Consider the following 57,671-nt stretch of genomic DNA (forward strand, 5'->3'; position numbering starts at 1 on the left):
GGTGGTATCGCCTTGGGCGGCAATACTGCCTGTGTTATTCATCGCGCCTTGGTTGACGATGTCCACATCAGCTTGGCTGTATAGGCTGCCGCTGTTATCTAGGCTACCGCTATCAAGATTTAGAGTGCCAATACTACTGATACTGCCACGATTATCCAGTTGGGCTTGACTACTAATGGTTGCAAGAGCATTACTTTGAATGTTTTGATCATTATTGATGCTGTTGGCACTGATGGTTAGATCACCTTGAGAGATGATTTCACTACTTACCCCTAGGTTGCTAAGCGTGCCGCTACTTTGGAGGTTTAGTGCGCCGTTGCTATTAATCTTACCTTGCTGGTTGTTGATGTCGCCATCAGCACTAATAAGGCTGTCAGTGTTGGCGATGATCTCACCAGTCTGGTTATTAATAAGTCCACGACTGGTTAAGGTAAATTGACTGCTAGCAGTGTCATTGCCCACGAATTGAATCTGACCACCTTGGTTATCCATACTTCCAGTATCAATGATGAGTTGCTTATTCTGTGAAGCAATGCGGCCATCAATATTGTTCAGCTGTTGTTGTACGTCAATTAGGCTTTCATGGGCTTTGTCGGTTAAGATGATTTCACCATCTTGATTGCTAAGGGTCTGGGCAGTTAGCTGAATGCTACCTGCTTGGGTACTGGCACCACTCAAGTCTATATCTTGTCCGCTTAAGGTTAAGATATTGCCAGTTATTAATTGCCCTTCTTGACCTTGTAGCTGCTCTGTGGCACTAATATTCAGCGCACCCGATCCTGAATGCTGAATCACTCCTTTGCTATTGTTTAGTCGCTCGGAGTTGATGGTCAGGGTTTGAGCGTTACTGCCAAGATAGCCACTTTGGTTGTTGATGTCAGCGATGGCTAGTGTCAGAGGTGATGCACCCAAATGACGGATGTCACCTGCTTGGTTGTTGAGCAGCTCGGTGTTAAGCGCCAGTCCTTCAGCAGCAACAATGAGACCTGTGCTGTTGTCTATTTGCTTGCTTGTTAAGGTGATGTTATCGCCATTGATAACGCCGTTCGTGTTGATCAGTGCGTCATCAGCTTGCATATCGATGCTGATACCTTGGCTACTGCCATCACTCAAGTCAAGGCTGCTGCCTTGCAGGTATATATCGCCAGTCGCAATGTTGGTACCCGCATTACGCTGGGTGCCTGTGCTGGTGACGCGCAATGTAGATGGGGTGTTGCTCAGAGTATTGTCGGTATTCAACCCTGCTATCAGCTGTCCATCAGCACTTTGCACCAGGCTGCCTGTATTCACGGTGGTATCGCCTTGGGCGGCAATACTGCCTGTGTTATTCATCGCGCCTTGGTTGACGATGTCCACATCAGCTTGGCTGTATAGGCTGCCGCTGTTGGTCAAAGTGCGAGTTTTAAGACTCAAATCATTGACGCTTGAAATTTGTCCTTCATTGTTGTCTATATCACTAGCAGTAACTGTAAGGCTACCCGTATCGCTCGCAACAATGCCTGTACCTGCATTGGTGAAATTTTCTTGTATCTGTAGCTGACTATTACTAGATGCTGTATTTTTTGCGGCAGTTTGGGTATTAACCGCAACAATACGCCCATCTATGTTATCGAAATTTTGTGCGCTGATAGTGAAGCGATTGGCTTGTACCACCCCTGATGTGTTATCGATATCTTTGGCGATTTGCCACGTTTGCTCACCTAAACTTAATATTTCACCAGCATTATTGTTCACACTATCTGCATTAATACTTAAACGACTGTCATCATTACTGCTTGTACCAGCGTGAATAATTTTTCCGCTACTATTATCGAGTGTCGTAGTACTCAGTGTTAGGTTGTCTGAATTACTCGCAATCTCACCACGTGTGTTGTCGATACCTTCTGCCAGTGCAAGCGTTAGGTCTTGTTTTTCCGTCTGTGTCAGTTTGCCATCGGTATTGTTTAAGCGTTTGGCATCAATCTCTAGCACACGACCACTTAGGACGCCTGATGTATTATCTAAAGTGCCATTCGTACTGCTTAAAGTAAGCGTGTCTGTCGCTCTTATCGAAGCATTTGTGGTATTGATGCTAGTACGGGCAGTTGTATTAATACTGCTACCTTGGGTGTTGCTGTCTAACAGATTAATGTCACCACCGCTTAAGCTCACATCGCCTGTAGCAATATGATTGCCTTGACTGGTGATATCACCGCTCGCTAGGACATTAAGATTTGCACTGTTGTTTAGCAATGTCCCATCAGCACTCATCCCTGCGACCAAGCTACCACTGTCTGTCTGTGTGAGACTACCAGTCGTCATATCAACATTACCGCCACTGGCAATCGTGCCACTGTTGTTGATGGTATCTGCCGCCGTTAGTTGTGTCTCAGTTTTACCATAGAGCTGGCCACTGTTATTGACGCTATCCGATCTTGTCGTCAGACTGCCTTGCGCGGTAATTTGGCCGCTGTCATTATCCAGAGATTTACTGGTAATGGCAGCATCTTTAGCACTATTGATCGCACCTTTAGTATTCGTTAAATCACCACGACTGTTGATCGTTAATTCTTCTTGCGAGATCAACTTACCATTGCTGTTATTAATATGATCACTGTCGGTAGTTAACTTGGCACTACTTTGAATAACACCTAAGTTATTATTGATATCACCATTTGCATTCAGCGTAATGTCACCATTACTGGCAAGCGTTCCTTTAGTATTATCGATATCGCTATTTGTGCTGATATTAATGCCAGCATTGGTGATAACCTGACCTGCAGTATTATCAAAGTCAGCTAATTGCCAATCTATCGACTCAAGTTGCAGGCGACTGTCCGTATTAGAAACGCTACCATCATCAGTGATATCAAGAGTGCTGACCGCTAAGCTGGATTTATCTTGGTTGGCCACGCTGTCAGCCGACACATTGATATCACCATTTGTATAAATACTGCCCGTGTTGGTCAGATCGCCCGTATCAATACGGCCGTTTTGAGTGATGATAGGTAATGGTTCAGGCGTCACCGTTGATTGCGAACTACCCTCTGTACTTGATTCAATACTGCTGCCATTAATAGCGGTGCTTGGTGGCGTGGTCGTTGGATCAGTAGGCGAGCTGGTGTTATCCGCATATAGATCTTGACCGATGACAGCACCTTGCTGATTGATAAGTTGCTGAGCTGTAATAGACAAGTTACCAGTACCCGTTTGTAGCAGTTTACCGCTATTTTTGAGTGCTGCAGACTGTATGTCAAAGCTACCAGTGGCTATCTCACCTGAGTTATCTATATTGCCAGTTTGCTGCAAACTTAAGGTGCCTCGGCTACTGATCACGCCACTGTTATTTAGGGTACTGCTCTTTAGCGCGGCGGCATCACGAGAACTTGCAATAGTCCCTGAGTTATCAATGCTGAAACCTTTAGTATTGATATCTACTTTGTCTTGATTGGCAACGAGACTACCTGAGTTAATCAAATTGCCATTACTATCTAACTGAAGACCGCCAGAGCTTGCGGTAATACTACCTGCGTTGGTGACACCCATGCCCTTTTCTGTACCGATCAGACGGATCTTACCTGCATACATCGCACCCAGTGACGAAACATCAAGCGCCACACCCATCGCTTGGTTGGTGCTATTGGTCGCATCGTTAGAAGTAACAATCGTATCTGCCGCATCCGATTCATAGCTAATTTTATTACTACCCGTAATCACATCTAAGTTTTTGGCATAGATACCTGCATTAATCTCAGCGGTCTTGGCAATGATTTGAGTGTAATCACTACTGCTAGTATCTAAGCCATCACCATCGATACGAACCTTACCACCTGTTACATCAAAGCCTGTCAAGCGGCCTTGATCCATGAGTGCTTGACCGGTCGTCAACGTGGTACGGGAGGCGTTGATAAAGCCGCAGCCAGCACAGCTGATGCCCGCAGGGTTGGCGATAATCAACTCAGCCTTGCCACCAGCAATCTCAGTATAGCCACCCAGACGGCTCGGATCGCTTGAATTGACTTCATTTAAGATAACGCGCGCTTCACCGCGTGCTAAATAAGGATTGCCTTCTACCCAACCAGCAATCTGAGTCTGAGCATTGGTACGGCTATTGTTAAGAATGGCACCATCAGAACCGACATCGAATTGACTAAAGACATTGCGTGATACGCCAGCTACACTTGGCGTCTGAATATTGACTTGGGTCTTGCCATTTGATGCTTTTAAGATGGCCGCTTGCTGGGCAGCGGCGGCATTACGATCAGCGACGATTTTGGTGCTATCGGCATGAGCATTTGTGCTAACACTCGTGCTAATGATAGTCGCCATACCAAGCGCTAGCAGTAGATGCGAGCGCAAACTATTCAGCTGACCACCTTGGTAATAACCGTTAGTGTGAGTCGTTGTTTGTGACCCAGCAGCAATTTGACTGATTGAACTGCCACCCTCGCTAGGGTTGCTGGTTTTACCTTGAGAGCGTGCTGCCTCTGACACCACCATGAGCATTCCGCGGGCTTTGTTAAAAATAACTCGGTAGCATTGAGCGTTCATTGTGATGTCCTTTGAGGGAGTATTTATTGAATAGATTATTCGATAGAATTTATTAAAGCGGGTTTATGACCAATCTTGGATACGGCATAAATGATAGTGCTAGTTAGTGAGGGTTAGTACTGCCACCCTAAACTAAAACCAGTGACCCACTCTTTGTCACTGAAACCGTCTGGCTGGGCTAGCGGATAGCCAGCAAACAAGTCATAGCTGGTGCGTAGCGGCGTGACGTAGCCTTTGACGCCTACAACCCCGCCAACGAGATGATTGCCGAGCAACAGATCATCTTGAGCATCATTATCAAGCTTCACATAGCCTGCATCGACACCAGCATAAACGGCATGAGGCTTATCACCTAAATAGGCACTCATTTCTTGCTTTAGAATCGCACCATGATCGCCGCTTAAACTGCGCTCACCATCGAACCCGCGTACACTATAACGTCCACCAATACTCAAACGTTCATTCGGCACCAATGCCTCAGTTGCATACTGCCCAGTAAAAGAGCCATGGTAATTCAACGCTTGATTGGCAATTTGCATAGGATGATTCACATCAACCCCTACTTTTACGATACCCGCACGCGCACTGCCTTCATTAAACAATGCTTCAGGTGGATCGATTGCATCAAAAGCACCTGTACCGCGCTGATACATGACATCACCTACCCATTGGGTTTTACCAATGATGGTCTCGTAGCCAATGCCTGCTTTATAGCCTGCCGTACGGCGACGCTGTACTTCCACTTCCGTATCATCAATAAAGTTACTTTGTTGCTTGGTGTAACCACCTGCCTTTAAATACGTTTTGCTGTGACTGTCACGATGGACCAAATGGCTGACGAGCGCTTCGGTGTTATAAGAGTCGCCGCTATAAACGTAGTCTTGATTGGCACCCGCAATGGTTTGATCATAGTTATAGCCGCTGTGGGTCAGTGTTAGTTGGGTATTGTTGATGGGCAGTACGTAGCCAATGTTATATCCCCAGCTACCATTATCTTCGCCATCACCGCCCCCATCTAAATTGTGGTTATAAGATAGGTATAACAAATCATTGTGCCAAGTGGGATTGTCTAGTGATAGCGTGACATTACCTTGATAGACACCTGTACTTTCCTGCCCTGAATCATCAACAGAAGCAGACAGACGCCAGCGTTTGTTTTGCTGCCATTTAACTTGGATATCACTATAACCAGGCTCGGTCATTCGACTGCTAGGTGCAATGGAGAAATCTGCGTCAGCGGTTGGTACGCGCTTAAAGTTTTCTAGTGACTGCTCGATATCACGAACATTAAGCAAATCACCAGACTGCATTGGCATGGCAGGGGCAAAGTTGGCAGGATTGCCGCTATTATCAATATACACAGGGCGACTGGCTTGAACATCGACAGCGGTAATTTGATCAATACGACCGGGGATGAGAGTAAGCGTTAAGTGACCAGATTTGAGGTTTTGGTTCTGCACCAATACCCGAGTGGTGACGTAACCTTTTTCGATAATCCGGTTCTGTACATTGGTGACCAGCTGGTTGATATCATTGACTGATAGACAGCTGCCCAGTAGGGATGATTTACCTTTGGTATAAGGCATGAGTGCGAAAGTAAATTTTTCGCTCAGCTCACCTATTAGGTAGATATGGTCAATATCGAAACAAGGGGTTGAAGCAGGATCAGTATTCTGAGAACTGGCGAGCACTATAGAAGTGGAAGGTGCTTGTTGATACGTATCAGTATTTATATTGACATTAGGCTTAACCAATTGTTGCTGTTTTAAGGCTTCACTACGCTGCTCTTGGTACTGCTCAGGCGTAAGCGCATTGGCATTGATACAAACGCTGATAATACTAACCGTTAAAAAGCTTAAAGTGTGGCCAGCTACATTGGTTCTCGAAATACTTGTATACATAAGTCCACCATTTTTATAGTAAAAGGATTATGTATAGAACAGGTACTTATTGCAAGTTTTTTTCTAAAATGTTTCTAGAATGTTATAAAAACAATACTCTCTATTTTGATTCAAACGTCACAATCAAATTTGAAGGAAAGTAAAGTTTGTAATAATGAAGCACAAGCTAAAACATCAATGAAAGAAAGTTTCCTGTGCTCGATCAATTAGCATTGCTATCTACTGCTATTACTCGATAAACCAAAAGAATAGAACAATCAGCATTTTTACCTGAACAGCAGCCTGCATCTAAAATTATTGCGATGCGCTTTCTGACTGGTAGTCGACTGGTAAATATATTATAGATATCCTGCGTCTTAACGTTTGCTATTTAAGTTACCACATCTTTTGTATGGCTTGAATTTAATGAAAATGAATAGGTTGGTATACATCCTATCTACATCATCTATCAACCCCTAAGCCTAGGCAGTAAACTAGGGTTAATAGTTCGTAATTTTATACTTGATTCTGGCGACCAAACTAAATCCCCATGTTCCACTGCTATTTGATAAGCCCACTGGCTGATCGTTTCAGAGCGAAGTTGATTGGTCGTAAAACCTATAATTTTTGCTTCCTGCTCAATCGTATGACCGTGTTGTTGATTGCGTTCTAGCCACTTTTCATAAAATAGCTCTTCAGCCAGATAATCACGCTTACTATTATTGCAGCTATGATCCGTAAGTACGAAGTTATGAGTCGTATCAATTGGATATTTCGACCAAGGAATAAAGTGATCAACTTCGATATTGTTTCTCAAGGGTTTATGACAATAGAAGCACTGTCCCCGCTGAGTATCAATCAGGATAGGTATTAATACTTTTAGACTTTGGCGCGATTGATTGAACAAGAACTGCTGCAAATCAATATCATCACTAAAATGTATTTGGTTACGACTGTTCTTACGTACGAACTCTGTCCAGTATTGCTGGCATAGCTTGTTAATTATTTTACTAAAGCGTGTAAAACAGTATGCAATACCAGGATTTAAAGTTATTACCTTTGATTTTGAGTCATAAACATATAAGAATTCACGACTAACTTTGTCCTCCGCACTTTGCAGATATCTTGCGGGGTACTTTTTGATAGTTGAAGCAATATCTTTTACAGTCGATTGCCATAGTTTGATATTTTGTGTGCAAGCCATAGTCAGACTGGTTGTCTTAGTTTTATGCTGCAAATCTAGAATGCTATTAATAACACTAGCCTGCCCTGTTGTACTGCTTTGTCTGAGTACAGAATCACTACTTTGATCTGAGTATGGTAATGCTTGTGTCCAGTAAAGCTGTATAAACTGCTCTGCTAACTGCTCATAAGAAATACTGTGTTCACTGTCATCATTAATTCCAGACTCTATAGACAGATTAACTATTGCCATTAACAAGGCAAATTTATAGGTCGAGGTATAGGAACTAGATTCAAGCAGCCACTGAATACGTCTTAAAAAGTTGAGCTGGAATTCCGCCGTGGGCACTATAACAATCCTCTAAAACACAGTAGCTCATTCTAATAAAATTATTAATACAATTGTCGTATATTCATCGGAAAAAAGTTTTTTTGTATTTTATAGCCTAATTCATTTAAGCCCTGTTTTTTTTATTTTATAAATAAATCAGTTACTTTTTATTAGTCATATTGACAGACAGTTTAATCACAACATGTCATTTCAATGAGGTTAGATCCTGAACCCATATATTGTGTGTTGATTGATCATAACTTTGCATTGAGGCAATAACATTGATTGTAGAACACTACGGTTGAGTGTATAGAAATCGACTTATGAAGCTTCGGTACTACTAAGGCGGGTGTTGTACCCTTTAAAGGTCTTGAGTCTATTTAAGCAATTAAAGTCAGGGTGCATCAAATATGGGTCATACAAGCAATAGCGATTCTATTCTTCTCAAAAAATCGTCTTTTTGTTCTGTTAATTGGTGATGTGAGTCTTTTAAACATATTCCATCTACTTTAAACCAAGTGTTACTCGTAGAGTCACCATAAAGATTTTTAGCAAAGTTCTTATCTAGTTCTTCTTTGTCGAAGCGCTCACTTAGTGGATAAATCAGCCCCAAACCTATTAGCTTTTTATTATGTGATTCCATATAAGAGCCGTAAGTATGTAATTGGAAAAAATCAGCTCTATCATAGTCTCTGAAATGACCGGTCATGCGCTTATATTTAGCATCTAGCACAACTATATGACTATCTTTTTCTAAAATAATATCTGGAATAATACTTCGTTTAAAACCTGTGTTTTGGTAGATTCTATACTGCTGTGAGTAAACATGCCATCCTCTAGGCGCAAAGCATTTTTTTAAGATAGTGAATAGATATTTTTCCCATATCTCTGCCATGTCTAAAAATAAGGCATTACCCATTATATCTGCCATTTCATGCATTGATGATTGTTTCTTATACTGAATAATATGCCAAGAGAAATCTACTATCTCTTTATAGTTAGCATAAATAGCGCCATATTTTATTTTTTGGAATTGGGTCGTGGTAATAACCTGCTTGTTATGGCACGGTACTCTTATTACCTCTTTTACCGCATCATTTAACATATTTTCTGTTAAATAATAATCTTTGCATAAGATAGTGTATGCTTTCTTTAAAATCGCCAAAATTGTGCTGTCTACTTCTTTTTCTATCCGCTTTGAGACTACATAATTTTCTTTATAAATCGGTAACACACTTTTCTTTATAGCCATCTTACCTCTTACAGTACTACTTTTATTTAGCTTTTCCACTTTATGCTTCGGCAAACCGTGTATATTAATTTTGCTCAGGGTTTTAACCCATATTATGCTTATAATTTTTTTTAAAAGCTCATTATCACTGTTATCATATAGCTTGTACTCGGAAGTGCTATGTGCAAGTTTAATATTAAATATTTCTTCTAATAATATTAAGATATTGGCATTACCAAAACGAGGCTGCACTTCAAAACAATGAGGTCTACCATTGTATTCGAAATATAATTTTCCAATATATCTACCTGTCAGCCACTTTTTATGAGTATAACTATAACTTAACAATGGTGTTTCATCGCCCACTGAGTCAGTGTTAATTCTAAATACATTGGTGCTTGTAAAGCAGTTGTTAATAACAACTGCCATATTTGCCTCTATATCAATATACGAGCAATCCCTGACTTTTATAGTGCAAATATCACTTTGCATGAGTAAAAACTTTCTCAGCATTAGTTAAATGTTTCTGTACCATCTTTTTGTCCGTATTGCCTAAAAAAGCCTCTAACATAGGTTCTATTGAAAACCTCCATAAAATATCTCGCGCTTCTTTGTATAATTTCAACTTGCTTCTGTTTTTACCTGTTAAATTGGCATTTTGTTCATAAATCTTAGGTAACTCAGCAAAAAAAGTATGCCCAATTTGGTAATCTACGCCCAGCTCATCGATTTTTGTACTTATATATTCATTTAATGAAGTGCAGTCATTTACAAATCCTTCAATATGTTCTGATAGCTTGTCATGTGAATTCTGACTGAGCATATTAAATAAAATGTCTTTATCATAGCCTTTAAACTTCCACAAAAATCGTCTGCGTAAAGCAAAGTCCATACGCTCTACGGAAAAATCAATTTCATTCATGGTTCCAATAATGTATAAATTATCAGGAATAATAAGTGTAATACCTTTAATTGCAGTTTCGATAGGTTTGTTCCGATACTCCATAGCAGAGAATAACTCCCCAAACACACGTGATAAATCCACCCTATTTATCTCATCTAAAATGAGTACATGAGGTAGCTTTATTTTGTTATCTTTGTCAGTAGTTTCAGTTTCTTGGTTTGCTTTTTCGATAATATTGAACAATTGGCCTTCGACAGGAACTGTTTCCGAACCATCAGGGGTTGATTTTAGTTGGTAGCCTGCTATGAAATCTTCATAAGAGGTATTTGGATTAAATTGAAGATGATGTATTCGGCCATCTACAACAGTTTTTTTATCTTTAAGGAAGCGCTGTAAGTTTTCTTTTTTATGCAAAAAATGAATAGCAATTAAAGACTCAGCTAAGGCGTTTGCAGAGTGTGTTTTTCCTGTACCTGGAGGACCATAATATACGATCGCTTTTTTATACTGCAATGCCATCAGGTCATCTGATAGATTATGTATGCCCTTGTTCCAAATATGCCAAAGCTGGTCATTATAGAAGCTAAACCCATTTTTGAAGTCTAACTGTAGCTCTTGCTGCGATATAACTAACTGCTCTTTGATCAGTGAAATCTCTTCATCAAGATTAATATCGTCTTTTAATCCTGGTAAATCTTTTATCAAAGCATCAAAGTGTTGCTTAATCGCTAGCTTATCTTGCTTTGAAGCTATAGGCTCATATTTGTCAGGATTTGCTAAATGAAGCATTAAGCTTTGCATAGCGATTGTTTTGTTTTTTAGTTGCCGATACTCTGCTTCATCAATGCCGTAAGCATTTTCCTCAAAAAGTATGTCAGCGTTTTCAATAATGAAAGCATTTATGGCTTCTTTATCAAACCCTCCATTATCTACCTCCTCTTTAAGTGTCATGCAGAGAATCAATAAGTAGTTTAACTCTACAGGTTTATTGGTTTTATGATACTGACCTGTTGAGCCTACACCATACTTAGGGAAGAAATTTTCTCGCCTACATTCATTAAAGCGATGAATATCTGCTTCTTTATCCAATATCCAGATAGGTGTTTTCTCTTTGGTATCAGCGGTTATATCATGAGCAGGTAAGCTCCAGAGCCAATTGAGATGAGCAAAGCAAAGCTTTGTTTTGTAATCTGCATCCTCAAACTGCTGTTTAATTTTTTGCCAAAAATCTTGATTGCTACCTTCTATAGGTGAGTCCAAAAAACATATTTTTACTTTCTTCAAATTTTCTAATGTAAATATGTCTTCTTCATTAGTGAGGACTGAATTATCCTTCAATAAGCATTCTTCAATAAATGTATTATATAGCTGGTGAACTGGGTGAATAATGTCATTTGTCATTATTTTCCTTATTATTTAAATTATTTAGCGAGTTATTGACAGTAGTTGAACTGTAGTGGTCAACTAATTTTAGATACATGACAAGAGTTTTTAGTTCAAGTAACAGTAGGTATTTATCAGCTTACCTTCTATATACTTTGCCATTTCTATTTGGCAGATAGAGCCAAAGTTTGAGTTGGCAGTTTTCACATCGATAGCGACAAAATTTACTATCTATCCTTGTGCAACTAACGCGTAATATATCAATTATGAATAATAATAAACTAAAATTGATGTTTTTATCTATCTGATTGATGAATAGCCACATAATTTTAATCGCAATAATTCCTTATCAAAAGTCTCATTTAGACACGCGGCTAAGGTGCAGACTCTCTGATTAAGCATTGAAAGTAAGCACATCTTCATAATCAAAAAATATGATGCCAACCATATATAGTACGCAGCGTTAGCACCATATTTAGTGCTTAGTACTTTGGTTTTTACTTAGATGCTGTTATTAATATTAGGGTTTATTAAGAATATGACAATACTTGCAAGTGCTCGCCCACTATGACTCTGGCTAAGATAAAGAGAATTGTATACTATAGTTCGTTTATTTACCTACTACTTAGAAGCTGAAAACATGTCAGACCTACCCAATTTTATCCAGCCTACTTCTTTTTCACCTTCTAGAATATCTGGGCAGATAAGTCCTCAAAACAGTCATAACGATATTTCTGATCCCATAAATAGCGCACTTCCATCTACAGCAGATATCCAAACATCAAAACCTAGCAGCTTACCGGAGTTTCTACGTCTCAATGCAGCGAAGTATATAGAGAAATTAACAGCCGTTCAGAGTGCATCTGAACTATTCTCAAAGTTGAACCCACAACAAACTCTATGGCTTGATTTGGAAATCAACCCTAAAAATGAGACGCTGATAGATGGTGCTTTCTTAATCAACGACTACTATTGGCATTTTAGTGCTAAGCAATTTCGACAGCAGTCGGATGTTGTTTATGAGCTATTGAATAAAGCTGATTTTTTAGGTGGCCATCATCTAATTGAGTTTGATTTACCTCACCTATATTCGCTATTAAACGACGCATTATCGACCACTAGCTATAAACACACACTATTAACAAACCAGCCTGACGGTTCTGAAAAACTGCGTGGCTGGCAAGCGAAAGCTTGGGATACACTGATACTGAGCTGCCTATTTATTCCGCACCAGCCTAGCCACGCCTTAGCTAAGCTCTACAAAGCCAATGTCGATTATAATAACCCAGTCCTTGACTGCTTAGAAAGTCGCTGTGTATTTGGGCTTTGCACACAAGCGTGGCAAATCCTACCTACCAATATGCAAATACTACTGTACAAGCTCTTACCACAACTTTTGCATTTACATACGCTCAGCCGTCAAAGCTACTTTGCTATAGATGAAAATAATACCTTTGATATAGAAGCTATCTTTAATGACTTACCAGCAGGAAATCGAACTGATCTTATCAACCTATTAGAAAGTTGTATGGGCAATACTCATATAAGCAATGATGATAAAGAGCACTCAACATTATGGCAACATCTTGGTTTAGCCACCTTTATTAACTGGCTAAGATATTTTGATAAGCCACAAGCACGCCGTCCAGTATGGCTTATCAAGCATCCTTTCCACAGACATAGTTTTAGCCAAGCTGAAAATACTTTTTGGCATTTGCATGAGCCGAGTGAAGATTGGATTAATCAACAGTGTCATCACTTTTTTGGATTTGAGCATTTGCGCGAAGGACAGATGTCTATTGTCAAAGCAGTGCTGATGAATAAAGACATTCCTCTTGGCATATTACCAACAGGTGGCGGTAAAAGCTTGACCTTCCAGCTACCCGCACTGATATTAAGTAGGTACCAACGTCAGCTGACCGTAGTGATATCGCCTTTAAAGGCATTAATCGAAGACCAAGTTGTCAACTTGCATACTGATTTGCCAGACTACGCCAACCGTATTGCTTATCTGACTTCAGGGCAGTCCATAGAAACCCAAAAAGACATCTTAGACGGTATTTGGCAAGGCGATATTGATATTATTTATATGAGTCCAGAGCGGCTACGTACACATAGTATTCGTCAACTACTCAAAAATCGCCCACCAGCATTTTGGGTGTTAGATGAGGCGCATACGCTTAGCCAATGGGGCACTGATTTTCGGCCAGACTTTTTGCGTATCGCCGATCACATGATGGCGTGTTATAGCGACGAGCTTCGAGAACACTTTACAAAGCAGCTTGAGCGCCAAAAAGACATTAAAGAGGGTAAACTTCAGCTTGATATATTAGAAGTGATATCTGATCAGGACAATACTAACGCATCTAGAACAAATATTAGCAGTAACGCGTCGGAATTCTTACCACCCACCATAAGCTTAGTGACCGCCACAGCCTCCACACGTGTCAAAGATGATTTAGAGAGTGAGCTGGTAGATAAGCTTACTGCCTTAACTGACAATAAAACTTTGGTGCAATATGGCACCCCTATCGAAAGCCTTAAGATTTGGCGTGACGATATTACTGCGCATTTTATAGAAGCAGCCAAGGACGAGCGTGAAGCGCATATCTATAACATTATAAATGAGCGCAAAGTTTGGTACGAGAACCAATATCCAGAACATCCTGAAAAAGGCGTGGTTATAGTTTATCTGCGTAACCGTAAAGGCTGTGATCAATATGCTGACGATTTCGCCCAAAAAGGCTTAGTGTCCGCCGCCTATCATTCTAAATTAAATGAGGGGCAAAAAAAGAGTGTACTTGAAAAATTCAAAAATGATGAACTAGACGTGGTGGTCTGTACCAATGCTTTTGGCATGGGCATCGATAAAGAAGGCATCCATACCGTTATTCATAGTGGGCCGCCGAATAATCTTGAGTCTTATATTCAGGAGATTGGCCGTGCAGCACGTAAGTCCTACGAGGTCGGCGCAGCATATATGCTATGGGGTCAAAGAGATATTGAAGCTTTATTTTTCCAAGAGCGTGAGTCACGCATACCAAATACAAATACCTTGAGAGACTGTTGGACAGCCATACGTCCAGCTCTCAGCAAACCCATACAAGATCAATGGTTCCCTAGCAGTGTACTAGCGCCCATACTTGCACCAGATGACGAGACTGAACAACTTAATACCCAGGTAAGAGTGGCTTTATTGGCGCTCGAGCGTTACGGGTTGCTGACTGAAAAAGACCAGCAACCGGCTTGGATCAGTATCAAACTCTCAAGCCAACCGCCTGCTAGCCAACATACTAATATGTCTAATCTCTATGCTCAATTACAGCAGCTTGCGGATGACACCTTAAGCAAGGTGACAACAAATATAGTTAATGCTAAGAATAGTAGTGACGAAGGCTCTAACAATAACAACAATACTGGCCTGACTCGCTATCATTTACCTGAATTGGCACTAGCACTTGGCTATTCTGTTAAATCACTATTAAAAGGGTTACGTGAGTTGGTCAATCAAGGTCATGCTCAGTGGCAAGTTGTGGTGCGTGTACGACTAAAATATACACACCGCTATTTAAAGGGTGAATTTAATCGCTTAAGCCGTATTATTACTGCTTTAGAAGAATGTCTAAATAGCAGCTATGGAGCGCTAAGTGGCACTGAAGCGATAGAAATGCAAGGCGCTACCCAGCTCAATACCAAAGCACTCGACAACTGGCTGATTCAGCAGCGCCATAATCTATCTAGTAAACGTCATATTCTACCTATGTTTCGAGCATTAGGTATCTTAAAAACACGCAATCATGGTACGACCCAAGTATTTGTTTCCTCCACAAATAGGACTAAGTTATGGCAAATTGATGAGGATCTACCAGACAATTGGGAGAGCTGGGTTCGCTATGCAAAAGTGCTCGTAGCAAATTTGACACCTTTATATGAAGAGTATCTGCTACCTGCCCTACCTGATAAAAAAGATGGTGATGGTAAAGCATTTCATCTCGATAACTTAGCCCAGAAACTAAAGCGCGATCCTGATACTATCTTGACCCAACTTGAGCAGTTACAGCGCTTAGAGCTGATTGAGCTTAGCCGCTTAGACGACACGCAAGATGCTATTTTCTTTATTGGCAAACACCGAAAATCCACTTCAAAGTATCATGAAAACGCCTATCAGTATTTGCAAACCCATTATCAAGATCGCTGCGCTCGCATCCATATGCTGAGCTTTTGGCTACAGGCAGACTCTGATGTCCAAAAAGCGTTGATTGAGGACTACTTTACCCAGCCTCTATCGGAAGTCATTAAAACCTATATTAACAACGACATCGATGTGCATAAACCTTATATCAAAGATTATGAAAAAGAGATTTTGCCTAAATATTTTAGTGACACTCAAGTACAAATTATCAAAGAAACAAGCCGTGCGGCCATGGTACTGGCTGGTCCAGGATCTGGAAAAACCACTGTGGTGGTACATAGAGTCGCTTATCTATTAATGATAGAGGAAATAAAACCTGAGAAGATTTTGATATTGGCTTATAACCGTTTGGCAGTAGCTGAATTAAGATCGCGCTTACTGGCTTTGATTGGTTATCATGCGATCAATGTTACCATTCAGACCTTCCATGGTCTGGCACGGCAAATCACAGGACTGAGTGAAAAAGACGCACCCGATGCCGCGCTTGATGAGATTGCCACGCGCATTGAGCATTTAAGCCAAGAGAAAAATTTACAAAAGCGCCGTGATAATGCTCGCTATCAGTGGATGATTGAGCAGGCCATCAGTCAACTACAAGAGCGGCCGCAACACTTTCAGTACATTATGGTCGATGAGTTTCAAGATATCGATGAATATCAGTATCAAATGATTGGACTATTAGCAGATCTACAAACACAAGATGACAATAATAGCGACACCAATGATAGCTACATTGCCATAGACGCTGATAGTGATGCTACTGATGATAACTTTGAGCAGCGCGGCTATTTGATGGTGGTTGGTGACGACGACCAGAACCTATACGCCTTTCGTGGCGCTAGCATTCAATATATCCAGCAGTTTGCAGATAACTACCATGTTAATACTGAGCAAAAATACTATCTGCTCAATAACTATCGTAGTGCTAATAATATAGTCGAGCTTGCCAATGAATTTATAGCTACTACATTGCCAAGTAGTGAGCGTCTAAAGCAGGCTGAGCATAGCATCAAGGCGACTAAACCCTATCCTAGTAGTCCTATTCGCTATGGGTACTACCAGCAGACCAAAGGCGTTGACATGGCAGCATGGGTTGCGTCTGATATTGAACAGCACTTAGCAGGTAATGAACAAAAAAATGGACCGCCAGAAACCATAGCAGTGCTCGCTCCTAAATGGTCATATTTCGATGCCATACAGCATTACCTTGAAGCTCTAAATATCAGTAGTCAGCGGTATAATGAAAATGAGCAAGTTACTCCCATCAATAGCTTTATAGGACAAGCGCTATTTAAAGATTTGAGTGCGAAACGTTTAGACTTTATTGAAGAGAATGTTGCTGAATTTTTGGAATGCTGGCGGGTCAAGCGAGGCTTAAACCATTTAGATAAAGCTTGGGAGGCAATTATCAGTTGCACTCAAGATATGGAAAATGTCACTTATGAACAGGTATTACAAGCGTTAGAGTCTATTTTATACGACGATAAAACACAGGTTATATTAATCACTTATCATAGTGCGAAAGGGATGGAGTTTGATCATGTTTATGTCATTGATGATCAACTCTCAAACTCATCTTCAAACGCTCAGGCAGACCATAGTCATGATAGACCGTTATATGTAGCACTGACACGAGCAAAGCAAACTTTGAGCTTACTACTCCATCATAAAAAGCATCATCCTACTTTAGCTAAAATATTGCTTACTCATGCTGAGCAAATTGACTTGCCTGTGTTTAGTCCGCCTTCAATGCTGACTTTTCATCGCTTTATGCGTTTAGATGAGCTGGTATTGACGCCGCGCACACTGGTTAATGACGAAGGTCGCAAGTTTTTAGAACATACGTTTTGCCGTGATAGCTGGACGAAAGCGAGAAATGATATTCTAGGATTATTTGATGTCGCCTGCTATAAACGAGAGAGGAAAAGCGATGGCTTTTACTCAGCTAAAGGCCAACAAGTTGCTCAATTTTCAACTGCTTTTTCTAAAGAATATTCTTCTCAAGGGCAAGGTAATAAGCATCTATTGATGGCTGGCTTTACAACTACCCTGTTTTATCAACAGGATATCTCTTGGTATGAAAAATCGGGTTATCATGGCAGCGAAGGTAGCCATTATCTAATTGTGCCTTATGTTCAATTTAATATTCAGTGTAGGTGAATATAAATTTGAACAAGTAATTTACTTTATATTGGCTGACTGATTTTAAAAACTAGTTATCTCTTAACTTTACACAGCAAGGCTAACTCCATTTTTTTAACACCCTACAAAAGAGCGTTTGCAAGAAGGAGCTATGTTGAATAAACTGTAGAGATGGACTTGGTTTATGTTACGAATTAACTCTTCTACTATGAGTATGAAGGTGAATTACACACCTCATTAGTGCAGAGGCATAATTTCAACCAGAAATAGGCACAAGCTAGAGTCATTGTATTTTCATGACTCTAGCTTGTGCCTACTTTTTGCGACCGCGCTGTAATTTTTTAGATTAGCGAAAGTATTTTTCTCTAGATAGCGATCTTTGTACAAGTACTATTCTATATGGTTGTTAGTAGACTGAATATCATATTTACGAAGATAGCAGACTAACCATATCAAATAATAATCTGATTTTATCAATTTGGCTTAGCTACTTTTTAAAATCAATTCACTAATAAACAGCTGATCTTTATAACTTAACCAGCTGCCCCAATCCTTCTTCTTTGGCTTTCTGCGCAATCTTTAGCGCGACTGCTGCATCAAAACTTGCTGCACCAACGGACTTAAATAATGTGATGCCTTTATTCTCATTCGTATCAATCCTAACTTTTTCAGTGACCAGATCACTTAATGTGCCCGTTAGCTGCTCCCATGTCCAACTACAATTCATATCATTATGAGCTTGTATCAAGTCGCCCGCTTCGTGTAAGCCACCTTTAACATCATCAATAATCACAGAAGCACTAGCCTCTATTACCGAATTACTAACTTCCTTCATCGTTGCTTGATAAGCACCGACTGCATTGATATGAGTATTCGGCTTTATCTGTGACGCTTCAAACAATCCTGTCTTTGCTCTTGTTGCGAGGTTGATAATATCGGCATCTTTGATAGCATCTGCAATATTCTCATAGACCTTGAAATCAACTTGCCATTGTGGGTATTCTTGTCTAAATTTATTCTCAAACTTATGCGCCACCTGTAGAGTTCTGTTCCAAATATTCACCTGTTTGATATTTGGACGCACAGTAAGTATGGCGTTGAGCTGCTCATACGCCATTCCCCCAGTTCCTACTACAGCCATGACACGACTATCTTGCTTTGCTAAATATTTAGTCGCAATCCCCGACAGTGCGGCCGTGCGTACCTGAGTGATATATATACCATCTAAAAAAGCTAGTATCTCCCCTGTCGCATTGTCGGATACAGTAATCGTTGCCATCGTCGTTGGCTTACCACGCTTGGGATTGTCTGGACAGATACTGACCAACTTGACCACGGTATATTCGTTCTCACCATCAAAAACCACGGACGGCATGGATAAATGTGAGCCATTGGCATGGTTATTACTTTCCTCAAAAGTAGGAATCACTAAGCGCTCAGGTGTTTTAACCCACTTTGGATGATCACTTTGCACTTTAAGCAGCGCTTCAATAGCATTTATTGCCATTGACATTGTCAGTTGTTCTTTTACCGTATCAATATCCAAAACGTACATAGTAACTCCTAAAATATTCTGTGAGGGTACTATCCCCAGTCTATGAGAATACAAAAACAAACTGCATGATTCATCCATGCTTAGAGCAAGACAATGACAAATATAAAAACGACTGACTACATCAGCTTTTTTATCTACATATCAAAAATCTTGCCACGATTCATAATGTTGTTTGGATCAAACACCTTCTTGACCTCACGCAGATAATTAATCTCAGTCTCACTACGGCTGTATTGCAGATACGGCTTCTTGGTCATACCTACCCCATGCTCAGCAGACACTGATCCGCCATATTTTTGCACTGTCTCAAACACGTGCTTATTCACAACCTGACACTCGGCAAAGAAATCATCTTTGCTCATATTCTCAGGCTTCAAGATATTAAGATGTAGATTGCCATCACCAATATGACCAAACCAGCACACCTCAAAGTCAGGATAGTTGCTGCTGACGATGTCATCAATCTCTTTAATAAACTCAGGCACATGACTGATCAGCACAGACACATCATTCTTATAAGGGGTAAAGACAGAGATGGTCTCTGAGATGTATTCGCGTAGCTTCCACAGCTCAGCCGCTTGCGATAGGCTCTGACTCATCACCCCATCAACAACCCAGCCCTCTTCCATACAATGCTCAAAGATGGCCATGGCTTTTTCCATGATTGGCTCATAAGGCGCTTCAAACTCTAATAACGTATAAAACTTGGTACGTGACTCAAACGGCTCTTGTACTTGACCATGGGCCATCAACTTATCAATCGCCACCTCATCAAAGAATTCAAAGGCAGTCAAATCAATCTGGGCTTGAAAGGCAGAGAGTACATTCATAACATCACTAAAGTTGTCCATACCCAGCACCATGACATTTAAGTCTTGTGGCTGACGCTCAAGCTTGATTTGCGCATGAGTGACAAGGCCAAGCGTGCCTTCACTACCGATGAATAGTTGGCGCAGGTCATAACCCGTGGCATTCTTTACCATACCGCGATTCAGTTGCAAGATATCGCCTTTACCTGTGACGACAGTCAGACCCATGATCCATTGACGGGTCATGCCATAACGGATGACTTTGATGCCGCCAGCATTGGTGCCGATGTTACCACCCATTTGACTAGAGCCTGCTGAGGCAAAGTCGACGGGATAGTAGAGGTCTTTTGATTCGGCAAACTGTTGCAGCTGTTCTGTAATGACACCTGCTTCAATCTCAACGATGCGATCAGCAGGATAAAAGGTGCCAATCTGGTTCATTTTATCCATGCTGACGACGATTTCGCCATTGGCAGCAACTGCGCCAGCAGAGAGTCCAGTACGGCCACCACTAGGGGTGAGAACGACATTATACTCATTAGCAAGCAGGACAATCGATTGAACTTGTTCGGTGGTCTTTGGAAAGACGATGGCGGCAGCAGCTGGAGCGAAGTGTTTGGTCCAGTCTTTGCCCCAATGCTCTAGACTCTCAGCGTCGGTTTTGATTTGGCTGGGGTCGAAATTATGATTGTCTTGTAGCGTAGAGATAAGGCTATCGATGGTAGGCGCTGAGATACTAATAAGATCACTCACTAAATAGGTTCCTTCATTTAATAAAATATAAGCTGCACCATGAGCAGATAGCACCTTATTGGCGTGTCTATCAACCACCATGGAGCGACTATAATTGAGGAGGAAAGCTCATTATCTGATAATTCTGAGACATTGACCCGCGTGGTACAACGTCAACCCAAGCTCAGTCAATCCAGACCTAATTCCGCTAAAGGCGATTTTTTCTTCTTCTAAGCGTTTAAAGGGTAAAGGGATGCTGTCACTATTACCTGTCAAGATATAATCTGCAAAACACTTACCCATGAGCGTCCCTGTGGTAATGCCGCGGCCATTGTATGCCGTCGCCGTCATGATACCTTCAGCAGGCTCAAGTACACGAAAGATATGATCCTGTGTAAAACCAAAACTACCGCCCCATTCATACTGCCAGTTAAATGCAGGCAAATCTGGGTAATAGCTTTTTTGAATGGTATTGGCCCATGACTGGTAAAAGGATTTTGGTTTGAGCTGCATACCGCCAACTGTGCCCAATAATAGACGATCATCTTTATCACGGCGAAAGCTAGAGAGCGCCAAACGGGTATCCCACGCCCCTGTCTTATATGGCAAAATACGATCTGCAACAGACCCGCTCAGTGGTTCGGAGGCAACCTGATAGTAGTCAACCAAATAAAACGTCTTCGCAAGTTCAGTCCACTCACCTTCAGTATAAGCGTTAGTAGCAATAATCACCCGCTCGGATTTTACATGTGCTTGCGGGGTTTTGGTGTACCAATGACCGTCTGCTTTTTCTATCGCTGCAACGGTTGAGTGCTCATAAATCGTGACGCCCAGACTGGTAGCGACCTTAGCCAGTCCTCTGACATAAGCCAACGGATTTATCGTGCCTGCTCGATGATCAAGCAAGGCTTTATTGATACTCGTCGTGCCACAATACTCATGACACTTCCTGCCAGTCAACACTTCCACATTCGCGCCGCGGCGGGTCAACTGCTCATAGCGGATATCGACATCGGTCTCGCCTTTGGCATTATGCGCCATATGAATGTTACCCGCATTGACCGCCTGCGCATCGATGTTATAACGCTCAATCAGATCAAACACCAAACGGGGCGCTTGTCCGAGCGCTTCGGTCAAGCGCTCTCCTGCAGTGTCACCTAGCGCAATGTTTAAATCCTCAGGACGCGACCAAGTGCCTGCATTGACTAGTCCCACGCTTTTTCCTGAGCCGCCATCACCAATGGTATGACCCTCTAACAGGACAACCTCAACCCCTTTTTCTGCTAAGTGAATAGCCGCTGACAACCCTGTATAACCGCCACCGATGATGCAGACGGTCGTTTGCGTGTCACTACTGATCTGGCTATAGGCATCAATCGTAGGCGCGGTCACATCCCATAAACACTGCTCTTGCAACATAACATACTCCTCTGGTATCAGACTTCATTGATAGAAGCAGTGGTGCCGAGCTTATTTGCGCTAGGCTCTTCACGTGGTATAAATTTATTTAGGAACGCCCATAGCAAACCAAACAAAGGAGACAACCAACAGGCAAAAGCAAACGGGGCATACGTCAGTGTGGCGATACCGAGGGTTGCCGCGACAAAGCTACCACCCATGTTCCATGGAATGAGCGGTGATAACAACGTACCGCTGTCTTCGATAGAGCGTGTCAAAGTCGTGCGCTTGTAGCCCATCTCTTGATATTTGTCTTTTAATAGACGGCCCGGTAGTACCAAAGTGGTATATACGTCACCGATAATCGTACCTACACCCAAAACGCTAGCATACGTGGTCAGAATCAAGCCGATACGCGACTTCACCGCCTGATCGATTTTTGCCATGATGGCTTTTAGCGTGCCGTAATGCTCAAGGGAGCCGACAAAACCGAGCGCAAATATGGTTAAGGTAATGACCCACGTCATCGACATAACGCCGCCTTTCGATAGCAGTTTATCCACCACTTCAAAACCTGTCTCACTAACATAACCATTTTGTAAAACACTAAAGATCTCACTAACCCCAACGCCTTGCATAAAAAAAGCGATCAATGAAGCCACAACCACACCGCCGAGCACCGTCGGTATGGCTGGCATTTTCATCACAGCGGCCGCCACGACCACAAGCGCAGGCAATAGGGTAATCACGCTCAGATTGTAGTTATCTGCTAGGCTAGTCTGTAACGCTTGAATAGAAGACAGATCGATACTGTCATCCCCGTAGCCCATCCCGATCCACGCATAGATAGCCAAAGCGGTCACCATAGCTGGCACTGTCGTTGGCAACATACCTCTAATATGCTCCCACAGCTCAACACCTGCCGCTGCTGGCGTAAGGTTCGTGGTATCTGATAATGGCGACATTTTGTCCCCAAAGAACGCACCAGACACAATAGCGCCACCTGTGAAATGTGCTGGAATACCTAATCCCATACCGATACCCATCATCGCAAGACCAACGGTACCAACCGTACCCCATGACGTGCCTGTCGCAACAGAGATAATGGCGCAGATAATACAGACAGAAAACAAAAACGAGGAAGGAGAAAAAATACTAAAACCGTAATAAAGAATGGTCGGCACGGTGCCTGCAATAATCCATGAACCAATAAGCATACCCACGCCCATCAAAATGATCATGGCTGGCAGACCAATTTTGATGACCTTTAAAAATCGATCTTCCATACCCTGCCAGTCGCGACCACGCAGCTTCATAAACAAGCCAGTAATCAAAATACCGCAAGCCAAAGGTATATGGGGGGTAAAGTCTTTGAATATAAAAAACTGCACCATCAGAATAATGGCAGTCAATACGAGGGGGGCAATATCAAGTAAAAAATTAGAAGATGGACCATAGCCATCAACATCAGGGTTATGCAGTTTGTCATCAATCATGATAGTGCTACCTTCCTTAGTAGTAATTGATAATAATGGCAACCTCGTCCGTCGTTGCTCAATCCTTTAAAAAATTGCTGCTTACAAAAAATTCTCGCTCAAAAGACACAGATGTGTTGTGGGTTGCTGGTCAAATATGCCCAGCAACCGGTTTAATAATGAATAGTCAAAAAGGATAAAAGAAAGTAAGCGTGTTGTTATTAGCCGAAACTAATGCCCTGTGCCAGCGGCAGCTCTTTTGAATAGTTGATGGTGTTAGTTTGACGACGCATATAGGCTTTCCAAGCATCAGAACCCGATTCACGGCCACCACCTGTTTCTTTTTCACCGCCAAATGATCCGCCGATCTCAGCGCCACTGGTACCGATGTTGACATTGGCAATACCGCAGTCACTGCCGCGATCGCTCAAGAAAATCTCCGCTTCACGCAAGTCATTGGTAAATATACAAGAGGATAGACCTTGAGGGACGTCATTTTGCATCTCGATGGCATCATCGAAATCTTGGTAAGTCATGACATATAAGATGGGCGCAAACGTCTCACTTCTAGCAACGTCATTTTGCTCATCAAACTCTACAATCGCAGGTTTGACATAGTAAGCATCAGGATATTTGTCAGCCAGTACACGCTCGCCGCCTGTTACCTTACCGCCCGCCGCGCGCGCTTTTTCCAAAGCGTCTTGCATGTTGTTAAAACTGTCTTTATCAATCAGTGGACCTACTAAGTTACCCTCTAATGGATGACCGATAGTGACGGTTTCGTAAGCAGATTTAACTCTTGGCAAGATGTCGTCTTTGATAGACTCATGGACAAACAAACGGCGTAGTGTGGTGCAGCGCTGACCTGCCGTACCGACCGCTGAGAAGAGAATACCGCGTAGCGCCAAATCCAAATCTGCACTTGGCGTCAAAATCATGGCGTTGTTACCACCAAGCTCAAGTAAGGATTTACCAAAACGATTGGCTACCTTTGGCCCCACTTCACGGCCCATACGCGTACTACCCGTGGCACTGACTAACGCCACATCTTTGTGCTCAACTAAGGCATTACCCACCTCTGTTTTGCCAAGTAGCAATTGCGACAAGTGCGCGGGTGCATCGCCAAACTTAGCAAGCGCTTTTTCAAACATCGCTTGACAAGCTAAGGCCACCAATGGGGTTTTCTCTGATGGCTTCCAGATCACAGGATTACCACAAGCAATGGCAAGTGCTGTGTTCCAAGACCATACCGCGACAGGGAAGTTGAAGGCAGAGATCACGCCAATCACACCAAGCGGATGCCACGTCTCACGCATATGGTGACCTGGGCGCTCTGAGGCGATAGTTAGGCCATATAGCTGACGCGATACGCCAACGGCGAAATCACAGATATCGATCATTTCTTGTACTTCGCCCAGACCTTCTTGTTTGATCTTGCCAGCCTCAAATGACACCAGCATACCTAGGTCTTCTTTGTGCTCGCGCAATACCTCACCAAGCAAGCGAATCAGCTCACCACGTCTTGGGGCAGGTACGGTGCGCCATGCTTTGAATGCTGCTTTGGCATTAGCTACTTTGATATCGACATCATTAACGCTATCCAAAGTAATGTTGCCAATAACAGCGCCATCAATGGGGCTGTTAACCTCAAAATCGCCATCTTGATACTGTGCTTCCTCGACACCCATGGCGGACATATATTGCTTGATCATACTCAATCCTCTTATAGTGGTTTATGCTTCCTTGAAACACTTATTAAATTAACTGCTGACAAGATAAGTTGCAAAATAATTAATTTCTTACTGCCATTCCTTTTTGGAATGGCGTGTCAATATCGTGCTCAGGCTTAGTCTCATCAAGCATTCAGCGCTAAGCTTTACTATCCAAAGCCAGCAAACATAGCTCTAAACTCTGAGATTGTAGGCGTTGATAAAGCGCCAGCTCATCATAAACAGCCGCCCCTAACGCCTGCTCAAACTCCTGCTGATTGGACAGGCCTTGATAATCGCTTTGCTTCTCATCATGCAGATTGGACTGAAAAATGCCCGCCGCACTGACTGGCAAAAAATCCTCATAGACGATAGGATCAATCCGAACAGCCCCTTGCTCGATCAAATCGGCAATGGCTTGTTTTGCTGTCTCTGTTTGCGACGCACTGGTGTCTAGATCAGATATGGCAGTACTCATATCGACGCCATCATCAACTGCCCGATAATAAAAGTAGGCCAACCCCTCATCATGCAGCGCTTGATAATCATCTGGAAACGCCTCAAATGCGCTGTCTAACAGTTGATAATATTTTGCAGCATTGTGTTCATTCGGTGTCCCGCCAAGCTGCTCGCGCGCTTGATTGAGTAGTTTGTCGTACAACGCACGACCTTTAGGTGTCAAGGCCACGCCGCGCTGTTCAATCTCACCGAAGCGCGCGCTATGGTGACCAGTGTCGTAGCCGCCCTCTGCGTTTTGAAAACTGACGGCCTCTTCTAGCGCTTTAAAGCTCGTTTGTCGTAACAAGATAGGGCAATCACGTTTAGGGGGTCCTTCTATGATGGCTTTTGGTGCAATGCCTTTACCTTGCATGCGAGCTTGTACGGTATCGATATCGAGCGTTCTGGGCGTCAGATGGTTGATGTGTGGCCCCTTAAAACCGACCACATCCGCTATGAGACCATGCTGTGCTAGTAGGCTTTGGTACAGTGTTTTTGAGACGGGTGTGTTGTCATGCCAACGAAACGTCTCTAACGCTTCTTTGACAAACTGCTGACTCTCATCCTTGGTGAGTCCGCCTTGCTGCTCACACCGCTCAATTAAGTCGATAACGTTATCAGTAAATATCTGGCGTTGGTCCAATGCCGCTCTTGCCTCTTGTCTGAGCTGCTCATCAGCAATCAAATCCAAGCGCAGCAAAGAGGTAAAGACTCGAAATGGACTTCTGTTCAATGACTCCGTTTCAATCGCTCGAAAGGCAGTCGAGTGTACAGGCACCCCTGCAGGCGCCAAGTCATAGTAACCAACAGGGTACATACCCATCACCGCAAACAGTCGACGCATCATGCTCAGCTCAGCCGCTGTGCCCAATCTAATTGCCCCATGACGCTCCATATTGAGTCGATCCAGCTCGCCACTGTGCTCAAGCTGTTGTCTGATTTCAGGATGCTGCGCCAGCGTCTCTGTATTGACGTCGCTTACTAAGTCAATCAAGTCGCCGTATAACGGCACTTCTTTCTTGTACATCTCGGACATCGCAATAGAAAATTCGTGGCGAATATCATCGCTGTTTATCAAAGTAGATTTCACAAGTCATTATCCTTTTTAAAAAGCTGTGGCAGTTTTGGTTTATAAAGTATGTCGATACAGCACAGTAACAATGTATTCATCATCAAGGTTGGCGTTCAAAATCGCATTAAGACACATTGAGACCGTATCGAAAGTGGTTATGTTTATAGTCAGGCATTAGGTTTCTGGTAGCTCATCAGGCAAGGCCATGAGCACCTCTTTTAAGATGTCGAGTCCAGCGGTTAGCGTCTCAGGCTCTATGGTGAGCGGTGGCAACAGGCGAATAATATGTCGGTATTTACCGCTAGGCATCAATAGCAACCCATGCTCTCGGGCGTGTTTTAACACATGGGTCATGATGATAGGATGCGTGCCATGCATCGGATGACGCAGCTCGATACCGCGCATGGCACCCACGCCTGTGAGTCCGTGCAACCACGGAGAGATGTTTTCTTGCTGCCACGCGGTAACCGTCTCTTCGATGGTCTTGGCATAGTGCTTGGCAGACTGCCATACCTCCTCTTTTTGCATAATGTCTAAAGTAGCATTTGCCGCCGCGCAAGCGACAGGATTGCCCGAGTACGTACCGCCCAAGCTACCCTTGGGACGTCCATTCATCACGCTCGCCTTACCGACCACCGCGCCCAGCGGTAAGCCCCCAGCGATACTCTTACCGAGCAGTACCATGTCGGGCTCAATGTCTAGGTGGGTAAAAGCGAAGGGCGTACCTGTACGACCATAGCCTGACTGAATCTCATCCATAATGAGCAAAATACTATGCTCGTTGCAAAAGTCGCGTAGGTATCGAGCAAAAGTTGCCGACATTATCTGAAACCCACCTTCACCCTGTACAGGCTCTGCGATGATGGCGCCAATGTTGTTGACATCAGTTTCGACCGCAAAGAGCCTATCTAACGCATCGATGGCTTGCTGATCGCTAATGTCATTGTCTGGACTGGGAAAAGGAATGTGATAGACGCCGCCTGCCAATGGCCCAAGTCCTCGCTTATAAGGCGCAACTTTACCATTCAAATTGACAGCAGCAAGTGTGCGCCCATGAAACCCACCATCAAAAGCGATAACGCCTGTGCGACCTGTTGCCATACGAGCAATTTTTATAGCGTTTTCGGTGGCTTCTGCACCGCAGTTGGTGAGCATACCGGCAAGCTCGCCCTCAATAGGCACCAGCTGGCACAGTCTGGGCATAAAAGTCTGATACGGCGCGTGCGCCGCCGCATTGTAAGCGTAGTGAATAAGCGACTGTGCTTGCGTGACAATGGCACTCACGATATGAGGATGACAATGGCCAAAGTTTAAAACCCCAATCCCTCCGACAAAATCAATATAACGTCGATCATTGTCATCCCACACCGTTGCATTTATGCCTTTGGTGAGTGTTATTGGATGTACCATCGTAAAGGCATCGGTAACGTTGTGCAGCTGATCCATATCAATCTCTCATCTTCCTTGAATAAGAGCTTTATTTCAGCAAAACCTACTATCATCAGCAAACGAATATTAGTTGTGGTGCCATTCCTTTTTGTCATTGCCAAAAAAAGCCAGCATAAAGCTGGCTTGTCTACTGTCAATTATACGGTTTGCGGTCGCGATATTTTCCGTAATGATTGTTCATTGATACATCAATGTCTACTTTCTGTGACACGATAATGTCTAAATGAATTGCACCATATCAAACGCCTATCAGACAATACTATCTAAATCCTGCTGGTTTGACTTGGCAAGATACGCGGATACCCACTCTAAAATAACCTTTACCTTATGCGAGTTGCCAAGCGATAAAGGATACGACATGTAATACGCTCCCCTGCCCTTGGCTTTATAATCCCATACCGATACCAGAGCGCCTGATTGCAACTCTGTCGCAATTAACCGTATCGGCACAAGCGCGATACCATAGCCCAGCAAAGCTGCAGAAATAATGGCATTAAATGTATCAAAACGCGGACCAACAAAAGTACCATCAATACTGATATCTTGCTGCCTAAAATATTCATACCATGCGCTCGGGCGTGAGCTAAGTTGTAACAAGGCGTACTGATCGATATGATTTATGCAGGGCGGTTTATCTGTCAGATACTCAGGGTGACAGACCGCGACTGTATACTCATCAAACAGCTTTATCGACTCCATACCGCCCCAGATGCCATCCCCATACATAAAAGCCACGTCGACATTTTGGTCTTCGGCAAAAAACGGCATAGCCAGCTCTTTGATATTTAAATTGAGCAGTGGATGTGCTTGGCTAAATCCTTTTAGTGCTGGTATCAACCAACGTGCGCAAAAAGTGGGATGGGTAACAATTTTAATTACCTCTGAGTTGTCACTGTTTGACATCAGACTGGTGGTCGCCGCTTCGATATGTTTGAGAATGTCCAACACTTCCAAATAATACGTTTTGCCTGCAGGCGTGAGCGAGATGCGATGCGGTGTCCGATAAAAAAGCGATAGGTTGAGCATCTCCTCTAGCTGCGCCACTTGTTTACTGATTGCGCTTTGCGTCATATGCATTTCTTGCGCGGCATTAGTAAAACTCAAATGTCGCGCTGCTGTTTCAAAACACTGCATAGCCGTGGTTGAGGGATATCTTCTAAAAGCAAGTGGGGTTTGAGTCTCAGTTTTCATAATTTGTTCATTCTTTTATATCTTATAAATTAGAGTTTAAAAATAAATTCCGTTTACTCGTGCTGGCCTCTATTGTCAATTTCATAAAAATTAACTTAGGTAATCCTATTTACGCAGCTTAACAATTATAGTCTAAACCCTTCTTATTATTAGCCCAAATGCGAGCATAGCTTTGGCCTTGCGGTGCTGCAAAGCAGTTCTCCACTAATCACCCAATTACATTAAAACTCACTCTTCAACACATATTAAAAGCTCTCTATGAGCGCATTATCAAAGCTGTTTGATCGTATTAGGTAATATCAATCAATGTCACTAACACCTCTCCCAAAAACTTCAAGACGCCGGACGACTCATAAGTAGTTTGTTTTTCAGATTTAGTGTTCATTTTTCTAACAATTCTAACTTCAAAGCCTACACAGCTTTGCCTAGCTTCTACTCTAATGGTACTATCTAATTTATACTTTTTCTTAAAGTCCCTAACCTCTTTTATACTACTAGAAGTCAGTTGCCAATGTTGAGGGGCAATAATTTCACAGCCTATCTTCAAAAATTCAGCCAATAGCTCATGTTGAGACTGTTTAATGCCAAACTTTAAGTACGATCTAGAGGTGATATGCTTTTGCTTATAGGTTCTGACAAACTGGTTTAATTTATCAGGGTTATGTACTGACATCTGATACGCTATATCTAATGCTGTTGTAACAATCGCTTGAGCAGTTTGACCTTTAACTTGAGTGATGAGCTTGTCGTTATTATTTAAGCTACTAGCATTTTTATATAACTTTCGTGCATTGAGTAAATGAATACCTTTTTTTATCGCGATGTGTTCCAATTCTTTTTCACGCAACTCTGATTTGAAGTTGTCCAATGCTCTTATAAAGCTAATCACCGCGTTGTATCTGGCATCAATAAAAATAGAACAAGCCCTCGCCTCTTCTCCGCTATTATTCTGATGCATAAACGGGTTGTCTGTATCAAGCGCTGTGAATAAAGGAGCATGATGCGCCTTTAGTTTTTTGGCAAAATAAGGTCTCAACTCTTTTAGTGCTACCATCTTAGAAGCTTTATCATAAGCGATTTTACTATGATAATTTACCTTTTGATAATCTATACCTGTTATATTCTGAAAAACAGTGAAAGGTATTTTGATGTTTGCTTGGCTTAACTGCTCTCCCGCTAATAAATGCGCCGTATGGATGTAATGCTCAAAGGTCGTATCACAAGTCAGATGACCTACGAAGCTCGCTAACCCAAACCAAGCACCTTGATTTTGATGGTAACCAGCAAGACTGTCAGCAATATTTTGGCAGTCCTCGACGGTATAGTCAGTCATTACCTGTGCTAATGCAGACTTATTGATAGCTAAAGCTAGTTGACTGATCGTAGTATGCCTGAAACTATGAAAAGTATAATCATAATTATTTTGCCCAAGCACCTCATCCCATAATATCCTCATTAAATTACTAAAGAAGTACGTTGGCAGTGGCTGTCTACTCGCCCCTTGTGAAAACAAATAGGCCGCACTTATTCTTTCTTGCTGAGCAATAAACAACGTCAATATTTTTAACTCATCTTTTTTTAAAAGCGCCGTTAATAATACTCTTCTTTTAGCACTACTACTTTTAAGACGTAGATAAGGGTTTGGCGTCAGTACAACGCTAATATCCGAGATACTTTTTACATTCTTGAGTTTTATACCTGCAATCTCATTAATGCGCATGCCAGTACGATACGCTAGAATCAGTATCGTCTGGCATAAAAGCTTTTGGCTATGGTTTAATTCAGATGCTTGTATAGCGCTATGCATGGCGCTATACACTCGAGGCGATACCATACTTGCTTTGACGACCTGCTTATTTTCTCCCCATGCAAAAATCACGTCAGGAGCATCGAAATACTGCATCTGATATCGATGAAAAGCGCGTAATCGCCCATAGGTATAAGACTGAGTGTTTTTGAGCTCATCTAAGCTGATTGATTGTTGACTCACATTTTTTGCGTCGTTACTTTCATCTAGCGCCTGTGCTACATTAGATTTTGGATCATTTAAATCATCATTTTCAATATTCTTGATATCATTCTCATCAAGCTCAATATCGTCTCGATCATCAATTGGGTCTTTCTGTAAAACATCCTTTTTGCGCGCATCCTTGACTTTGCTTAAGATAATTTGCTCATATATGTCTTCATAATCATTGCTACCCCATCCCTCTAATTTTTCATCTATCGTCAGCATAAGCCATTCACGTCCAATACAACCAACGTATTTACTAACTGAGTTTAGATTGGTTTGGTTACTTTCTAATAAAGACAGCACCCAACCGTGCAGACGTATGGCATTAGGCTGAGGAAAATCATTTTTTAGGTGACTTATTTTTTCTTTGGCAGATGATCGAGTTCCTTTCAGGCTCTCTTGAATGAGCTGGATGATATTTTTACTAAAAGCAGGATAGCTAGTATTGGACTTAGGATTATCATTCGATGATATGCTTTGAACAAATAGCTGTTGCCAACTAATAGCGGATTGAGTATTTTGAATGTCTTCTTGGTTATAAGTGAGTAACTGCTCTGTAGGCAATGACGTGCTTTTAAGCTGTCCTTGCATGACTAAACTACCGGCCCCATCAATAGCGCTACCAGGCCATTGGCGCCAGTGAAAATTAGCATATTTGATAAGATGCGATAAATGAATTTTTTGCGGATCGCGGCAAGTGAGCCCAAACTTATTATTGAGCTCTTTAACGATTGTCTCGAACTGACTTATTTTACACTTGTTTAGATCAGTGCCCTCTAAAGCATGTAAAAATATGAGACTGAGGTCGTCAGGAACGTAAGACACATAGCGAGTCAATACATCATCGTTGCCATCAATTCTACAACCATATCTATCATCTCTGATCTCTAAAGGAATCACGAGTAAAATAGTATCAGCATCTAATTTATGATGAGGTTCAGACTGTTTTTTTAGATTCACAAGATATAGTTTTCGCTCGCTAAACAGCCATTGGTATAGCGCTCTTAATGCGTCGATATCATTTAAACCACCGAACATGATACTACTATACAAAAAATAATAGACATAATCATTAGCGCTGAACTTGAGCTTACGTTGCCAAGTTAGTTGCATGGCTTGCCACGTCTCTGAAACTTTTGAACCTTCAACGAACCATTCATAGCTTATAGTGAGTTTGTCCCGTTCGGCTACAATAGGAACAACAGGTTCATCTAGCGCGCAATTGTTATCTTTATTATAATTTCTGACAGCTTTTAAGAACCCTACTCTTGCACAGCGGTATTGATTGAATGTTTTGAAAATGTTCGATAACTCATTATCAATAGCACAATAATGCTCTTCCATATCGGATTCATCAAAGGGTTGATGTTCATATAAATACTCAGTGACTATCTCTCTAGCTTTGTTAATGAACGCTAGCTTCTGCCGCTGTAAGTTGGCCGCTCTTTTCTCATGCGATGATAACTCTGACGATTTAGACATGGGGCTTGATCTCCACCTGTTTAAGATCAAGCTTTTTTGCCACACGATCTAACTGCGGCAATAGCTCTCTTCTATATTGATTGATACATTCAGAAGACATAGGATGAAATATCTCTTGGTCAGCATGTTCATGACCAAATAAAGCACAGATGTATAATTCGTTGACTTCATTGGTCAGCATGGAGCGTAATTGATGCCGCAGCCAATTGTCTTGATGAGGAAGAGCCTTGCCTACTATACTTCTAATACGTCTTGGTGTGATAGGCATAAACTTTTTTGGATTTAAGCTAAATATCTGTAAAAAAGGCACTTTTGAATGCAAAATTTGGTCGATTTCAAGTTTATGTTCCGGATACAAAGGATTATGCACACTAGCAAAGTGTTCTATATAACTAATGTAGTTTTTTATCGCCGTTTTTAGAAAAGAGCTGATAGGAATAAGGCGACCATAATCTTTGCCTTGTCGTATGGATTTATCGGAAACCCAATAGATATCATGATTAAAATTAAATTGATTTAGAAGTCCAGGTGCGTCATTCACAGGTCTTATGCCTGCTTGTATCTGAATAATGTGCCAGAGCCATAAACTATAAGCATTGAATTGTTTGAGATATTCATCTTCGCGATCGTTTACGCCATGATTTAATTGTTGTTTATCGCCATGCACTTGTTCTGCAAGCAGTGCGAAAAACTGACCACATACTTTATCAGTCAGTGCCATCTCACTACCAATGTAGATTTTATTAATGTTACTAGCGACAATTGGCATATCCACCAAATAAGGGTATCTGTGAGCTTGCCATAATTTATGGTTTTTTGGATTTAGTAAATGTGAAATTTTTTTAGATTTATTGGGTCTATAGAAATCGATAGTCTTCAAGCTTTTAAAACATCGATTACTCAATATTTTAATTGCCGCTTGATAGGTACTGACTAAATACGATGTTTTTATACTAGTATAGTAGAGCGGTGCTGAATGCTCCACTTCGACACCTGTTATGATGTCTGAGTGCAATGGTTCTCTGATATGATGAGTAATAATAAATGCTAGCGCTGATTCAACATGCTGATTTGATAATAAAGATAAAGATAAAGATAGAGATTCTTTAAGTATTTTTAAAAACTGATTGACTTCGGCTGGTTCTATTTCAAATTTATACTGTAATACCACATCTAAGGGTTCTGGCAGCGGTAAACTAAAATGATTACTATGACTTTTAGTAAGTGGCTTAACCTTATCGCGCCGATTGCCAGTGACATTAATATTATTTCGAATAACTGTGACACCACCCTCTTCTTCCACCAAAAACTGTCTTTGGCTTTTGTTAGCGGCTACCTCCTTGATCACGGTCTGAATTGACCTACCGGTTATCATTGATAGTAGCAAGATAGCAGCGACCCGATTAACACGCTGCTCTTGATCAGATATCATGTCCCATAGTTTTCCAAAAACCGACTGATAATCAGATACTGTTAATAGCCTGGTATTACTGGGAAACATAAATCGATTACGTTTACTGTGTAGGTAACTGGTTTTGACTTGGTACTGCTGTAGTTGCGATGATTTAGCTGTTTTCTTAGTTGGGTTATATTTGTTGTCTAAAAGTGCTGGCGGGTCATCGTCAGCTATGTTTTCTGATTTAACAACATTGTTGTCTGAGTACTCTTTAGGGAAACGCATTCGTCGAGTTTCTTCATCCGTAAGAAGTACATCTTGGTCTTCTCTCACTTTTTTTATAATTAAAGAGTTTCCATCTCCGCTACGCTGCCTTTCAATATAACTCTTATCTTTAATAACAACTTCATAAGCAAGTCTTATCTCACCTATCTTCTTAGCTAGATTGTGAGTCTTAACTAAACCTGTCTCCTCCCTATGCCGCATATCTTGTTCATATAATTCGATATCAGCGAAGTTTTGAAAGACATTGGCAGATGAGTCATGTATGTCTATCAACTCATCAATAATTGCTGTTTGAGATGAGTTCTTTTTTAACGACATTCTTATGCGAACGCCAAGCTTGTTAACTTTATTAAAATGCTTATCCTGACGCTTTACTATGAGTAATATAAGTTGCAAATACTTGCTCATAAAAAGCCAAGATTTGTCAGTGAACGGTTTTTGCCTATAGTAAGCAGTAAATATGGCTAACATATAAGAAACGGACCAAACATCAGTATTTTTATGATGATTTACTGCTTCTATAATAGTATTGCATTCGTCGTACGTTAGCTCCGTCAAACTCAAACCGGCACTCTGATCACTAATTGTCATCAAGTAGTTTGGAGACAGAATTATCAGCCCAAAAATAACTCTCTGCACTTGAACTGACAATGGTGAATCATGTGGCACAATCTGTCTGATCAAAGCATGAGCCTTTTCGGCCTTGATGGTGCTAACAGGCCATCTCTTTACTTCATCCATTGGTCCAGTCCATGTTTTGTGGTAAATCAAACGCTTGTTTCTCTTGCTTCAAAGACCTTTGTGCATACAAATACTGGTCGATGTTGATGCCGGCGAAGTTACAGTAATCTTCATTAAATAAACTATCACACCCCATTAGCTCTTTCAGCGTTGTTTGAGCACAATGCTTCTGAAGATGCTGCCATAAAGAGACATGGTCGACATCCCGATGGAAGCATAATCTCAATACATCTGCCCAGGCCATCTTAGTAATTTGCTCATCATTACCCGTAATGATTATAAATGGCTGACTTACATCAGACTCGTGATGAATAATATTCGTCATGCGCTCAAAATTATCAAAATATAGATAACCTTGCTTATCGCAAAATATAATTCTTGTCGGAGGCTTATGGTACTTATTGATACTAGCAAGATGAATAGGTGAGGTTTTAGGACGAAACTTCAGCCACGTTTTATAGGCTAGGGCCGCTTTGGGATGCACGGTCAACGGAGTATAACTAGGAGTGAAAAAATGATTACGAGCTACAGGTTTTTCTGTCATTGAACACCTCTGCTCTTTAGAAAAATAAATTAGCTGAGAAATATGAATGATAGGGTAGAAGTAATCCTAGCGTATCTTAAAAATAATTAGGTGTCAATATGCGTATTTTTACGGTGACTAAAATATGAATAACTTGTTACTTACTACACTAACATGATAAAACACAATGATATTTTATATAAAATAAATCATCTTATATCATATAGTTATAGTTAAAAGCTAGTTATGTAAAATAGTTCTACGTCCTTGCCAAGGTTGGGGTCGAGAGTTCGAATCTCTTTTCCCGCTCCAAACATGGCTTGAAAAAGCACTAAAAGCCTCACTCCTTAAATAGGAAGTGAGGCTTTTTTTTGTTTGTTTTTTGAGGGCTACTCCACTTAAGCTTATGTGTTACGACACTTACTCACAGACTCATTCGCTTATCTTTCAACTCTTCACAAAACCCGGTGTAAAGCTTATAAGTAATTAAATAACTTCTTCCTTTTGACAAACAGTAAAACATATCTTTTTTTAAGTAATATGCCATATCAGAATCATTCACATCTAAAAGATATAATTTATTAGACTGCTTAAAGTCAGTAATCCAGCTATTTGCAACTTTACTGTAATGAGACAGTTTTATCGAAATTTTTTCTAAACAATACAACGATGCCATGAATAAAAAGTTTTTAATATCACACCAAATGAGCTCGTTTAAAACTGGATTGCCTATTTCGTCAACTTCCTCACGGTAAATGATACCTGTGGACTGTTAGATACATAAAAGGCCTGATTTATTTTTACTGTCAGGGTTGCTGTTACCTTTATCAAATATTCCCGCTGCGATAGCAGGTACAGCAAGCCCTGCCGTACCTGTAATAGCTGCAATAGCTTTCAAATTCTTAGGTAAGTTCCTTTTGCTCATCAACAATCTCAGCCCGACCAGCATTCGTCAACACCCGAGTATCGATACCCGTATCGACAGCCAGTCCACCCGTTTGCACATCTTTAATAATTGTTTCAGTATTCAAGGCATCACGGTTGACGCCTGCTAAGCTGTCCTTACCTGTAACTGCGTCCCCTGTGACAATAGCGCCTTGACCAACAGTGGCTTTGTGAGAAACATAAAAAAAGCTACGATGCATGAAGTATCGTAGCTTTCTGATCTAATTGCGCTTAACTTTTATGTGTACGGCTCATCCCACACTACAATCAGTAATGTTAATGAGCAATTATCCAGCCGTTTTTTAAAGCAACGCTTTGTGTATCTTGACGTAAGCTTTCAATGCCTGCTTCGTTTAGTCCCTTTTCAATTAATAAATCTAGACTTCGCATCAGCATCTCGTAGATAAACTGTTGCTGACGCTTGGCATCTCCATTTACAAATTCAGGGTAGTCAATTTGTAATTTAAAATCCATTTTCTTAGTCTTAGACGAGTATTTTATGATTTCACAATATCGCTCTTGATCTACTTTATCTTTCATTAAAATTGCTATGCAGCGCCATTTGTCTAAGTCGATATCATAATCTTTATCGTTGATTTTTACGTTTATTTCATCTTCTACGAAGTTTCTTGTGGTTCTCATCTCATGACCAATATCACCACTATATTCCGAACTTATCCATAATTTCATGTTACCTACCTTTAAGCTCAGGGAGTGACAAAGTCATAAACTGCGTCATGCCATACTCAAAATCACGCTCTAACTTATCTTCATCTATGACTTCACCAAGTTCTATAGCTTTTTGTTTTAATAAATCAAAACAGGATCTGACCCCTTCGGCAATGTATGAGCGTAACTCTACATCGGTTTTATTCTGCCAGCGCTCTTGTGGAATGGTGAAATCAATAGTGTAAACATTCCTACTTGCTGACTTTTGTAGAAATTCTGCTCCTTCGGACTCAAAGTTTTGATGTTTACCACTAACTCTAAAAACAATGGATAGGAAGAGCAATGTTTTAAAATAATCACTTTCGTCCTGTTTCTGATAAAATATTTTGTTTAACAAAAGATGATAAGAACCTATTATTTTGTCAGCTTGAGTACTGCCACTTTGAGCACCAAATTGAATCATATACATTGTTATACTCCTTAATCGTCAGTATTGTTTTTTATATGTGGTGGTATATAGTTGGGGTCGTATTTAGGGTGAGAGGGATCGCGTTTGCCCGCCCATGACTCCTTATTATCTGGTCCTGGATGGCGTTCGGTTATATTACGCTCTATCTGGACAGCTTTATTTCGCGGACGCTCGCCGATTACTCTAATTCTTCCACCGTCAATTTCAGCATCTGTGTATCTAGTATTGGCATTTTGTGAAATGCCTGTTTTTAGGTAATTTCCCTCGGCATCATACTTTTGGTAAATTTCGGTAGGCTGGTTTCCTAAAGTATTACCATGCTCATTAGGCGAGTTGGTTGTCCGTTGAACCCCATTATCATCAATCACATAGTAACCACCACTGTCTCTTTTATAGATTTCATTACCACTATCGTCACGCTTACCCGTACTGGTTAATCTTCCACCACTTGGGCCTGTGATACTACCATCAGGATTGTAAGTGTATGCTCCTTCTTTCGCATCACCAATAGCGCCTCTTTGACCATTACCCATTCTTGAAGTCGAGAGTTCGAATCTTTTTTCCCACTACAAATACTTACAAAGCCTAAAAGTCAGCACCGTGACCAAAACGTGACCATTTCGAACTAACCCTCTAAAGCGGAAATATCATTTCAATTGTCAAAGTTATAGTACTATTAGAGTGGACTATCACCACAGTCCATTCTAATCAACGACATAGTTGCGCAATATTTATATCGTTAGTATCATTTCAGTTTTGAAATGACTCAATTATAACTAGGAAAATATCATGGCAAAATTAGAATCAAACATCGAATTAGAAGCCGCGGCATTTCGTCGCTTACTAGCTCATTTAGACGAGCGTAACGATGTACAAAATATTGAACTGATGAACCTTGCCGATTTTTGTCGTAACTGCTTATCCAAATGGTATAAAGCGGCTGGTGAAGAACGTGGTATAGAAATCGAATACGAGGATGCGCGCGAGCTTGTTTATGGCATGCCTTATGCTGAGTGGAAAGAGAAGTATCAACAGAAAGCAACGCCAGAGCAGTTAGCGCGTTTTAACGAGATTGAAGCAGCTAAGAATAAAATGGATTAAAACTGATAGTGATAGCGTAAATAAAGTAAGCCACCACTAGAGAGTAATATCAAAAAAACCCAACATTGCCGCTAAATTAGCGGCTTTCGATAGATTTGAGTATGCTACTAAACCCTATAGTTCCTTGTTTCTGCATTTGACGGTCAAATAGGCGACCGACTAATGGCAATGGTACCATCAATCGACCCTCAGATACCCAAGTCACGTGTGTGGTGCCATCGCCCAAGTCTTTTAAGTCAATGATGCCTTTATCATGTTGCATTTTTATAGGTTTAGATTTTTCGATTTGGTATTGCATATGAGTAGGATGCTCAAACGCCGTAATCCGCTCCCAGAACTTAACGGGTCCCGTTTGAATGCTACGTAAAGCCCCAACGCCATTGCGCTCTTCATTACCTTCAGCTACTAACTTAGCAACCCCCACCGCTTTAAATGAGCCATAACTGGCATGGTCACTCAGTGCTTCAAAAACTTCATCAATCGGTTTTTTGACAATGCGCTCTACTTTTATTTTAAACATAATATGATCTCGTTAAGATTAAAGTTATTTAGCTTACGGCTATTTTAGAAATAAATATAGCCGTCACATTGTGAAAAATTATTACCGCGAAGAGCCTCGTCCCTTTGAAGGACGCCTGCCATTGGTAGTAGGTTTGCCATTGCCTCCGGACTTACCATTACCCCCTGATGGCTTACCACGACCAGTAGGACGTCCATCCCTACCTTTAGAACCTGCTGGTTTTCTAGCATCATCTTTGGCGTATTTGCTACGCCCCTTTGCTGCACCTGCTGATTTGGTCGATGGTTTTGACTTTGACGAAGCATCAGCACGAGGTTTTTTTCGTGGCGAATTGCGAGATTTCTTATTTGAGTGATTGTCTTGCGACGATGAATCTTCTACAGATTTAAGCAACACAGACAGCTCTTTTGGAGTCAAGTCTCGCCAGTCACCAACAGGAAGCCCTTTGAGACTTACATTCATAATCCGCGTACGTTCAAGCTTGACGACTTCGTAGCCAAAGTGCTCACACATACGGCGAATTTGACGGTTTAGACCTTGAACGAGCGTGATATTAAACACATTAGGAGCTACTCTAGTCACTGGGCATTTTTTGGTCATCTTGCCGAGCATAGGCACACCGCCCGCCAGACCTTCGATAACACTATCCGTTAACGGCTTATTTACGGTAACTAGATACTCTTTCTCGTGATTATTACCAGCACGTAGTACCTTATTGACCAAATCACCATTATTAGTCAAAAAGATCAAACCTTGAGAATCTTTGTCCAAACGGCCAATCGGAAAAATACGCAAACTATGTCGCACGAAATCGACAATATTATTTTTCTCAGAGCTTTCTGTAGTACTCACAATGCCTACTGGCTTATTTAATGCAATAAAAATAAAATCATCGGGCTCTCGCGGCTCAATAAGCTGCCCGTTGACTTTTACCGCATCTCCAGCAACCACTTGATCACCGACCGACGCACGTTTGCCATTGATGTATACATTACCTTGTTCAATAAAGCGGTCAGCATCTCGCCTAGAGCAAATACCACTTTCGCTGATGTATTTATTTAAACGAGTCGAGGAAGCGTTGAACATAAAGCACCGTTTTACCTGATAAGAAGCGTTTTTTACTAAAAAAAGCCTAAATTGAATGGATCAACAATAACGAAATAGCTCACATTATATAGGAAATCGCCTGACCCTTTGAGGGGATATGGGTAAAAACCTAGAAATGTATAGCGTCATGTAATTTTGGATGATGTTGAAAGAACTTGTTTATGAGGTTAGGAATTTAAAAAGCCTCACCATGCATCATACGAGCAGTGAGGCTTTTTTCTAGTTTTTCAGCTATATAATTTTTCAAATCTGTTCTTTTGCTGATCACTCTACTAACTTATCTTCCACACTATTCAGCATCATCCAAAAGTTTATTAAGCTCGTCCACCATTGGATCGTCAATGATGCTACCTTCTACATAGCTGATTATCTCATCCACAGTCGTCAGATCCATTTCACGAATACCTAAACTGGCTAGTTGCGCACTAATAGATTCTAAGCTGTCGTTATCTTCAGCGTCATCTAATAAATCCTCTTCAAATCTACCTCTGACAAACCAGTACATTTTTTCTAGTACGGTTTCTTTTTTGGTCAAAGTAGAATAACCATCGCCATAAATGAACAGGTTGAAATGATAAGGTATCTCTACATCATTGATGAAAAATGTACGTTGGCACTCTAATGTATAGGCTTGAATCTCTTCACTCTCAGCGCTTTCATCACTTTTGTTATCTTCATCATATTCAATCGCCTCTTCTATCAACTCACCTAATATCTGATAGTCGCCGACTTTGATTTTATGATTATAAATGATAGCAGAGTCTGCGATTGCATCAAAAATAATGGCACTGACATCTAAGGTATGGTTGTCAATATCATAGAATGCTTTTAACGCTGGCAAAAACTTGGTCAGCTCTTCTTCAGGCACTTGAATGAGAAACTGCTGCTCGTATATTTTAATCATATCTTCAGGAGCATAAGTATTAGCAGTATTGGTCTCGTTTCTACCTGTTGGCTGCAAAGGTAAAAAATTATACGGGTTATGTTTGGTCATTCAGAACTGCCTTTTTGCTTGAGTTAAATTTATTAAATGTCTGTGTTGCTCCATCTCTAAGAGCTTTTGAACGTGCTACTATTTTTCAGTACCGTAAGACTTTAGGATTTATGGGCGTATTGTCTCTTATTCAGGCAATTTTAGATAGACAGTTATAAATATACAAGTTCAATCACTCTGGTTTATACAGACAGTCAGAATAATACAGACTAAAAAGACGACACTAGCCAGCAGCGGCTTGGTATCGCCTTCAAGTGCTAATCCAACTTTCACTTTTCTCCAGAGCTACTTACATATCAATTATTAATTCACTTGCTGCCATCCTGATGTTGCATGATGTTCATCTTGACATGCAAATAAAGGGTGAGCTTTGGCTTCATGCAAACTCAGCACAGGAGTCACACAGACATCCGTTGCTGCAAATACACGTTGCCAATGCTCAAGCGTTTGGCTGGCGAACTTTTCCGCTATTATGTTGATCGCTGTTTGGCTCTCAAGTCTATTGGGCATAATACCAAGTTGCCAATGTATTGCTTTAAGCGCGGGCAACTCCAATACCTCACATAGACCTTGCCAAAATTTTAACTCCAAGGAACCAACTGCCATATAACGATGGTCTGCGGTTTGGTACAGTCGATAGCATGGTAATGCACCACCCAAAAAGTCATTCTGCGGCATGAGAGTGTCGTTTAAGCCATTTCCTGAAAAGCTATTAATCAGTTTGCCTGTGACCTTTGGCATAATCATATGGTTGTAGAGGCTGTGCGTCATGCTAATAGCAATGTGTCGTCCTCTGCCAGTACGCTGGGCGGCAAATACGGCAGCCAACAGTGCTATCACTGCTGTATCACTACCACCTGCCAAATCCGCAAACTGAATATTGGGCATGGCCTGCTCACCCTGCGCCGTTCTTAGCTGATCTAGTACACCACTCATGGCCATAAAGTTGATATCATGACCTGCTTTGTTGGCCCAGTCATGATTCACTTGAGATCCATCTATTGAGTAAGCACCTTTTTTTGCGTAATTGTCTGCTACGCCATAACCAGTAATAGATACCATTACTAGCTTTGGGTTAATAGCATGGAGTGTCTTAGCATCTAGCCCCATTTCTGCCAAGACACCTGGGCGAAAGCTATCAAGCATTACATCAGCTTCTTTAAGATGTGCTTTTATAGCTTCAATGGCTTTGGGATCATGAAAGTCATATTTTTCGGTCGTCTTACCGTGGTTTAGAGCTGCGAAGAGCTCACCAAATACCCGAGCAGGATCACCTTGTTTGGGCTCGATTTTAAGGACGTCCGCGCCCAAATCCGCAAGCAGGCGCGTGGCAAATGGCCCAGGTAGATTACGAGTCAGATCGACCACTCGTAACCCTTGTAGACAGTCTCCCATTTGATCATGATTTGATAAATGCACATCAGTCATCAGAGAACGCCTCACCTTTGGCTGCCATATCTAACAGGATTTGAGCTGGCCCAAAACGCTCACCATATTTCGCAGCCAGCTCACGGCTACGCTCAACAAACGCACTCACGCCCATTGCATTGATAAACTGTAGTGTACCACCGTGCTGCGGTGCAAACCCCCAACCAAAGATAGCGCCTATATTGGTATCGGCCACTGAGCGCACGACATTCTCCTGATAGCATTTAGCAGATTCATTGGCTTGAATAAACATCAGGCGATCCACCAAATCTTGCTGCGATGGTTGCTCAGATTTTGGCGGATATAAATTTACCAACTCAGGCCATAGATGCTTATCACCTTCTTTTGGATAGTCGTAAAAGCCCTTGCCATTTTTCTTACCTTCACGCCCATGCTCATTGACCAGCGTCTTTAGTATCTCGTAAGAAGGGCGCACAGCAACGGACTTGCCTTCGGCTGCCATATCTGCCTGCTGTTGCTCGCTGACATGCAATGCGAGACTCAATGACACTTCATCTTGTAGTGCTAAGGGCGGCATAGGCATACCTGTTTTCATACCGGCGACTTCGATACTACGCGGATGGACACCCTCTGTTAGCATCGCAATGCCCTCTGATACATAGGTGCCAAATACCCGCGAGGTATAAAATCCGTGGCTATCATTGACAACGATAGGCGTCTTGCCTATTTGGAGCACATAATCGAACGCTTTGGCGAGCGTTGCATCATCAGTGTGCTCACCTACGATAATCTCAACCAGCGGCATCTTATCTACTGGAGAGAAAAAGTGCAGACCGATAAACTGGTTTGGACGAGTGCTGGCTTTTGCCAGTCCTGTAATGGGTAACGTTGAGGTATTAGACGCATAAATAGCCGTGTTTGAAATCACCGCCTCACTTTGCCGGGTACATTTGGCTTTGATTTCTCGGTTTTCAAATACCGCCTCGATGACGAGATCGCAATCTGCCAAATCATCGTAAGAAACTGTTGGCGTAATGCGTTCTAGGAGGGCTTGTTTTTTCTCTTCGGTAGCGCGCTTTCGGCTGATGGCTTTATCTAAAATATTAGCAGAATACGCTTTGCCTTTTTCAGCATTGGCAATATCTGTGTCCAATAAAACGACATCTATTCCTGCTTTGGCAGTGACATAAGCGATGCCTGCACCCATCATGCCAGCGCCCAAGATACCAACTTTTTTAGTGGTTGTCCGTTCAAACCCTTGAGGGCGAGACTGACCTTTTTTGATGTTGTTGAGCTGAGTCCACAGAGTGTTGATCATGTTTTTTGATTCAGTCGACAGCACACAAGCGGCAAAATAACGCGACTCAATCTCAAGCCCTGTATCTATGTCTACTAAGCACCCTTCAAACACACAGGACATAATGTGAGTAATTGCTGGATAGTTGCCGTGTGACTTTTGGTTGGCCATGGCTGGTGCGATAGAAAATATAGGCACTACCTTTGGATGCTTACTATCACCGCCAGGAATTTTAAAACCTTTCTTATCCCATGGCTGCTGGGCACTTGGATTATTTTGAATCCAGTCTTTAGCTTGCTCCAGCATATCTGCTCGATCAGTAGCTGTTGCATCAATAAGTCCAATGTCTTTTGCGGCAGATGGTCGTAATTCTTTGCCTTGAGTCATCAGCTCCAGTGCCATTTGAATACCGACCAACCTTGGTAAGCGCTGAGTACCACCGCCACCAGGTAGCAAGCCCAGTTTCACCTCAGGCAAACCTAGTTTAGTCTTGGGCGTGTCAATGGCAATACGATAATGACATACCAGTGCAAGCTCTAAACCGCCGCCTAATGCGGTTCCTGTCATAGCAGCGACCACAGGTTTGCCTGAGGTCTCAAGCTTACGCAAACTACCTTTTAATTCTTCAGTCAGTGCAAATGCTTGCTCGGCTGTTTTTATCTGGTTCAATTGATCGATATCTGCGCCAACCACGAAGGTTTCTTTAGCCGATGTGAGAATCAAGCCTGTGGCGGCGTCATCATTGATGAAACTATCGACTATCGTGGCAAACGCCTCTGCAAAACCATCACCGATGATATTCATTTTGCGGTTACTTTGATCTATCATCACAGTGATGATACCTGCATCGTCACGCTGGGCTGAAAAACCTTCTTGCTCGTTAATCATGTTTACGCTATCTGCTGTCTGATTGTTTGTCATCATTTTTATCCCTTAAATGATTCTGTATATATTATTTTTTGGTCTATTTTTTTGGTCTAGTTGAGACAGAGGTTAAACGCGCTCGATAATGGTCGCAATACCCATACCACCGCCCACGCATAGCGTAATCATGGCCGTTTTTAAGTCGCGGCGCTCTAGCTCATCGAGGACGGTCGTCATCAGCATCGCGCCCGTTGCACCCAGCGGATGACCCATGGAGATTGCACCGCCATTGACATTGACGATATCGAGCGAGAGTCCAAAATCATCAGCAGTATTAAGCGGTACGGCAGCGAATGCTTCATTAATCTCCCAAAGATCTATATCAGAGGCTTGCATGCCCGCTTTGGTAAGGGCTTTTTGGCAGGCAGGCGTTGGGCCGGTCAGCATGATGGCAGGTTCTGAGCCAGTAACTGAAGCCATCGTGATTTTGGCGCGTGGTTTTAACCCTGCTTTTTGACCAGCTGCCGCGCTACCGATCAGGCAAATTGCTGCGCCATCGACGATGCCAGAGGAGTTACCCGCATGGTGGACATGATTGACCGTTTCAATTGTGGTATATCTGTCCAAGATAACGCTATCAAAGCCCATCTTGCCCGGCATGATAAAGGAAGGCTTTAGGCCAGCTAAGGTCTCGACATTGGTATTGGGCCGGATGGTTTCATCTTTGTCCAATAACATCATGCCATTGATATCGGTGACAGGGACGACCGATTTGTCATAATAGCTGTTCTCCCAAGCCTGTGCCGCGCGGCGATGCGACTCAGTGGCAAAGGCATCAACATCTGTACGACTAAAGCCTTTGAGCGTCGCGATGGTATCCGCACCCACCCCTTGTGGTACAAAGTGCGTAGCTTCATTGACACGTGGATCCATGTACCAAGCACCGCCATCGGAGCCCATCGGCACACGGCTCATAGACTCCACACCGCCTGCCAAGACCATGTCTTCCATACCTGACATGATCTTGGCCGCTGCTAAGTTAATAGACTCCAGACCAGAGGCACAAAAGCGCGACAAGGTAAGCCCTGCCACACTTTGCGCCCAGCCAGCATCAATAGTGGCAATGCGGGCAATATCAGAGCCTTGCTCGCCCACTGGCGTCACGCAGCCAAGCACCACATCATCGACCAAACTGGTGTCCAAATTATGGCGCCGCTGCATCTCTTTTAACAAAGTTCGCGTCAGCCAGATCGGTGATGCCTGATACAACGAGCCATCCTTTTTACCTTTACCACGTGGCGTGCGGATGGCGTCATAAATGTAAGCGGTCTCAGTCATAAAAAATCCTTTTTTTATTTTGTAAATTTTGTGCTGATGTCCTATTTAACTTGCTAGATAGGACGTGGGCTTGTGACCAATCAATAAGCTACGCGGCTACATAAAGCGTGATGCCAACTCTTTCATAATCTCATTGGTACCGCCATAGATTTTTTGCACGCGCGCATCGGCATATAAACGTGCGATAGGATACTCTGTCATATAGCCATAGCCACCAAACAGCTGCACGCATTCGTCGATGACTTCACACTGTTTTTCGGTGACCCAATATTTGATCAATGAGGCATGCGGTACAGAGAGTTTGCCATCTAACATCGCATCCACTGCCGCATCACACATGGTGCTGGCAGCGAGATAATCGGCATAGCACTCCGCCATCTTAAAGCGGGTATTTTGAAACTTCCAAATAGGTTTGCCAAAGGCTTCGCGCTCTTTTACATAATCTAAGGTTAAATTGATCGCCAGCTTCATCGAGCCAACCCCTGATAGCGCAATGATGAGGCGCTCACGTGGCAGCTCCTGCATCATCTGGATAAAGCCCATACCTTCCACCGTGCCAAGCAGGTTGGTTTGTGGCACACGTACATTGCTAAAGAACAGCTCTGAGGTATCCTGCGATGTCAGACCAATTTTATCCAGATTGCGTCCACGCTCAAACCCTTCTACTTTGTCCGTTTCTACAATGATAAGTGAGACACCTTGTGCGCCTTTTTCACGGTCTGTTTTGCATGCTAATAGGATAAGATTGGCATGCTGACCATTGGTGATAAAAGTCTTAGAACCATTGATAATGTAGTCATCACCATCTTTTACCGCATAGGTTTTGATGTTTTGTAGGTCGGAGCCAGTACCAGGCTCGGTCATGGCGATAGCGCCGATATATTCGCCCGTTGCCATTTTGGGTAGCCACGCTTGTTTTTGCTCTTCAGTACCGTGGTCTAAAATATAAGGCGCGACAATACCTGAATGCACCATACCGCCAAATCCTGATTGATTGGCCTCAGTCTGTGCGTAGATAAGTGCCGCTTCATGACCAAAATCCCCGCCGCCGCCGCCATACTCGCTTGGTATCGCTGCACACAAGAACCCCATCTCGCCTGCCTCTTCCCACGCAGCGCGATCGATCATGCCATTTTTGCGCCATTGCTCATCTTTAGGATCCCAAGATTGAAACATTTTTAAGGCGCTGTCGTACACCATCTGATGCTCTTCGGTCATCCAGTTTGGGGTGAACTTTTCGATACTCATGATGTCTATCCTTGACAAGGTGGAGTGAATAACAACTATATAGTCAAGTCTATATAAATCCGCTACATCGTCATCCTCGCTAAGCATACTAATGTATAACTTGCACTCGGTTTCCTTGTATCGAAATTATATTGAACTGACTATAACTAAGTCGTTTTAAAAAATTTATGGTAATTTATATTACCGTTATAGATATACGATGAATTCTTTGTATTTATTAATATACGAGTCTTATACTAGGACAGGGAAAACCACTTCGCAATCAATTAAATAAAAATGGTAATTTACATTACTTATTAATTTAATCACGTTAAATTATCGAGCAAATCATTTAACTGGTAGGACGTATCAAATAGCCAATACTTTAAGAAGCGATAAATATGAAAACCTTTAGTCAGTCAGATAGCCTCACGCAAACTCGATCTCTAGCGCCCCTATCCGATATGCGGCCCGCAACTTTGGATAAAATTGAGCAAGCCGTTCGTAAGGTCTTTGCAGGATTTGACGCTAATGAGGTGACGATGGCACAGATTGCAAAGTCTGCAAACGTCTCTTTGCAAACGCTCTACAAGTACTTCGGGGATAAGCAAACGCTGTTTTATACCATTATGGATATTGTGCTCGGCAGATTAGCCGCTAGAATTATGGATCATCTGCAAGGGATTGATAGCGTACAAGATCGTCTACGTAAGACGTTGTGGGTCTGCTTTGACTTTGTGGATTCGCATCCAGATGCGGTGATGGTGCTATCTTCTGTCTCGGCCTCGCGTATACGTAATATCGCGATCTATGAAAACAAAGAGTTAATTGGCGCGTTTTTAGCGGTATTAGAAGATGGACAAAATCGCGGTGTGCTAAATGATACTGTACCGCTACACATACTCTTCGATGTGTTTATGGGCTTTATCAGCCGACTTGGTTTAATGCATACCATTCGCCAAACAGAGACGCCATTAAATGCAGAGTTTGACGCGCTATTTGTGATTTTGTGGCGCGCCATCTCTAAACCTGAATCCTGAAGCTTAAAATGAATTTTATAAAATTGATATTTAGCAGTGTTTGACTCTTACAAGAAAACATAACGTAAAAAACCAAAAAGCCCCACGAGAAAGTGAGGCTTTTTTATATTTTTTTTCGGTCAATGTGATTATTCAATCAATGTAATTAACAGCTCGTGCTGCTTATACATTCAAAACTTTTTAGATACTGCTAGATTTTGGTACGCCATACTCTGCATGGTCGACCACATGGTTGTTTTGTTCAATAGTCAGTCGATAGCCTTTAATAATACCGTCATATGGCAAACTGCCCTCATACTGCTGATAATGCTCACAGATGCTGTCTTGAATTACTAATTTACGTGTAGCATCGTCTAGTTTGGCAAAACCGCTAGGCAGATGTACTTGCGCAAAACGTGAAGCCGCGCCACGAGACATCCAGTTATCAGCACTCGTAAATGTAAAATCTACTTCCGCTCGTAAGCTATATCTGGGTAGCGTATTAGAGTAATTCGCCAAGTCATATTTAATTTGAGCAATATCTTCTGCGAATGGCTGATACGGTATTTCAAGTACGGCAAACAGTTTTGCTAAAAACTCATCAGCGGTAAAGTGCTTGTCCATATAGCTACCATCAAGCCCGAGGAATTTGCTCGACAGTACATGGCGCAGGCGGTCATAGGCAGGTATGGTGTGTTTAAGAGGATAGCCCATTTGCTTGACGATATCTTGCGGACGCAGCTCAAGCGACTCTATTTGGTTGATGATATATTGCGCTAGAGAATGGCGTGGGTGATAACGACGGGTATATTTAGATGGGTTAGCAATGTGGCTCATGATATTGAACACCTTAGACTCCTGTTACTCCGACGAAAAAGTATGATATACGCCCAAATAGGCAAAAAATCAGGCACAAATGAGGTTGTCGGAGTACAGGCTCATGCGCTTTACCAGAGTTGTTTTATATCGTGCTGGAAGTTGCAAGGTTTGTCATGCCGCCATGAGACTATTGTCATGGTCGGAAATAACAAAACTGTTAAACCCACGATAGATCGTTCAACGATGATAGCACATCAGATGACAAAAAATAAATACCGATATTTGTGACCGTTTGTGAATAATTCTTTTTCACTTTGCGCATTCAATCTTAGACGTTTCGATGCACCATTTATTCATGTATTAAAAAGAGGCTCAACATCGAAATGTTAAGGTTGAAGTATTAAAAATTAACGCTTAACGATTGACATCAACGACTATTCGACCACGAACCTTGCCATCCAACAATTCACTTGCTGTCGGAATGACTTCGCTTAGACCAATCTCTCTGGTGATTGCATCCAATTGCGTCATATCCAAACTTGTACTCAAACGCTGCCATGCTTCTACACGCTCATCATAAGGTCGTGTCACACTATTGATACCAAGCAAACTGACACCGCGTAAAATAAATGGCGCAACAGTAGCAGGGAAATCCATGCCTTGAGCCAGTCCACAAGTAGCGACTAAACCATCTTCACACGTGCTAGCACAAACGTTGGCCAGCGTATGACTACCAACAGAATCAATTGCTGCGGCCCATTTCTCTTTACCGAGTGCGCGTCCTGGACTACTTAATTCCGCTCGATCAATGATCGTCGTTGCACCAAGGCTCTTTAAGTATTCGGTTTCTTCCAGACGTCCCGTAGAGGCTGTGACAGAGTAACCTTGGTTGGCTAAAAGTGCGATAGCAAAGCTACCAACGCCGCCATTAGCACCCGTCACCAATACTTCTCCACGCTCTGGTGTGAGTCCATGACGCTCTAACGCAATTACACAAAGCATTGCGGTATATCCTGCTGTACCTATCGCCATCGCCTGACGTTCAGTCATCGACTCAGGGAGCGGGATGAGCCAGTCACCGTTTAATCGCGCTTTTTGTGATAGACCGCCCCAATACTTCTCACCCACACTCCAACCATTTAACAATACCTTGTCACCAGCTTTGTAGCGGGGATGGCTGCTTATTTCAATGGTACCCGCTAAATCAATCCCTGGAACCATGGGAAATGTGCGTACCACAGGGCTACGACCCGTGATGGCCAATCCATCTTTGTAATTGAGTGTGCTATATGCCACACGAACCGTCACATCACCCTCAGGCAATTGCGCGTCCTGTATCTCAGTCAGATTGGACTGATAAACATCGTCATTTTTTTCAATTAATATTGCTTTAAACATAGTAGCTCCTATTTAGACCAATCGTCTATAAATAAGTAAAAAATAATTTAGACCGGTCGTCTAAAAATATAAATAAAAAAATTACTTCTGTATTCCTGCTACAAAACCTCGGAAAAAAGTATCTAATGGACTGACATCTTGCGTCAACTTAGCACGCAAAACCGCACCTTCCCAACCAATCCAAAAGAAAGCAGCCAGCTCATCACAATCACTATTAGCAGGTATTTGTCCTTGTTGTACTGCCAGACGCAAGCAAACCGCTAAACGCTCCTGCCAATCAAGCAATATGTTTTCTAACTCACAACGAAAACTCTCAGGCAACACTACGACCTCTTGGCCTAAGTTACCTACCAAGCAGCCGCGTCGAAATTCGTGCTTGATCATTCCCGACTTAGCATCTTCAACGAAATCACTGATACGCTGCATAGGAGATACTTGCTCATTTAAAAAACAATGATCTAGCTTGCGAACAAAATATAACGCGTATTGCCTCAATACTTCCTGTCCAAACGCTTCCTTGTTTTTGAAGTAATTGTAGAAAGAGCCTTTAGGCACATTGATACGTTTGAGTATGGCATCGATACCAGTGGTCGCAAAGCCTTGCTCTGTCAGCATCTCCATCCCAGATCTCAAAAGAGCTTCACGGGTATCCGTAAACTCTCGTTCAACATTGGGTGGACGCCCTCGACGGGCTTTTGGCTTAGTAATCGTCATGCATGAATATTATGACCGATCGTCTTTAATGTCAATCGATTATTTTTAGCGGTTTATTTATCCATTGGCTGCTCTAGTTTTTTGACTGTCCTTACTATTAGTCCTCACCATGATATGTTGCCTCATCCATCCAAACAATGGGATCTTCGCACAGATGAGTTAAGTGATACCAAATATCACTACTACGAGCGATACGGTGATGACCGCCTGCAAAATAATCGACGTCCCAGATATCAGGCAGATTCACTAAGGTTCTTCTAGCCACTGCCACATCAAGACTTTCATCATCGACTTCTACCATGACTCGTACCATCTCGGTATTGGTTGTGGGAAAAGATAGCTTCATATCAGCCACGTCAGGGATACGGTCAGCCAATACCTCACTTGGATAGACACAAGGCGCAATCAACAGTGCCCGCAAGTTGTATTTATGGGCAAAATGATTGGCAAACCAGCCACCCAGAGAATGCCCCGCCAACACCACACGTGGATACTGTGTCATCTTCTCACGAATCAAAGCATCATAAATCTCAAATATTTCTGCAAAACTCTCTCGATAATTGACCGTTTGGCAATATTTAGGCTCACGTGTGATACAGGTATATTTACTGGTCTCATTGCTTGAATCAAAGCCATGAAAAAACAATAAAAACGTATCATTATTTTCGATAGGACACATCATAAGGTTCTCCTTTTTTAATTATTATTTAGGTTTTTTCTTGATAATTTGGCTTATAAATTAAACTGGTTTCTGGCTAGCAACCTGCGCTTGATACAGGCTCAAAAGCTCCTCACAAGCCAGCATTGAGATATTTTTTGAAAAACCTTCGTTAAACCAAAAGTCATAAACCGCTTGGACAATAGCTTTCACCACTCCCACATTTTCTGGCTTTTGTGCTGTTAGTTTCATCGCAATGTCTTGCGCCTGTATATCCGACTCGCTATAAGGCGCGCTCCAGCCCACGCCATAACGATAAAGCACATCATTTATCGCTAATATGAATATGGCATTTGATATGCCAAATGACCCGATAAGCCTGTCAAGCATTGCACAGCGCTCTTCATAAATACTGGCCTCTATCGGCATATCAGCCCGCTCAGACAGACAGTCACAACTCACCATGTGCGAGGGTTTACTAAAATCATCCCACAACAATGGATAAGTTCCTCGAATCCCGCCCTTTTCCACTACATTAAAACGCCAAATCGCATAATGCATATCTGGCCCTTTATATGGCACATGTATAAACCACTGCATCATCGCATCACTGTCGTACATGATATGATTACTACCAATCCGCACGCCCTGCTCAGGCAGTACATCCTGATATACGCTGTTCATGTCATCACTATAGAGCGTCACTTTGCGTAAGTTTTCATCACTGCTATCGCCCAATTTCGCTCTGGCTTCAGTTATATTTCGATAGGGTTTAAAAGGCGCTACCCATCTGAGCGTCTCATTAGTATTGTTCACGAAGTAAATGTCATCTTCATAACTGTCTATAGAAACCGTTTCGAAGTAAAACAATGGCTGTTTGCGTACTCGGCCTTTCTCATCATTTGTTAATGCCGTTATACCAGATAGCTTTGAGCCAACCGACCATTGCATATTGTCTAACCGTTTTTGTTCAAACTGATACGTTAATCTCGTCATCGTTATATCCTTATTATTTTGATTTTGGTTTGCATGTCGCTTTATTTTTATTTTCTGGTCTGAGTGCCAATTTCAAGCCAGCCGAGCCTATTCGCCATTATCTAAATGACGTCATTATCTATAAAGTTAAGTAAATTAATCGACTTGGTAAGGTAGTAGCTTTTAATTCTGATAGGCTTTTTAGACACAGTTTTTCGCTGTCACATCGCTAATATTTTTGCAATGTTAACGAGTTTCTTTCTACTAAGTTTTTTGTTTATTAATAAATATAATTTTTTAGGTTTGTACAGGCACAGAAGTTTAGGATTAAACGTAAATAACACTACTAGAAAGACTTCGCTAAGATAGCGTTTAAAAACTCAGTTAAAAAGTGAAGCGTTGCGCTCCGAGGGTTAACTGGTTTTTATCTCATGTCATTTTGCCTGACCTAATAACTATAATATAGGCTCACATAAAAATAAAGCCGTTTAAAACTTCTACGACAACTGATGTCGCTTTTCTTTAAATGAATTGTAGTTTAGTCGTTAGCAAGGACCCCAACACAATAATTATCATTAGCGACAGTTTCATATTACTCAAGCATCTTCAATAAACGTCTAATTAACAATCCTTATCAAAAAACACCTTTCACGATCGACGTGGGCTTGCTATCTTGCCCCGCAAACCTTGTATTCTAATTAAACCTACCCCACTTTGACCTATCACACGTAGTATTCGCATCTGTATTGGACTTTATGACACATAACCTTGAGGCCAGCTCAAACGCTCGCCGAACTCAGTATTTTCAAGTATTTTTGATGGGCGTTAGTGCCTTTATTATGAACACCACAGAGTTTGTCCCTGTGGCGCTGTTGAGCGACATTGCCCAAGACTTCTCTATTACGACGGCCGAGACTGGCTGGATGTTGACACTCTATGCTTGGATTGTCGCAGCGATGTCATTGCCACTAATGCTACTAACCAGTCGATTTGAGCGCAAACGTTTACTCTTGGGCCTTTTTGCCGTATTTATTGCCAGTCACGTACTGTCCGTATTTGCATGGAGCTTTGACGTGCTACTCATTAGTCGAGTTGGGATTGCGTTATCGCATGCGATATTTTGGTCGATCACAGCTGCAATCGCGATACGCGTCGCGCCTGAAGGCAAAAAAGCCATGGCGCTTAGCGTACTGGCGACGGGTACGTCGTTAGCAATGGTACTGGGTGTACCGCTAGGACGTTTAGTCGGACAATGGTTTGGTTGGCGTGCGACCTTTGGCGGTATTGGCGTCATCGCCTTAATTGTATTTATTCTACAAGCGAGACTCTTACCAACGCTACCTAGTATGTTTGAAGGGTCTTTTAGAAAGATTCCAGAGCTACTCAAAAACCCATTGTTAGTCTGTCTGTACCTGCTTATTTTATTGGTCTTTACAGCGCACTATACGGCTTATTCTTATATAGAACCATTCATGCGCCAAGTCGGTAATATCAGTGAAAACGCTGCAACTTTTGTACTGTTATTATTCGGTGCAGCAGGAATTGTGGGCAGTGTGATTTTTAGTCGTTGGGGCGATCGGTTCAATACCAGATTGATGCTGATATCGACCATACTGATGCTCGTGTCTATGCTTGCGCTGTTGCTAGCAGTGACCTCTGTATGGGCGCTCAGCTTTATCGCCTTACTTTGGGGCGCGGCACTCATGCTACTGATTATCTCCATGCAGGCCAAAGTCATCATGGTCGATGTCAATGCGCAAGACATGCTAATGTCGATGTTCTCAGGTATTATTAATTTGGGGATTGGTACGGGTGCGCTATTCGGCGGTTATGCCGTGACGCATATCTCACTATCTAGCGTAGGGTACACCGGTGCGGCTATCGCAGTTGTGGCGTTACTCTTGATGCTATTTATGATCAAGCGTTTTCCTGAACTGAGTAAACGACTTGGCTAAATAATAAGTCGATATTAAAGGATAGCCAAAAATAGCAGTCGGGAAGGAACCGTCAGAGAACAATAAGCAGAATGCCAGCCATCTAAATGGGCTGGCATTTTTTGTTATGGTCTATGAAAGCATTACGAGGATTGCTTATATATTCATTGAACGAACGTTCAGGTGCAGTTATACTAATTTTATTGGACATGAGTATGCTTAGGCTATAAGTATACTTAATAAAGGACTGATAAGGATTAAGCACAAAAGGATGAGTGTGAGATGGATACTATTCAAAACAAGGAAGTCATTACCTACGATCTAAATTTAGTAACGATATATATTGCGAATTTTCAACTTGTTGGAGATTCGTGATGCCTGATGGAATGACTCAACAAGACAGTCCAGAGCAAGGAAATCAAGATAACACTGCGCCCCTTAGGTTGGGTAAATTGCATTATGCTTGGATCGTTGCTGCTACAGGCTCTGTAGCAATGTTCTGCGGACTTGGGTTAGGACGATTCGCATTTGGCATGTTACTGCCATCCATGTCATCTTCTCTAGGATTAAATTATACCCAAAGCGGTATATTGGGATTCACCAACCTAATAGGATATCTCGTTGCTGTGCTTCTAAGCCCGCTTATTCTACCTCGGTTGGGTACTCGAACGACTGCGACGGCAAGTCTCCTCCTCATTGCTGTCTCTATGCTCGGTATGGCTTTTACCACCAGTTTTCCAATACTCTGCGCACTCTATGTGCTGACTGGTATCGGTAGCGGCGGCGTGGTCTTACCAATGATGAGCGTCATGTCGCATTGGTTTTTTCCTTCGCACCGCGGGCTCGCTTTAGGATTAGTCATGGCAGGACCCGGCTTTGGTATCATTTTATCAGGCTTCGTCGTACCCAAACTCTTACCCTTCTCTACTCTATTGTCTTGGCAAACAGGTTGGCTAATTTTCGCCGTGATTAATATTGCGGTAGCTTGGCTTACTTTTACTTTGATTCGCAATCATCCAGACGATGTCAGACAAAGCCCTTTTGGGCACGCACCTACCTTACCTGTTAAAAATAAGAAAAAGCTAGAACGTAGCAATATTAAGCTACTCGTACATTTAGGTGTTATCTTTGCCATTTATGGCGCTACTTATATGGTTTACGTTACCTTCATCGTGACCAGTATGGTTGGCTCGTATCAACTGAGTGAAGCGACTGCTGGTGGTGTTTGGGCATGGATTGGACTGCTTAGCATGTCCTCAGGCATGTTGTTTGGCTGGATTTCTGACCATATTGGTAGACGCCTTGGTCTGGCGCTGGCTTTTTTCTTCCTTGCCATCGCTTATCTGTTGGTCGGACTTACTGATTGGAGTTTAGGGCTTTACTTGTCAATTATACTGTTTGGTTTAGTAGTGTGGAGTGTGCCTGTCATTATGGCAGCTTCTGCAGGCGATTATTTCGGGCCTGCGGCGGCGGCAAGTGCGCTCGCAGCGCTGACCTTTGCTTTTTCAGGTGGGCAAGCTCTTGGGCCAGTAGCCGCAGGTTATCTTGCAGAAGTCACTGGTGACTTTAGTATCAGTTATATGATATCTGGTATCGCCGCTTTTGTAGCGCTTGGACTTGCCTTATTATTGCGTCCACAGAAACAAGCTTAATTCCAGTCTCTATAGTATTGATACTGCTAACTATACTTTGCTCTTGCTACCAGTGACATCTGTATGCGCATTTGGCCTGATTATCTTATTATGGAGTGCTGAGTTTATACTAAATATAATTGGGCAGTTACTTGGATTAAAAAAGCAATATCAATAGATAAGCCTTATACTTTCAATAAAAATAACTGAATAAAAATTAGGTGCTTACAGCATAATTACATAGAAGGAAACAAAATATTATGTGAGCGAGACAGTATGATTGTTTAATACTTGAATACCCCTTTTTTATGCTCTAAAAACTTATTCAAATAAGGAGATATTCTTGCAATTTTGCAATCAAAACGATTGCTAGCTTTCTAAAAAGTGGTTACACTCGGTTGACAAACTATTACATTGATGACAAGGAAGTCGCTATGCCTCGTAATACCTCACGTTCTAAAATTAGCCATACCACTCTCAAAACTTTTACCAAAAGCAT

39 protein-coding genes (1 of these 39 running past the window's edge) are annotated in these 57,671 nt (G+C 42.1%); 6 read left to right on the plus strand and 33 right to left on the minus strand.

Annotation, left to right across the window (positions count from 1 at the left end; translation table 11 throughout):
* The 5 genes from ACQKC9_RS01815 to ACQKC9_RS01835 form a co-directional block, all read right to left on the minus strand.
* A partial coding sequence (locus tag ACQKC9_RS01815) for a filamentous hemagglutinin N-terminal domain-containing protein (RefSeq protein ID WP_427620277.1) occupies positions 1 to 4,530 on the minus strand: 4,530 nt, incomplete at its 3' end.
* Positions 4,531 to 4,643: 113 nt separating this feature from the next.
* Complete coding sequence (locus ACQKC9_RS01820) at positions 4,644 to 6,431, minus strand: ShlB/FhaC/HecB family hemolysin secretion/activation protein (protein ID WP_427620278.1); 1,788 nt, start codon at positions 6,429 to 6,431, stop codon at positions 4,644 to 4,646.
* 448 nt (positions 6,432 to 6,879) lie between these two features.
* Positions 6,880 to 7,941: an HNH endonuclease domain-containing protein gene (locus tag ACQKC9_RS01825; protein WP_427620279.1), complete on the minus strand. Its 1,062-nt coding sequence runs from the start codon at positions 7,939 to 7,941 to the stop codon at positions 6,880 to 6,882.
* A gap of 397 nt (positions 7,942 to 8,338) precedes the next feature.
* The gene (locus ACQKC9_RS01830) at positions 8,339 to 9,646 is read right to left on the minus strand and encodes a 5-methylcytosine restriction system specificity protein McrC (protein ID WP_427620280.1); all 1,308 of its coding nucleotides are present in this window, start codon (positions 9,644 to 9,646) and stop codon (positions 8,339 to 8,341) included.
* Positions 9,636 to 11,459 carry an McrB family protein gene (locus ACQKC9_RS01835; protein WP_427620281.1) on the minus strand — a complete coding sequence of 608 codons (1,824 nt, stop codon included), beginning with the start codon at positions 11,457 to 11,459 and terminating at the stop codon, positions 9,636 to 9,638. Before ACQKC9_RS01835 ends, ACQKC9_RS01830 begins: the two co-directional genes overlap by 11 nt.
* 622 nt (positions 11,460 to 12,081) lie before the next feature.
* On the opposite strand from ACQKC9_RS01835, the gene ACQKC9_RS01840 reads away from it, so the two are divergent.
* Positions 12,082 to 17,793 carry a UvrD-helicase domain-containing protein gene (locus tag ACQKC9_RS01840; protein WP_427620282.1) on the plus strand — a complete coding sequence of 1,904 codons (5,712 nt, stop codon included), beginning with the start codon at positions 12,082 to 12,084 and terminating at the stop codon, positions 17,791 to 17,793.
* 508 nt (positions 17,794 to 18,301) lie between these two features.
* On the opposite strand, the gene ACQKC9_RS01845 is transcribed toward ACQKC9_RS01840, so the two are convergent.
* The 16 genes from ACQKC9_RS01845 to ACQKC9_RS01920 all read right to left on the minus strand — a co-directional run bounded on the left by ACQKC9_RS01845 (position 18,302) and on the right by ACQKC9_RS01920 (position 38,720).
* Positions 18,302 to 19,330: an ornithine cyclodeaminase family protein gene (locus tag ACQKC9_RS01845; protein WP_427620283.1), complete on the minus strand. Its 1,029-nt coding sequence runs from the start codon at positions 19,328 to 19,330 to the stop codon at positions 18,302 to 18,304.
* A 134-nt stretch (positions 19,331 to 19,464) separates the two neighbouring features.
* The gene (locus ACQKC9_RS01850) at positions 19,465 to 20,973 is read right to left on the minus strand and encodes an FAD-binding oxidoreductase (protein ID WP_427620284.1); all 1,509 of its coding nucleotides are present in this window, start codon (positions 20,971 to 20,973) and stop codon (positions 19,465 to 19,467) included.
* 30 nt (positions 20,974 to 21,003) lie between these two features.
* Positions 21,004 to 22,290, minus strand: coding sequence for an L-pipecolate oxidase (gene amaA, locus ACQKC9_RS01855; RefSeq protein WP_427620285.1), 1,287 nt, complete (start codon positions 22,288 to 22,290; stop codon positions 21,004 to 21,006).
* Between the two features lie 17 nt (positions 22,291 to 22,307).
* Positions 22,308 to 23,765, minus strand: a complete 1,458-nt coding sequence (gene nhaC / locus ACQKC9_RS01860) for a Na+/H+ antiporter NhaC (RefSeq protein WP_427620286.1) — start codon at positions 23,763 to 23,765, stop codon at positions 22,308 to 22,310.
* Between the two features lie 200 nt (positions 23,766 to 23,965).
* Positions 23,966 to 25,456 (minus strand): L-piperidine-6-carboxylate dehydrogenase, encoded by a 1,491-nt coding sequence (gene amaB / locus ACQKC9_RS01865; RefSeq protein ID WP_427620287.1) that lies wholly within the window; start codon positions 25,454 to 25,456, stop codon positions 23,966 to 23,968.
* Positions 25,457 to 25,613: 157 nt separating this feature from the next.
* Complete coding sequence (gene hglS, locus ACQKC9_RS01870) at positions 25,614 to 26,987, minus strand: 2-oxoadipate dioxygenase/decarboxylase HglS (protein WP_427620460.1); 1,374 nt, start codon at positions 26,985 to 26,987, stop codon at positions 25,614 to 25,616.
* Positions 26,988 to 27,197: 210 nt separating this feature from the next.
* Positions 27,198 to 28,469: a 2-aminoadipate transaminase gene (locus ACQKC9_RS01875; protein ID WP_427620288.1), complete on the minus strand. Its 1,272-nt coding sequence runs from the start codon at positions 28,467 to 28,469 to the stop codon at positions 27,198 to 27,200.
* A gap of 252 nt (positions 28,470 to 28,721) precedes the next feature.
* Positions 28,722 to 29,663 (minus strand): LysR substrate-binding domain-containing protein, encoded by a 942-nt coding sequence (locus ACQKC9_RS01880; protein ID WP_427620289.1) that lies wholly within the window; start codon positions 29,661 to 29,663, stop codon positions 28,722 to 28,724.
* A 289-nt stretch (positions 29,664 to 29,952) separates the two neighbouring features.
* A complete protein-coding gene (locus tag ACQKC9_RS01885) occupies positions 29,953 to 33,159 on the minus strand; it encodes a tyrosine-type recombinase/integrase (RefSeq protein ID WP_427620290.1) in 3,207 nt (1,068 codons plus the stop codon).
* Positions 33,152 to 35,581 carry a hypothetical protein gene (locus ACQKC9_RS01890; RefSeq protein ID WP_427620291.1) on the minus strand — a complete coding sequence of 810 codons (2,430 nt, stop codon included), beginning with the start codon at positions 35,579 to 35,581 and terminating at the stop codon, positions 33,152 to 33,154. The genes ACQKC9_RS01885 and ACQKC9_RS01890 overlap by 8 nt, the downstream gene beginning before the upstream one ends.
* Entirely contained in the window at positions 35,574 to 36,125 is a 552-nt protein-coding gene (locus tag ACQKC9_RS01895; protein ID WP_427620292.1) for a hypothetical protein, read from the minus strand. The genes ACQKC9_RS01890 and ACQKC9_RS01895 overlap by 8 nt, the downstream gene beginning before the upstream one ends.
* Positions 36,126 to 36,876: 751 nt before the next feature.
* Positions 36,877 to 37,002, minus strand: coding sequence for a hypothetical protein (locus tag ACQKC9_RS01900; RefSeq protein WP_341609460.1), 126 nt, complete (start codon positions 37,000 to 37,002; stop codon positions 36,877 to 36,879).
* A 4-nt stretch (positions 37,003 to 37,006) separates the two neighbouring features.
* Positions 37,007 to 37,249 (minus strand): hypothetical protein, encoded by a 243-nt coding sequence (locus ACQKC9_RS01905; RefSeq protein WP_427620293.1) that lies wholly within the window; start codon positions 37,247 to 37,249, stop codon positions 37,007 to 37,009.
* A gap of 76 nt (positions 37,250 to 37,325) precedes the next feature.
* Positions 37,326 to 37,739, minus strand: coding sequence for an Imm44 family immunity protein (locus ACQKC9_RS01910; protein ID WP_427620294.1), 414 nt, complete (start codon positions 37,737 to 37,739; stop codon positions 37,326 to 37,328).
* A gap of 1 nt (position 37,740) precedes the next feature.
* Entirely contained in the window at positions 37,741 to 38,187 is a 447-nt protein-coding gene (locus ACQKC9_RS01915; protein WP_341609464.1) for a hypothetical protein, read from the minus strand.
* 11 nt (positions 38,188 to 38,198) lie between these two features.
* On the minus strand, positions 38,199 to 38,720 hold the full coding sequence (locus tag ACQKC9_RS01920; protein ID WP_341609466.1) for a hypothetical protein: 522 nt from the start codon (positions 38,718 to 38,720) through the stop codon (positions 38,199 to 38,201).
* Between the two features lie 256 nt (positions 38,721 to 38,976).
* Between ACQKC9_RS01920 and ACQKC9_RS01925 the strand changes: the two genes are divergently transcribed.
* The gene (locus ACQKC9_RS01925; protein WP_427620295.1) at positions 38,977 to 39,288 is read left to right on the plus strand and encodes a DUF1244 domain-containing protein; all 312 of its coding nucleotides are present in this window, start codon (positions 38,977 to 38,979) and stop codon (positions 39,286 to 39,288) included.
* A gap of 76 nt (positions 39,289 to 39,364) precedes the next feature.
* Here ACQKC9_RS01925 and ACQKC9_RS01930 read toward each other — a convergent pair whose 3' ends face one another.
* From ACQKC9_RS01930 to ACQKC9_RS01960, 7 genes are all read right to left on the minus strand, one after another.
* A complete protein-coding gene (locus tag ACQKC9_RS01930) occupies positions 39,365 to 39,808 on the minus strand; it encodes an SRPBCC family protein (RefSeq protein WP_427620296.1) in 444 nt (147 codons plus the stop codon).
* 81 nt (positions 39,809 to 39,889) lie between these two features.
* The gene (gene rluF / locus ACQKC9_RS01935; RefSeq protein ID WP_427620297.1) at positions 39,890 to 40,894 is read right to left on the minus strand and encodes a 23S rRNA pseudouridine(2604) synthase RluF; all 1,005 of its coding nucleotides are present in this window, start codon (positions 40,892 to 40,894) and stop codon (positions 39,890 to 39,892) included.
* Positions 40,895 to 41,204: 310 nt separating this feature from the next.
* Complete coding sequence (locus ACQKC9_RS01940; protein ID WP_427620298.1) at positions 41,205 to 41,909, minus strand: hypothetical protein; 705 nt, start codon at positions 41,907 to 41,909, stop codon at positions 41,205 to 41,207.
* Positions 41,910 to 42,212: 303 nt separating this feature from the next.
* Positions 42,213 to 43,337, minus strand: coding sequence for a CaiB/BaiF CoA transferase family protein (locus ACQKC9_RS01945; protein ID WP_427620299.1), 1,125 nt, complete (start codon positions 43,335 to 43,337; stop codon positions 42,213 to 42,215).
* Positions 43,330 to 45,483 carry a 3-hydroxyacyl-CoA dehydrogenase NAD-binding domain-containing protein gene (locus ACQKC9_RS01950; protein WP_427620461.1) on the minus strand — a complete coding sequence of 718 codons (2,154 nt, stop codon included), beginning with the start codon at positions 45,481 to 45,483 and terminating at the stop codon, positions 43,330 to 43,332. The genes ACQKC9_RS01945 and ACQKC9_RS01950 overlap by 8 nt, the downstream gene beginning before the upstream one ends.
* A 105-nt stretch (positions 45,484 to 45,588) precedes the next feature.
* Positions 45,589 to 46,797: an acetyl-CoA C-acetyltransferase gene (locus tag ACQKC9_RS01955; protein ID WP_427620300.1), complete on the minus strand. Its 1,209-nt coding sequence runs from the start codon at positions 46,795 to 46,797 to the stop codon at positions 45,589 to 45,591.
* Between the two features lie 96 nt (positions 46,798 to 46,893).
* Positions 46,894 to 48,045, minus strand: a complete 1,152-nt coding sequence (locus ACQKC9_RS01960; RefSeq protein ID WP_427620301.1) for an acyl-CoA dehydrogenase family protein — start codon at positions 48,043 to 48,045, stop codon at positions 46,894 to 46,896.
* Between the two features lie 380 nt (positions 48,046 to 48,425).
* Here ACQKC9_RS01960 and ACQKC9_RS01965 point away from each other — a divergent pair, with 380 nt between their 5' ends.
* Positions 48,426 to 49,064, plus strand: coding sequence for a TetR/AcrR family transcriptional regulator (locus ACQKC9_RS01965; RefSeq protein ID WP_427620302.1), 639 nt, complete (start codon positions 48,426 to 48,428; stop codon positions 49,062 to 49,064).
* A gap of 180 nt (positions 49,065 to 49,244) precedes the next feature.
* On the opposite strand, the gene ACQKC9_RS01970 is transcribed toward ACQKC9_RS01965, so the two are convergent.
* The 5 genes from ACQKC9_RS01970 to ACQKC9_RS01990 all read right to left on the minus strand — a co-directional run bounded on the left by ACQKC9_RS01970 (position 49,245) and on the right by ACQKC9_RS01990 (position 53,628).
* Positions 49,245 to 49,880: a hypothetical protein gene (locus ACQKC9_RS01970; protein WP_427620303.1), complete on the minus strand. Its 636-nt coding sequence runs from the start codon at positions 49,878 to 49,880 to the stop codon at positions 49,245 to 49,247.
* A gap of 396 nt (positions 49,881 to 50,276) precedes the next feature.
* Positions 50,277 to 51,260 carry an MDR family oxidoreductase gene (locus tag ACQKC9_RS01975; RefSeq protein WP_427620304.1) on the minus strand — a complete coding sequence of 328 codons (984 nt, stop codon included), beginning with the start codon at positions 51,258 to 51,260 and terminating at the stop codon, positions 50,277 to 50,279.
* 81 nt (positions 51,261 to 51,341) lie between these two features.
* The gene (locus ACQKC9_RS01980) at positions 51,342 to 51,974 is read right to left on the minus strand and encodes a TetR/AcrR family transcriptional regulator (protein ID WP_427620305.1); all 633 of its coding nucleotides are present in this window, start codon (positions 51,972 to 51,974) and stop codon (positions 51,342 to 51,344) included.
* Between the two features lie 97 nt (positions 51,975 to 52,071).
* Positions 52,072 to 52,656 carry a YqiA/YcfP family alpha/beta fold hydrolase gene (locus tag ACQKC9_RS01985; protein WP_427620306.1) on the minus strand — a complete coding sequence of 195 codons (585 nt, stop codon included), beginning with the start codon at positions 52,654 to 52,656 and terminating at the stop codon, positions 52,072 to 52,074.
* A 57-nt stretch (positions 52,657 to 52,713) separates the two neighbouring features.
* Positions 52,714 to 53,628 carry a hypothetical protein gene (locus ACQKC9_RS01990; protein WP_427620307.1) on the minus strand — a complete coding sequence of 305 codons (915 nt, stop codon included), beginning with the start codon at positions 53,626 to 53,628 and terminating at the stop codon, positions 52,714 to 52,716.
* Between the two features lie 734 nt (positions 53,629 to 54,362).
* Between ACQKC9_RS01990 and ACQKC9_RS01995 the strand changes: the two genes are divergently transcribed.
* From ACQKC9_RS01995 to ACQKC9_RS02005, 3 genes are all read left to right on the plus strand, one after another.
* Positions 54,363 to 55,562 carry a sugar transporter gene (locus ACQKC9_RS01995; RefSeq protein ID WP_427620308.1) on the plus strand — a complete coding sequence of 400 codons (1,200 nt, stop codon included), beginning with the start codon at positions 54,363 to 54,365 and terminating at the stop codon, positions 55,560 to 55,562.
* 353 nt (positions 55,563 to 55,915) lie between these two features.
* Positions 55,916 to 57,193, plus strand: a complete 1,278-nt coding sequence (locus ACQKC9_RS02000; protein ID WP_427620309.1) for an MFS transporter — start codon at positions 55,916 to 55,918, stop codon at positions 57,191 to 57,193.
* Between the two features lie 413 nt (positions 57,194 to 57,606).
* A protein-coding gene (locus tag ACQKC9_RS02005) for an autotransporter domain-containing protein (protein ID WP_427620310.1) crosses the window boundary here: on the plus strand, positions 57,607 to 57,671 show its beginning. It continues 1,789 nt past the right edge of the window; only the first 65 of its 1,854 coding nucleotides appear in the window; its start codon is at positions 57,607 to 57,609; its stop codon lies beyond the right edge, outside the window.

Source organism: Psychrobacter sp. NPDC078409 (assembly GCF_050268505.1).
In the GTDB taxonomy this organism is placed as follows: domain Bacteria; phylum Pseudomonadota; class Gammaproteobacteria; order Pseudomonadales; family Moraxellaceae; genus Psychrobacter.

Excerpts from the sequence above, each read along its gene's own strand:
- ACQKC9_RS01950 (WP_427620461.1), bottom strand. The coding sequence starts at position 45,483 with ATGATTAACGAGCAAGAAGGTTTTTCAGCCCAGCGTGACGATGCAGGT.
- hglS (WP_427620460.1), bottom strand. The coding sequence starts at position 26,987 with ATGTCCGAGATGTACAAGAAAGAAGTGCCGTTATACGGCGACTTGATT.
- ACQKC9_RS01905 (WP_427620293.1), bottom strand. The coding sequence starts at position 37,249 with ATGCATCGTAGCTTTTTTTATGTTTCTCACAAAGCCACTGTTGGTCAA.
- ACQKC9_RS01940 (WP_427620298.1), bottom strand. The coding sequence starts at position 41,909 with ATGACCAAACATAACCCGTATAATTTTTTACCTTTGCAGCCAACAGGT.
- ACQKC9_RS01975 (WP_427620304.1), bottom strand. The coding sequence starts at position 51,260 with ATGTTTAAAGCAATATTAATTGAAAAAAATGACGATGTTTATCAGTCC.
- rluF (WP_427620297.1), bottom strand. The coding sequence starts at position 40,894 with ATGTTCAACGCTTCCTCGACTCGTTTAAATAAATACATCAGCGAAAGT.
- ACQKC9_RS01850 (WP_427620284.1), bottom strand. The coding sequence starts at position 20,973 with ATGGTGGTTGATAGACACGCCAATAAGGTGCTATCTGCTCATGGTGCA.
- ACQKC9_RS01875 (WP_427620288.1), bottom strand. The coding sequence starts at position 28,469 with ATGGATCAGCTGCACAACGTTACCGATGCCTTTACGATGGTACATCCA.
- ACQKC9_RS01945 (WP_427620299.1), bottom strand. The coding sequence starts at position 43,337 with ATGACTGATGTGCATTTATCAAATCATGATCAAATGGGAGACTGTCTA.
- ACQKC9_RS01885 (WP_427620290.1), bottom strand. The coding sequence starts at position 33,159 with ATGTCTAAATCGTCAGAGTTATCATCGCATGAGAAAAGAGCGGCCAAC.
- ACQKC9_RS01890 (WP_427620291.1), bottom strand. The coding sequence starts at position 35,581 with ATGGATGAAGTAAAGAGATGGCCTGTTAGCACCATCAAGGCCGAAAAG.
- ACQKC9_RS01830 (WP_427620280.1), bottom strand. The coding sequence starts at position 9,646 with ATGCAAAGTGATATTTGCACTATAAAAGTCAGGGATTGCTCGTATATT.
- ACQKC9_RS01835 (WP_427620281.1), bottom strand. The coding sequence starts at position 11,459 with ATGACAAATGACATTATTCACCCAGTTCACCAGCTATATAATACATTT.
- ACQKC9_RS02000 (WP_427620309.1), top strand. The coding sequence starts at position 55,916 with ATGCCTGATGGAATGACTCAACAAGACAGTCCAGAGCAAGGAAATCAA.
- ACQKC9_RS01880 (WP_427620289.1), bottom strand. The coding sequence starts at position 29,663 with ATGAAAACTGAGACTCAAACCCCACTTGCTTTTAGAAGATATCCCTCA.
- ACQKC9_RS01915 (WP_341609464.1), bottom strand. The coding sequence starts at position 38,187 with ATGTATATGATTCAATTTGGTGCTCAAAGTGGCAGTACTCAAGCTGAC.
- ACQKC9_RS01965 (WP_427620302.1), top strand. The coding sequence starts at position 48,426 with ATGAAAACCTTTAGTCAGTCAGATAGCCTCACGCAAACTCGATCTCTA.
- amaA (WP_427620285.1), bottom strand. The coding sequence starts at position 22,290 with ATGTTGCAAGAGCAGTGTTTATGGGATGTGACCGCGCCTACGATTGAT.
- ACQKC9_RS01895 (WP_427620292.1), bottom strand. The coding sequence starts at position 36,125 with ATGACAGAAAAACCTGTAGCTCGTAATCATTTTTTCACTCCTAGTTAT.
- ACQKC9_RS01985 (WP_427620306.1), bottom strand. The coding sequence starts at position 52,656 with ATGATGTGTCCTATCGAAAATAATGATACGTTTTTATTGTTTTTTCAT.
- amaB (WP_427620287.1), bottom strand. The coding sequence starts at position 25,456 with ATGATCAAGCAATATATGTCCGCCATGGGTGTCGAGGAAGCACAGTAT.
- ACQKC9_RS01820 (WP_427620278.1), bottom strand. The coding sequence starts at position 6,431 with ATGTATACAAGTATTTCGAGAACCAATGTAGCTGGCCACACTTTAAGC.
- ACQKC9_RS01840 (WP_427620282.1), top strand. The coding sequence starts at position 12,082 with ATGTCAGACCTACCCAATTTTATCCAGCCTACTTCTTTTTCACCTTCT.
- ACQKC9_RS01910 (WP_427620294.1), bottom strand. The coding sequence starts at position 37,739 with ATGAAATTATGGATAAGTTCGGAATATAGTGGTGATATTGGTCATGAG.
- ACQKC9_RS01970 (WP_427620303.1), bottom strand. The coding sequence starts at position 49,880 with ATGAGCCACATTGCTAACCCATCTAAATATACCCGTCGTTATCACCCA.
- ACQKC9_RS01845 (WP_427620283.1), bottom strand. The coding sequence starts at position 19,330 with ATGTACGTTTTGGATATTGATACGGTAAAAGAACAACTGACAATGTCA.
- ACQKC9_RS01930 (WP_427620296.1), bottom strand. The coding sequence starts at position 39,808 with ATGTTTAAAATAAAAGTAGAGCGCATTGTCAAAAAACCGATTGATGAA.
- ACQKC9_RS01980 (WP_427620305.1), bottom strand. The coding sequence starts at position 51,974 with ATGACGATTACTAAGCCAAAAGCCCGTCGAGGGCGTCCACCCAATGTT.
- ACQKC9_RS01995 (WP_427620308.1), top strand. The coding sequence starts at position 54,363 with ATGACACATAACCTTGAGGCCAGCTCAAACGCTCGCCGAACTCAGTAT.
- ACQKC9_RS01955 (WP_427620300.1), bottom strand. The coding sequence starts at position 46,797 with ATGACTGAGACCGCTTACATTTATGACGCCATCCGCACGCCACGTGGT.
- ACQKC9_RS01920 (WP_341609466.1), bottom strand. The coding sequence starts at position 38,720 with ATGGGTAATGGTCAAAGAGGCGCTATTGGTGATGCGAAAGAAGGAGCA.
- nhaC (WP_427620286.1), bottom strand. The coding sequence starts at position 23,765 with ATGATTGATGACAAACTGCATAACCCTGATGTTGATGGCTATGGTCCA.
- ACQKC9_RS01925 (WP_427620295.1), top strand. The coding sequence starts at position 38,977 with ATGGCAAAATTAGAATCAAACATCGAATTAGAAGCCGCGGCATTTCGT.
- ACQKC9_RS01990 (WP_427620307.1), bottom strand. The coding sequence starts at position 53,628 with ATGACGAGATTAACGTATCAGTTTGAACAAAAACGGTTAGACAATATG.
- ACQKC9_RS01960 (WP_427620301.1), bottom strand. The coding sequence starts at position 48,045 with ATGAGTATCGAAAAGTTCACCCCAAACTGGATGACCGAAGAGCATCAG.